A 57,671-nucleotide genomic window follows, 5' to 3' on the forward strand; every position below is an offset into this window, starting at 1 on the left:
TGGTGCATTACCAGCTGATCCCGGTCAACCTGAAGAAGAAGGTGACCTACGATAACGGCCAGAGCGAGCGTGTTCTCTATACGCCGGAAATTGCGGAAAACCCGCAAATGCTCTCCCTGCTGTCGCCGTTCCAGAATAAAGGCAAGGCCCAGCTGGATGTGAAGATCGGCACGCTCTCCGGCAGGCTGGAAGGCGATCGCAGCAAGGTGCGCTTCGTGCAGACCAACATGGGCCATCTGGTGCTGGCGGCGCAGATGGCACGTACCAATGCCGATTTTGCGGTGATGAGCGGCGGCGGGATCCGCGATTCCATCGAAGGCGGTGATATCACCTATAAAGATGTGCTGAAGGTACAGCCGTTCGGCAACGTGCTGGTGTATGTCGATATGAGCGGCAAAGAGGTGACGGACTATTTGACCGCGGTAGCGCAGATGAAGCCTGACTCTGGCGCCTATCCACAGTTCGCCAATGTGAGTTTCGTGGCGAAGGGTGGGGCGCTCAACGACCTGAAGATCAAAGGTGAACCTGTTGATCCGGCTAAAACCTACCGGATGGCGACGTTAAGCTTTAACGCTACCGGTGGCGATGGCTATCCGCATATCGATGATAAACCGGGCTACGTGAATACTGGCTTTATCGACGCCGAGGTGCTGAAGCAGTACATCCAGCAGAACTCTCCGCTGGATGTGAACGCGTATGAACCGAAAGGTGAGGTGAGCTGGGAGTAACCACCATTAATGCCGGGTAGCGGCTACGCCTTACCCGGCTTTTTATACAACACGTACGCCCGCCGCCATCGCCCGCTCCGGCGTTAATAACACGCTTTCGCTGGCATCATCGGTTTCCGCGCAGAGCAACATGCATTCAGAGGTTTCGCCGCGCATCTTCGCTTTCGCCAGATTACACAGCACCACCACCGTTTTCCCCATCAACGCCTCTTCCCGGTAATACGGCACCAGGCTGGTGACGGTTTGCAGCGTCCTGCCGCCCACATCAATCTGCGCAATATAGAGTTTGTCTGCGTTAGCGTGGCGCTTAACGTCCACGATCGTTCCCACGCGGATCTCCAGCTTTGCAAAGTCATCGTAAGCTACCGTATCCATTCTCTCTCCTTGGTAAAATTTTACTAAATACTAGCACGGTATTTGCCGGAAGCAATGGGCAGTATATTTAGTAAAAACTGATGCATGTCCCGACTCATCCTTTACAATGGGTTATTACGTGGGGAATAAGGATAAACATGGCAACGCTCAAAGACATCGCGACGGAGGCTGGCGTCTCGCTGGCGACGGTATCCCGGGTTTTAAACGATGACCCAACGTTGAACGTAAAAGAAGAGACCAAACACCGCATTCTGGAGATTGCTGAAAAGCTGGAATATAAGAGCACAACGTCCCGCAAAATGCAGTCTGCCACTATGGGTCAGCAACACATCCTGGCACTCTATAGCTATCAGCAAGAGCTGGAGATTAACGATCCCTACTACCTTGCCATCCGCCACGGCATTGAGACGCAGTGTGAAAAGCTGGGCGTCGACCTGAGCAACTGTTACGCCAATGCCACCCTGCCTGAGATTAAAAAACTCACCGGCGTACTGATCGTTGGCAAGCCCTCCTCAGCGATTCGCCGTACCGCGATGGCCTTAACGGACAACGTCTGCTTTATCGATTTTCACGAGCCCGGCAGCCAGTACGATTCCGTCGATATTGACCTCTCGCGCATCAGCAAGCAGATCATTGATTTCTTTATTGATCAGGATGTTAAGCGCATTGGTTTTATCGGCGGAGAAGATGAGCCCGGCAAAGCCGATATCCGCGAAGCCGCTTTCGTGGAGTATGGCCGTTTGAAAGGGGTAGTGTCAGAGCAGGATATCTGGCGCGGCGGTTTTTCCAGCTCATCCGGATATGAACTGGCAAAAACCATGCTGACACAGGCAAGCTGGCCCGGCGCGCTGTTTGTCGCCTCTGATTCGATAGCCATCGGCGTATTGCGCGCTATTCATGAAAAAGGGCTGTCGATCCCCGAGGATATTTCACTCATCAGCGTGAACGATATCCCGACCGCCCGCTTCACCTTCCCGCCGCTCTCTACCGTGCGTATCCACTCGGAAATGATGGGCAGCCAAGGGGTTAACCTGCTGCTGGAAAAATCCCGCGATGGCCGGGCACTGCCGCTTCAGGTCTTCGTGCCGAGCGTGCTCAAACTGCGCGGTACTACCCGCTAATCCCCACGTTCAACACGCTGCCGGGCATGCCCGGCATTTTTTTTATTTGTGATCGAGTTAAAGCAAATCACCTTTACTGATTTTATTTAGTAAAATTTTTACTAAAATCCTCGGCAATGATGTTTACCCCTACAGGGAGATCGCATGAATCGCTGGGAAAATATTCAACTCACGCATGAGAACCGGCTCCCGCCGCGTGCGTATTTCTTCTCATATGACACCGTCGCGCAGGCTCGGACCTTTGCCCGCGAAGCCAGTAGCCACTTTTTATCACTCAGCGGCCAGTGGAATTTTCGTTTCTTCACGCATCCGCTGTATGTACCGGAAAGCTTCACTTCTGAGTATATGGCCGGCTGGGACGATATTACCGTGCCGGCCATGTGGCAGATGGAAGGCCACGGCCAGCTGCAGTACACCGACGAAGGCTTCCCCTTCCCGGTAGACGTTCCCCGGGTGCCTGCGGACAACCCCACCGGGGCGTATCAGCGCTACTTCACCCTGTCCGACACCTGGCAAAATAAGCAGACCCTCATCAAGTTTGACGGCGTCGAAACCTATTTCGAAGTTTATGTGAATGGTCAGTACATTGGCTTTAGCAAGGGCAGCAGGCTGACCGCCGAGTTTGATATCAGCCATGCGGTGCACAGCGGACAAAACCTGCTGTGCGTGCGGGTGATGCAGTGGGCGGATTCCACCTACATTGAAGATCAGGACATGTGGTGGACGGCCGGCATTTTCCGCGATGTTTATCTGGTCGGAAAAAATCCCGCTCACGTGCGCGATTTCACCCTCAAAACCACCTTCGACGAGGCGTATCAGGACGCCACCCTCTTCTGTCAGCTGGAGCTGGAAAACCTGGCCCCGCACGCATCAGCCGTGTCGCTGGAGTATGCCCTGTACGATGGCGAGGCGGTGCTCCACCAGGGCACGACCGACAGCCTGACCGTGACCCGCAGCGCGGAAACCGCCTTCAGCATTGAGGTCAAACGGCCTCAGCAGTGGTCTGCCGAATCGCCCTATCTCTACCATCTGGTGATGACGTTAAAAGACGCGGATGGGCAGACGCTGGAAGTTATCCCGCAGCGCATCGGTTTCCGGGACATCAAGGTGCGCGACGGTCTGTTCTACGTCAACAACCGCTACCTGAAGCTGCACGGAGTAAACCGTCACGATAACGATCATCAGAAGGGCCGCGCTGTGGGGATGGATCGCGTCGAGCGCGATCTGATCCTGATGAAGCAGCACAACATCAACTCGGTACGCACCGCCCACTACCCCAACGATCCGCGCTTCTATGAACTGTGCGACCTCTACGGCCTGTTCGTGATGGCGGAAACGGATGTGGAATCTCACGGCTTTGCCAACGTCGGCGATCTGAGCCGCATCACGGACGATCCGGTGTGGGAGCCGGTATATGTTGAGCGCATCGAGCGACATATCCACGCCCAGAAAAACCATCCTTCAATCATCATCTGGTCGCTTGGCAACGAGTCCGGCTACGGCTGTAATATCCGCGCCATGGCCCGGGCGGCAAAGGCGCTGGATGACACGCGCCTGCTGCACTACGAAGAAGATCGCGACGCCGAGGTGGTGGATATCATCTCTACCATGTACACCCGCGTGCCGCTGATGAATCTGTTCGGTGAGTATCCCCACGCTAAGCCACGCATCATCTGCGAATACGCCCATGCGATGGGCAACGGCCCTGGCGGCCTGACCGAGTATCAGAACGTCTTCGATCGCCACGACTGTATTCAGGGTCACTACGTCTGGGAGTGGTGCGACCACGGTATTCAGGCCACGGACGCCAGCGGCAATACGTATTACGCCTACGGCGGCGACTTTGGTGATTACCCGAATAACTATAACTTCTGCCTCGACGGGCTGATCTACTCGGATCAAACCCCGGGACCCGGGCTGCGCGAGTACAAACAGGTGATTGCCCCGGTCAAACTGCGCTGGCAGGGGGGCGAGCTGCACGTTGAAAACCGCCTCTGGTTTACCAGCCTGGATGATTACACCCTTCTCGTCGAGGTGCGTGCGGAAGGTGAAACGCGCTACAGCCAGCCGCTTCATATCACTGGTCTCGCACCCAACAGTGCGCGCAGCATGCCTCTGGACCTGCCCGAACCCGATGAACGCGAAACGTTCCTGACCGTGCGCATCAGCAAAAACAGCCGCACGCGCTACAGCGAAGCCGGGCACGAGATCGCGGTGTATCAGTTCCCGTTAAACGCGCGTACGGCTCACGCCACGCCGTTTATTAACGCCAACGCGACGCCGCTGTTGCTGGAAGAGGATCGCCTGAGCTGCAGCGTGGCCGGGCATAACTTCCGCGCCAGCTTCTCAAAAGTGACGGGAAAACTCTGCTCCTGGCAGGTTAACGGTGAGGAAAACATCACCCGCGAACCGAAGATTAACTTTTTCAAACCGATGATTGATAACCACAAGCAGGAGTATGAGGGACTGTGGCAACCCAACCACCTGCAGATCATGCAGGAGCATCTGCGCGGTTTCGAGGTTGAGCATCAGGACGATGCGGTCATCATCACGACCCGCAGCCTGATTGCCCCGCCGGTGTTTGATTTTGGTATGCGCTGCACCTATCGCTGGCGCATTGCCGCCGACGGGCAAATCAACGTGGAGCTGAGCGGTGAACGCTACGGCGATTACCCGCACATTATTCCGTGCATCGGCTTTACCCTCGGCATCAACGGCGAATTTGACCAGGTGAGCTATTACGGACGCGGGCCAGGAGAGAACTACCCGGACAGCCAGCAGGCCAGCACCATAGACCTGTGGCATACCACGGTGGATGAGATGTTTGAAAACTACCCGTTCCCGCAGAACAACGGTAACCGCCAGCAGGTGCGCTGGGCAACGCTTGCCAACCGCCACGGCAGCGGCCTGCTGGTGGTGCCTCAGCAACCCATTCACTTCAGCGCCTGGCACTACACGGCTGAGAACCTTCACGCCGCACAGCACTGCAACGAACTGCGGCGGTGCGAGGACATCACCCTCAATCTCGACCATCAGGTCCTGGGCTTAGGCTCCAATTCCTGGGGAAGCGAAGTGCTGGACAGCTGGCGCGTCTGGTTCAGACCGTTCCGCTACGGTTTCACCCTGCTCCCGCTGGAAGGCGGACAAACCGCCGCGCAGACGCTGGCGCGCCATCGGTTCGGCACCGGTTTCTTCTCCATGAATTCACACAGCGAGGCAGAAAAATGATCGTTCTGGATAGCCTGGAACAGTTCCAGCAGCTTTACCGTGCGGGCCGTAAATGGCAGCGCTGCGTAGAGGCCATCAACAATATCGACCACATCCAGCCCGGTGTTGCCCACTCGATTGGCGATTCGCTGGCCTACCGCGTGACCCGTGATGCCAGCACCGACGCGCTGTTCGTCGGTCACCGCCGCTATTTCGAGGTGCATTACTACCTGCAGGGGGGGCAAAAAATTGAGTATGCCGCAAAAGAAGCCCTTCAGCTTGTGGAGTGCTACCGCGATGAAACCGACCGCGAATACCTGAAAGGTGTGGGTCATACCGAACAGGTGCGCGAGGGGCATGTCGTGATTTGTGAGAATCATGAGGCGTATCGCTTTATCAGTGATACGCCGGCAAAAAAAGTCGTCCTCTATGTGACCGTCGAAGACGGTTATTTCCATAACAAATAATAATCCAGCGGTGCCAGTGAAGCACCGCTCTCCTCCTCGTACCCGGAGAAATATTATGTCTGGAACCACTAAGCGTAATACCATCGGCAAATTCGGCCTGCTGTCGCTGACCTTTGCCGCCGTATTCAGTTTTAACAACGTGATTAATAACAATATCGAGCTGGGGCTTGCCTCCGCGCCGATGTTCTTTTTAGCCACCTTGTTCTACTTCATTCCTTTCTGCTTAATTATCGCGGAGTTTGTCTCCCTGAATAAAAACTCCGAAGCAGGCGTGTACGCCTGGGTGAAAAGTTCGCTGGGTGGGCGCTGGGCGTTTATTACTGCCTACACCTACTGGTTCGTGAACCTGTTCTTCTTCACCTCGTTATTACCGCGCGTCATTGCGTACGCCTCTTACGCCTTTTTGGGATATGAGTACATTCTTACGCCGTTTGCCACTACGGTACTGAGCATGGTGCTGTTTGCCTTCTCGACCTGGGTGTCTACCAACGGGGCGAAGATGCTGGGGCCGATCACGTCTGTGACCTCTACGCTCATGCTGTTGTTGACCCTCTCCTATATTTTGCTGGCAGGTGCCGCGCTCATGGGCGGCGTACAGCCAGCCGACCCGATTACCGTTGACGCGATGATCCCTGACTTCAACTGGGCCTTCCTCGGTATTACCACCTGGATATTCATGGCTGCGGGGGGCGCAGAGTCCGTTGCGGTATACGTTAACGACGTTAAGGGCGGCTCAAAATCCTTCGTTAAGGTGATCATTCTGGCGGGGATTTTCATCGGCGTGCTTTACTCCATCTCCTCGGTGCTGATTAACGTCTTTATCAGCAGTAAGGAGCTGAAGTTTACCGGCGGCTCGGTGCAGGTGTTCCACGGTCTGGCGGTATGGTTTGGCCTGCCGGAAGTGCTGATGAACCGCTTTGTCGGCCTGGTCTCCTTTACCGCGATGTTCGGCTCCCTGCTGATGTGGACGGCCACCCCGGTCAAAATCTTCTTCTCTGAAATCCCGAGCGGCATTTTTGGGCCAAAAACCGTGGCGCTGAACGAGAACGGCGTCCCGGCGCGGGCGGCGTGGATCCAGTATTTGATCGTCATTCCGTTAATGATTATCCCAACCATGGGATCGAATACCGCGCAGGACCTGATGAACACCGTCATCAACATGACCGCCGCTGCCTCAATGCTGCCGCCGCTGTTCATCATGCTGGCTTACCTGAATCTGCGCCGCAAGCTCGATCATCTTCCGCGCGATTTCAAAATGGGCTCACGCACCACGGGTATTGTGGTGGTGTCGATGCTGATTGTGATTTTTGCCATCGGCTTTGTGGCTTCAACTTTCCCTACCGGTGCCAATATTATGACGATTATTTTCTATAACGTCGGTGGCATTGTTTTATTCCTCGGCTTTGCCTGGTGGAAATACAGCAAATACGTCAGGGGATTATCAAAAGAACAACAACAAATAGAAGCGTCACCTGCCTCAAATATTCATTAACACTGAAAATGTGAATATTTTCTCATTGGGATGAGTGCATGAAAATTAAAAAGAAAACAATTGGGACACTGGCTGCCCTCTCTTTCTGCTGCCCTGTATTTGCCGCAGAAGACGCCCGACCCGCTGAACATGATGATACCCGAACCCCGGAAATCACCTCTCCGTCATTTCGTTTTTATGGCGAACTGGGGGTTGGCGGATATATGGATTTAGAAGGTCAGGATAAACATAAATACAGTGACGGGACCTATATTGAGAGCGGTCTGGAAATGAAGCACGGGCACTGGTTCGGCCTGATTTATGGTGAAGGCTGGACCGTACAGGCTGACCATCAGGGAAACGCCTGGGTGCCCGACCACAGCTGGGGCGGATTCGAAGGCGGGCTTAACCGCTTTTACGGCGGCTACAAAACCGATAACAGCACTGAGATCATGCTCAGCCTGCGTCAGGACTCCTCCCTCGATGACCTGCAGTGGTGGGGGGATTTCACGCCCGATCTGGGCTATGTGATCCCCAACACTCGCGACATTATGTATGCGCTGAAAGTACAGAACCTCTCCGGGAACCTGCGCTATAGCGTCACCGCCACGCCTGCGGGGCACCATGACGAGAGCAAAGCCTGGCTGCACTTTGGCAAATACGATCGCTATGACGATAAGTATACCTATCCGGCGATGGCCAACGGCTATATCCAGTATGACATCGTCAAAGACGTCACCTGGATGAACGGCCTTGAAGTCACGGATGGCACCGGTCAGCTCTTTTTAACCGGCATTCTGTCGCCCAATCTGGCGGCGCGCGCCTGGCATCACACCGGGCGCGCCAGCGGCAAGGACGTCTCCGGCACAGAGACCGGGTATATGGTCAGCGCCATGGTTGAAGCGTTAAAAGGCGTCTATCTCTCCACCGCTTACAGCTATGCAAAGCACCGCCCGGACCACGCCGCCGATGAAACGACCTCGTTTATGCAGTTCGGTATCTGGTACGAGTACGGCGATGGGCGTTTTGCTACCGCTGCCGACAGCCGCTTCTATATGAAAAATGCCTCCGGCGACCCGAGCGATCGGATCTTCCTGATGCAATACGTCTACTGGTAAAAGGATCTTCCACCATGAAACTCAGCCTTACACCACTGGCCTGCGCGCTGGCGCTCAGTTTTTCGGCTCACGCCGCCAGCACAGCTGATTTTAAAAACGTCATCAACCGTACCGGTGCCCCGGCGTACATGCACGATTTCGACTATGACGACCACCAGCGTTTTAATCCCTTTCTCGATTTGGGCGCCTGGCATGGGCACTTACTGCCGAACGGGCCGCAGACCCAGGGAGGATTTCCCGGCGTAGCGCTGCTCACCGAAGAGTACATCAACTTTATGGCGACCAATTTCGATCGCCTGAGTGTGTATCAGAACGGCAAAAAAGTGGATTTTACCCTTGAGGCCTACAGTATTCCCGGCGCGCTGGTGCAGACGCTAAATGCCAAAGATGTACGGATCGCGATGACGCTGCGCTTTGCCACCGCGCGCACCTCGCTGCTGGAAACCCGTATCACCAGCAAGACACCGCTCGACCTGGTGTGGGATGGCGAACTGCTGGAAAAGCTGGAGGCGAAAGAGGGCAAACCGCTGTCGGATAAAACTATCGACGGCGCGTATCCGGATTACCAGCGCAGGCTGGTCCCCACCCGTGACGGCCTGAAAGTGACCTTTGGCAAAGTGCGTTCCACCTGGGATCTGCTGACCTCCGGCAGTTCAGAATATCAGGTGCATAAATCCATCCCCGTCGACACCACCGTCGACGGGCATCGCTTTACCAGCCGGGCGCACATTACCGGCAGCACCACGCTGTATACCACCTATTCCCATCTGCTCAACGCGGATGAGGTGAAGCGGGAGCAGATGCCGATCCGCGATATTCTGACGCGTCCGGCCGCCTATATGACGGCCTCGCAGCAGCGTTGGGAAGGCTATTTGCAGAAAGGGTTAACCAACCCAAACGCGACGCCAGAACAAACCCGCGTGGCGGTGAAAGCCATCGAAACGCTGAACGGCAACTGGCGCTCACCGGGCGGCGCGGTGCGTTATAACACGGTGACGCCATCCGTCACCGGACGTTGGTTCTCCGGCAACCAAACCTGGCCGTGGGATACCTGGAAACAGGCCTTTGCCATGTCGCATTTCAACCCGGAGATCGCCAAAGAGAACATTCGCGCGGTATTCTCCTGGCAAATCAAACCCGACGATCCGGTCCGCCCGCAGGATGCCGGCTTTGTGCCGGATCTTATCGCCTGGAACCTGAGCCCGGAACGCGGCGGGGACGGCGGCAACTGGAACGAGCGCAATACCAAACCGAGCCTTGCCGCGTGGTCAGTGATGGAGGTGTACAACACCACTCAGGACAAGGCCTGGCTGGCAGAGATGTACCCTAAACTGGTGGCCTACCACGACTGGTGGCTACGCAACCGCGACCATAACGGCAACGGCGTGCCCGAGTACGGCGCGACGCGTGATAAAGCCCATAATACCGCCAGCGGTGAGATGCTTTTCACGGTGAAAAAAGGCGATAAAGAGGAATCGCTTTCCGGTCTGAACAACTATGCCCGTGTGGTCGACAAGGGCCATTACGACAGTCTGGAGATCCCGGCGCAGGTTGCAGCCTCGTGGGAATCGGGACGCGATGACGCCGCCGTCTTCGGTTTTATCGATCAATCCCAGCTGGATAAATACGTCGAAAACGGCGGCAAACGCAGCGACTGGACGGTGAATTTTGCCGAAAACCGCGACAAAGAGGGCAGGCTATTGGGCTATTCGCTGCTGCAGGAGTCCGTCGACCAGGCGAGCTATATGTACAGCGACAATCACTATCTGGCACAGATGGCGAGCCTGCTGGGGAAAGAGCAGGAGGCCAGCCACTACCGCCAGCTGGCGGATAAGCTCGCGACCTACATCAATACCTGCATGTTCGACGCGAAAAGCGGTTTTTACTATGATATTCGCATCGAGGATAAACCGCTTCAGAATGGCTGTGCGGGTAAACCGATCGTCGAGCGCGGCAAAGGCCCGGAAGGCTGGTCGCCGCTGTTTAACGGTGCGGCAACGCAGGAGCATGCGGATGCCGTGGTGAAGGTGATGCTGGATCCGAAAGAATTCAACACTTATGTGCCGCTCGGGACGGCCGCGCTTACCAACCCGGCATTTGGCCCGGATATCTACTGGCGCGGCCGGGTCTGGGTCGACCAGTTCTGGTTTGGCCTGAAAGGGATGCAACGCTATGGCTACCGGGAACAGGCACAAACGCTGGCTGAAAACTTCTTTAAGCACGCAAAGGGGTTAACCTCTGACGGCCCGATCCAGGAAAACTACAATCCGCTGACCGGCGCGCAGCAAGGCGCCCCCAACTTCTCCTGGAGCGCAGCGCATCTGTACATGTTGTATAACGACTTTTTCCGTAAACATTAACGGAGGAGCGGTATGCTGTGCCGGGTAAGGCGTAGCCGCCACCCGGCATTTTTTACTCCCGGCGCGCAATATCCGCAAACTGCGCATCCAGCATTTTTGCCAGATCGCTGGCCGCCAGCTCAATATCCAGCCCGCGCTTGCCACCCGAAATATAGATCGTTTCAAAGGCCTGAGAAGGTGCATCAATCAGCGTCGGCAGGCGCTTTTTCTGCCCCAGCGGGCTGATGCCACCCACCAGATACCCCGTCGTGCGTTGCGCCACCATCGGGTCGGCCATATCCACTTTTTTAGCGCCCAGCGCCTTCGCCACCTTCTTGAGATCCAGCTGCCCGGCAACCGGCGTCACCGCCACGGCGAGATGCTTCATATCGCCGTTGACCGCGACCAGCAACGTTTTATAAACCTGATCGGCATTCAGCCCCAGCTTACGCACCACTTCATCGCCAAAATTGGTTTCACTCGGATCGTGGTCGTAGGTATGGATCCGGAACGTAATCTTGTTTTTTTCGAGTAATTTAACGGCGGGAGTCATAGCAATCCTTCTTAGCCCGGACAATAAACGCCCTAAGCATACGCCTCAGAAGAGGCTAAAAAATAGCACCATCTTGCGCATATAGTGTTGGCAGTGATGGTCACTTTGAGCGACAATCGGCTCAACCGGGGGTCTCCTCCGGCATAATAACAACGATGAAATTCCTCTTTGACGGGCCAATAGAAATATTGGCCACTTTTTTATTTCAGCAACGACGGCAAATTTCCCTCGCCGTACAAATGTAATGCTCCCACCGCCACCACATACCGTCCCGCAGGCAGCGCGTGCAGCTTCTCGCACCACGCCTGATTACGCTCGTGCATCAGCACGTCATACAGCGATTCGCTGAAGGTCGCCGGCAGCGCCAGCCTGTCGACGACAGGAGGCGAATCCAGCCACCAGCTCACCATGGTCTGTAACAAACGGGCGTTGGTATGCCAGTGGGTCAGAGTATCTTCCAGCAGCAGCTGCCCGTCGTTCGGCATCTGGCGCAGCAGGGCAATCTGGCTGGCAGCGCCTTCCAGCTCGATAATAGGCAGTTGCCGCGCGCGCGCGGCATTCAACAGCTGGTAATCGATGCCGTAATCGCCCCGCAGACCCAGACGCTGTGCCTGGGTGGCCTGCAACACCATCGCGATCTGCCATAGCGGCTGGCTCTCAAGCATGGAGAGCGATAACCCGAGCTCGTCGGCAAGCCGCTCCAGCTCGGCCAGCTGTGTGGCGCTAAGACGCTCATTCAGCGGAGGCGGTATCGCCAGGCCTGAGAAGGGCGACTCATCCCCGGAGATATCTGCTTCCACGACCAGCGCATCGGCGCTGTGCAGCCTGGCGATCAGCCCCTCGGGCAGGGGAGACATATCCCGGGTGCCCATATGGATGCTGCCAACCAGATGCAGATGCTGTCCGCCGGGCAGGGAGATATCGAGGCCGGGCCAGCGATAGCGGCGAGGGAACAGGGCGCGAAAAGATGCTTTTATACGTTGAAACAGACTCATACGCGCTCCAGGAAAGTAAAAATTCATGCTAGCGCGTGGGGAGGGGCGGTGCAAGACGTCCTTGTCTTATGCACGTCGTTACTCTTTAGGTTTAAAGCGCAGCAGGCGGTTGGCATTGCTCACCACGGTAATCGAGGAGAGGGCCATGGCGGCACCCGCGACCACCGGGTTGAGCAGCGTACCGGTCAGCGGCCAGAGGATCCCGGCGGCGATGGGAATACCGAAGGCGTTATAGACAAAGGCTCCCAGCAGGTTCTGCTTCATGTTGCGCAGGGTGGCTTTCGAGATAGCGAGCGCGTCGGCCACGCCCATCAGGCTGTGGCGCATCAGGGTGATGGCCGCCGTTTCGATGGCGACATCGCTGCCGCCGCCCATGGCGATCCCAACGTCCGCCTGGGCCAGCGCCGGAGCGTCGTTAATGCCGTCGCCAACCATCGCCACCCGGCGACCCTGGCCCTGCAGTTTGATAATCGCGTCCGCTTTGCCATCCGGCAGCACCCCGGCGATCACCTCATCTATACCGGCCTCGCGGGCGATAGCCTGGGCGGTGACGGCGTTATCCCCGGTAAGCATCACCAGACGATAGCCCGCGCGGTGCAGGCGTTGCAGCGCGCTCACGCTGTCAGCGCGCAGCGGATCGCGAACGGCAAGCAGCGCCACGGCCTGGCCATCCACCGCCAGCAACACCGGGGTCGCACCCTGCGCGGCATGCGCCTGCAGCTGCGCATCCAGCGCCCCGGTATCAATGCCGTTTTCTGCCAGCAGGGCCTGGTTGCCCAACAGCAGCGTATGGCCATCGACCTCCCCGCTGACCCCCAGCCCGCGCAGGGTGCGGAAGTTATTCACCTGAGGCAGGACAGAATCTGCTTTCTCCAGAATCGCCCGCGCCAGCGGATGACTGGAACCCTGTTCGAGCGCGGCGGCCAGGCGCAGGGCCTCGGCTTCACCGATCCCGCCCGTGGTCCCGACGGCAACGACCTGCGGCTTGCCCTCGGTGAGGGTCCCGGTTTTATCAAACACCAGCGTGTCCAGCGTGCTGGCGCGCTGCAGGGCATCGGCGTCGCGCACCAGCACGCCGGATTCTGCGGCACGGCCAACCCCGGAGATAATCGACATCGGCGTCGCCAGCCCCAGGGCGCACGGACAGGCGATGATCAGCACCGTGGTGGCGATCACCAGGGTGTAGACAATCTGCGGTGCGGGACCAAAGAAGTACCAGATGGCGGCGCTGAACAGAGCGATCCCGACCACGACCGGCACGAAGATGGCGGAAATTTTATCCGCCAGCTTGCCGATCTCCGGCTTGCTGCTCTGGGCCTGGCGCACCATACGGATGATGCGCGACAGGGTAGTGTGGCTGCCCGTGCGGCTTGCGCGGAACAGCACGCTGCCGTCCTGCACCACCGTACCGGCGTGGACGCTCTCCCCGTCGCTTTTCTGCTGCGGCACCGGCTCACCGGTCAGCATCGCTTCGTCAAACCAGGCTTCGCCCTGAGTGATTTCGCCGTCCACCGGGACGCGATCCCCGGTGGTCAGACGCAGGATCATCCCCGCCTGAACTTCCGCCAGCGGCACGTTTTGTTCGCCATTTTCCGTCACTACCCGGGCGGTCGGCGGGGTTAAATCGAGCAATCTTTCCAGCGCTTTCGAGGAGCGCTGACGGGCCCGCGCCTCCAGCATATGGCCGAGGTTAATCAGGCCGATGATCATCGCGCTGGCTTCGTAATAGAGGTGGCGTGCTTCCATCGGGAACCACTGCGGCCAGACGTTAACGCTCATCGAGTAGAGCCACGCCGCGCCGGTGCCCAGCGCCACCAGCGTGTCCATGGTGGCGGTGCGGTTTTTCAGGCTTTTCCATGCGCTGGTATAAAAATGGCCGCCGGCGAAGATCATCACCCCGAGGGTGAGAACGCCAATCGCCAGCCACAGCGTGCGGTTATCGTCGGTGACCATCATATTGTCACCGAGCATCCCCCAGCCCATCACCGGGATCCCCACCAGCAGGGCGACAATCGCCTGCCAGCGAAAACGTTTCATGGTGGCAATGGCCGTTTCCTGCTGGCGTTCACGGCGTTTGAGGTCATCTTCAATTGCCTCTGCACCGTAGCCCGCTTTTTCAACGGCCTGCACTAAATCAGCGGCGGAGGCACTGCCCATGATCAGCGCAGTGCGTTCCGCCAGGTTGACCCGTGCCTGTGCCACACCCGGAACGGCCTGCAAAGCGTTCTGCACCCGGGTGACGCAACTGGCGCAGCTCATGCCGTTGATCAACAGCTGCTGGCTGTCATCACCGTCGTGAGCTGCCGGAAGCTCAGAGGGGGCCGCTGTCAGTGCTTCCGACGGAGTTGTTGACGCTGTCAGCGGATCAGCCTTTGGGTGGCTTAACGCCGCACCGTAACCGGCCTGTTTGATGGTGTCGATCAGGGCATCGGCGCTGGCGCTGCCGGTAACGGCGGCGTGGTCGATGGTGACCTCTGCGGTGTCAACGTCAGGGCGTTGCTCCAGACTCTCTTTGACGCGTTTGACACAGTGGCCGCAGGAGAGGCCGTCCAGTGTCAGATCGATGGTGTGAGACATACGAATACTCCTTATAAATCTCCAGCCAGATATTGACCGGAGGGACACTTTCATCTAACTGTTATGAAGGTTAAACCTTCCATCAAGGGGAAGGTCAAGGGGGAAACGTGAATATCAGTGATGTTGCCAAAAAAACCGGGTTAACCAGCAAAGCGATCCGCTTTTACGAAGAGAAGGGGCTGGTGACGCCGCCGCTGCGCAGCGAGAACGGCTACCGGAGCTACACGCAAAAGCACCTCGATGAACTCACGCTGCTGCGCCAGGCGCGTCAGGTGGGGTTCAATCTGGATGAGTGCGGCGACCTGGTGAACCTGTTTAACGATCCCGCCCGACACAGCGCCGATGTTAAAAGCCGGACGCTGGAGAAGGTGGCCGAAATTGAACGCCATATCCTGGAGTTGCAGGCGATGCGCGACCAGCTGCTGGCGCTGGCCGAAAGCTGCCCGGGGGATGAGAGCGCCGACTGCCCGATCATCGATAACCTCTCCGGCTGCTGCCATCGCAAGGCGAAGGCCTAGCCGCGAGCCGGGTTGAGCATAAACACTACCGTACCGCGATACCAGGGGGAGCGCTGGAGCTGCGCTTCGGCCAGAACATCCCGTTTGCCGCCCTGGACCAGCCCGAGCTTGAACGGAATGCGCAGCCGGGTAAGGGCGGGCAGATAGGCCTGATAGTTGTCTACCGTATGGCGACCCTGATAGCTCTGGATCACCAGCTCATCCACCGCCAGCGCGTTCAGCGTGGCGACATCCCCGGTTTTTGCCCAGTCCAGCAGCCCGGTCACCCCCAGCGAAAATTCGGGGGGCAGCTGCTGGCGCAATTGCTGTAAAAAGCGTGCGTAGTCCGCCAGCTGGTGGGTGGCGGCATCAAAATCGACCTGCAAACCCACCACCTGATTTCCGGCGGCCTGCCAGCGCTGCATCAGGCGGACAATTCTCGGCACAATGGCCGGCGGCACGTCGAGAGTGGTGAAGCGCACGGTCAGCCAGAGGGAGGGAAACGTCAGGCGGCTGACCGGCAGACCGAGGCGTTGAAACACCACCTCATTCGGCCGGGCCAGCACTTCACCCTGATGCAGATAGACCGTTTGCGCCTCTTTCAGCGCCTCGCTGGCCTTCACGCCCGACCAGAGCCAGAAGGCCGGGTGCTCGCGGGCGGTGACGGTATCCGCCTGCGCCTGTCCGGCCAGCAGCGCGGCTACCAGTAGTATTTGAGTTTTTGCGCCCACGGGCTGCCCGGATACTGCGTTTTTAACTGCGAGAACCAGCCTTTGCGCTGGGATTTTTCCACGTCTGCTCCGCCACATTCGTTATAGCCTGACGGGGCGTAACACATGATGGCCCGATAGAGTGCGTAGCTTTTATCTTCATGCTCCGCCTTCGGCGACGCGATGACCTGCTGGTAGTAAGCCTGTCTGTTGAACTGCCCGTATGGTTCTTTGCGGTGAATAGCCGTCTCCAGCACGTCGTTGCCCGCGCTGTCTTTCCAGATATCAACATGGGTATTCGAGGTGCGGAAGAACTCGCCCAGACAGTTCAGAGCATGAGCATCTTTAGCGTTCTGGCTGAGCACCTGCACGGTGTCATCCAGGCTACGGCAGACGTAACCGGCTTCGGCGGCATCACCGTTCCAGTCGAAGGTGGTGAGATTCACATCGTCAAACGCCTTGCCCACAACGGGTGGCGTAATGGCGCTGATGAGTTTTCTGTCGCTTAACCAGTCGCTAAAGCGGTTTTCCGTTAAGTCGCGTACCAGCAAGGTATGCAGCGCAATGGTGCGCTCTTCGTTGTTGGGCCCCTGGCTGGCCTGCTGGCGTAACCGCTCAGGCGAAGCCACCGCTTTCAACACCCGGGAGCGAAAACGCAGGTTGGTGACGGCGCTATCCGCAGCAAAAATCGCCTCTGTGTTGCCACCAAAGACCAGGGTCGCCGCCAGTTTAGCCTGCACGTACTGCTGCTGTTCAGGATCCTGGCTGAGTTTCAGCAGCTTCAGCCAGAAATCGCGTGCCGCGGGCCACTGCTTTTGCGCCATCAGCGCGTCGCCGTACAGGACCTGCTCGCTGAAGGCGAGAATATCGTGCGCCGGGAGTTTCTCAGCCGGTTTAACGGCCTGAAGAATGGCGGCGTGGTTATCCGTCGCCTGCCACAGGTTCAGCTGTAAATTGCGCCACAGCGCCAGCTTGCCGCTCTGTTCAAACGCCGGTTTGCTGCCGTTGAGATCCTCCTGGGTCAGGGTCGGTTTCTCGTCGCTGTTCAGGCGAAGGGCGCGCAGCAGTTCGATATAGCTGACCCGCGGCGCATCGGGGAAGGCCTCCCGTACGGCGCGACCGTAGAACTGCATGCCGTAGACATTATCGTATTCTGTCACCAGCCCGCGCAGCGCCTCAGCATTCTCAGCCTGCTGGAAGCGCTGCTCGTACAGCCCCGCCAGCTGCGGCCACGCCTGCAGATACCAGTTGATGCGACGCAGCATGCCGCGCGCCGAATCAGCATAATGGCCCTCTGGCCAGCGCTGGAGATAGGCCTGGGCGGCTTTCTGCGCCTGTTCAGCGGCCGGGCGGTCGATGCGATCGATATCAAAATCGCCGTATTCTCCCGTGCTGTTCTGGCTGCTTTTGTTCAGCGCCGTGCGCATCAGCATATAGTTAGCGGTCTCTGCCAGCCACGGACGATCGCTGTCGACAAGCAGGGTAAACGCCCGATCCGCGCCGTCGTAATCCCCGGCATAAAAACGGGCTGCTCCCGTCAGATAGGTTTTATAGGGCAGGGCAGGAGACTCCGCCGGGAGGGCCGCCAGGGAAGACGAGATCTGCTCATCGGTTGCGCCGGCGTATAACCCCAGACGCGCCTGACCCAGAGCATGGCGCTGTTCCGCCGTCAGCGAGTCGTCCGCCAGCAGCGCGGCAAAAAACTGGCTGAGGCTGTCGGCACTGTTTGAGACGAAGCGGTTTTCCTGCTCGCCGTCCTGATGGGTTTCGACGGGCTCAAGCTGCAACGCGGCCAGCTGCTGGTTGAGCAGGCTCTCTTCAGCCGGTTTATCCGCCGCTGCGGTGGGCGGCGTCTCCATGTCGTCCCACTCCGGGTGGTAAGCAAAGTAGAAGTCGCGAGAGCGGGTGATATCCGCAGGCATCGACTGGACCGGCAGGGCGAAGGATTTGGCTTCGCTCAGCAGACGCAGCAGGTTGTCGCGGGAGTCGTTGCCGGGCGTCAGCACCGGGTCCCCTTTCAGCAGACAGTGCTCATCGCTCCAGTTGCAGTCTTCCATATCAAAGGAGGCGAATGCCGGTGCGGCGCTCGCCAGTAGTGCGCTAACGCTGATTGCCAGCGTTGTCTTCCTGACCATCATGCTCATCCTGTTGTTATCGGGAAAGGGCCCGGACGCGAAGGGTGATCCCTTCGACGGCCACCACTTCAACTTTGGTGCCGGCGCTTAAATCGTCGTCGGCAATGACCGGCCACGAGCTGTCGCCGACGCGCATATGACCGCGCCCGTTCAGCAGGGCGGTATCAAGGGTAAACTGCATCCCCACCAGCTGCTGTCCGCGCTGGTTGAGCCGGGCATCGGCGGGCTTTTGCCTGCGCACCTGCCTTGAGAGCCAGCGCCACCACAGCCATGCGGCCGTCAGGGTCAGCACCGCAAACAGCGCCCCCTGCCAGGCCCAGTCGAAGGGCAACAGCCAGACCAGTAGCCCGGTGATAACCGCCGCCACGCCGCTCCACAGCAGATAGCCGTTGCCGCCGAGCATTTCGGCCGCCAGCAGCAGGCCGCCAAGGCTCAGCCAGAAGACATGCGGATGTGCCGCGATCGTCTCGATCATAATTTGCGCTCGTTGCCGCTGTTTTTGATCAGTTCCGCGATGCCGCCGATCGCGCCCATCAGGCTGCTGGCATCCAACGGCATCATCACCACCTTGCTGTTGTCCGCCGAGCCGATCTGTTGCAGCGCTTCGGTGTATTTCTGCGCCACGAAATAGTTAATCGCCTGGATATCTCCGGCAGCGATCGCTTCCGAGACCATCTGGGTGGCGCGGGCTTCCGCTTCCGCCGAACGCTCCCGGGCTTCAGCCTGTAAAAATGCGGACTGGCGTTCGCCCTCGGCTTTGAGGATCTGCGACTGTTTTTCCCCTTCGGCCTTCAGGATCTCGGCCTGGCGTACCCCTTCGGCCTCCAGAATGTAGGCGCGCTTGGTTCGTTCGGCCTTCATCTGGGCGTTCATGGAGGTGATCAATTCTGCGGGCGGACGCACGTCGCGAATTTCAATACGGGTGACTTTGATGCCCCACGGGTTAGTGGCTTCATCAACGATGTGCAGCAGGCGGGTGTTGATGCTGTCGCGCTGGGAGAGCATCTCGTCCAGCTCCATGGAACCCAGAACGGTACGGATGTTGGTCATCGTCAGATTAATGATCGCCAGCTCAAGGTTACTCACCTCGTAGGCCGCTTTCGGCGCGTCGATCACCTGAATAAAGCATACCGCGTCGATGGTGACGTTGGCGTTATCCCTGGAGATGACCTCCTGAGAGGGGATATCGAGCACCTGCTCCATCATATTGATCTTGCGGCCAATGCGGTCCATGAACGGCACCACCAGGCTTAAGCCCGGCTGCAGCGTGTTGGTATAACGGCCAAAACGCTCAACCGTCCACTGATAGCCCTGCGGTACGATTTTCACTCCGGCGGCAACAATGACCAGCGCGACGAAGATCAGAATAGGGATGACGATGAACATATAAAACCTCCTGTTTTGTATTCCATATTGCGATAACAACTGTTCGTTTGTTGCCCATAAGTATACCGATAAACAGGCCCAAATTCGCGCCGAATCAGTGGTGCGGGCTGGATCCAGACATAAAAAAGCCCCGCTAAAAATAGCGGGGCGGGACAAAAAAACATCAGAATGCAGGTGGTCAGGCGTCGGGCCCGGTCCAGGAGAAGTCGGAGATATACTGCTCGCCGGCTTCATTGATCGCGCGTGACAGCGCGGCATAATATTTTTCCAGACCGATAGCTTCAATCTGCTGCAGCTGCTCGCGTACCGGGGCACAGAACAACCCGGCATTCCCGGCTTCGACGCGCTTATTATTAGGCGGCAGGTCGCCGGTGATGGCCTTAAACCAGGTGCGGATCCCCTGCTTAAGGTTGTTTGGCGCCTTCGCCAGATTGTCGATACCGGTCAGCACCTGCAGGGTGGGGAACCGATCCTCCGCAACGGCGCTTTTCAGACGCGCAAAGAACTGGCTGAACAGCTCGAACGAGCCCAGCTCGATGATTTTGGGTTTGGTGGTTTTGCCATTTTTATTGCCGATCTTGCTTGCGGCAGGCGTGCTGGACGGCACGATCCCTGTCTTATGCAAGTCTAATCCGAACAGCAAATTGCAGTGGGCGCGACGCTCTTTCAGCGGGTAAGACATCAGCACGTCGATAAAAGTCGTCGCCATCACATCCGACAGCTTATGGTTAATGAGCCACTGGGTGCGGGAAAAGTCAGCAGGGGAGACAAACCACTCCGGAACCTCATCGTAACGCTTCGATTTCCCTTTCCCATCGAATTCAATGAAGTGCGTACCGTTATCGAAGGCAAATTTGCAGTTTTTAAAGCTGACAATAGTGGTATTAACGATCAACGCTTTTTTTACAAAATCAACCACTTCAGGGCCAATAACAAAGCTGGTGATTGCCGAGGAATTGATGACTTGCATTAATGTTTCTACATCAGGAACGCCGGGCTTCAGGGAGGTGAACTCATAAAAGATGTGTGTCATGCCGCATACTTCCTATAGTTATTAGCCTGCCATTTCAAACGCGAAAAAGTTTATCATCTCTTGCAGGATGAGGCCATTAGCTACAGATGCGGGATGTTTGTGTCGATCACAAATGGAAGATAAAGGTTACTCCTGATGGGGGTAGTGTAAAAAAATGAGGACATTTTAAAGACTGCGATGCGCAGAGATAAGTCTCGTTATCTGTTTGCCAGAATTAAACATTAATAAGACTTAAGTGAAGCCGTTTTTGAAATGAAAAAGGCCGCCATAACGGCGGCCAGAAGTGGATTTTAGAACGGAGCGAGGGGATTAAAAATCGCCTGAGATGCCCGCTCCGGCCATCCAGCCGTTATCGAAGGAGCTGGATGCCTGCATGTTGACGGCAACATGCGGGGTCACGCTTTTCTGCAGACCGGCAGCCAGGGCTGCACCATCGCCATTCGCCGTACCCGTCGACAGTGCCCATGAATTATCGGAGTGATAATGCAGGCTGGACATCGCCGCGGCGTTATTCAGACCCCGTTTAAGATCTTCACGGGTGTCATCAATCTCTTTCGCGTTACGCTCAATCGACTGGCTGTTGCGGGAGATGCGTTGACTGTTGCTGTCGATACGCTGGCTGTTACCTGAGATACGCTGGCTGTTGTTATCGATACGCAGGCTGTTGCCCGAGATGCGCTGGCTGTTGTTGTCGATATTTTGGACGTTGGTCTCGATACGCTGGCTATTGCTCGCGATGCGTTGACCGTTAGTCTCTATCTGGCTGCGGTTAGTTTGATCGACATAGTAGCTGTTCACCTCGCTAACGATCCTGACGGTGTAGCTGTTGTCCGCAGTTTGACTGGTGCTGGGGGTCTTCTTTGCAGGTGCTGACGGCTGGGCATCGGCACCTGCGCTGGTCACGGTCAGTGGAGTTGTCTGACTATCCACCAGGGTCACACTTCCGGTATCTGCTTTTTGCGCGTTGATGACGGTATTGTCCGGCATCCCCTTAACCAGCGTGGTTGGCATAGTTTGCTGGTTAACGACCTGCACCGTTGTGGTCGGCAGCGGTTGAGGTGAAGGAATATCGCCAGCCGCTGGCTGCAGGCTCAGGATAGGCTGGATGGTTTTGATTTCATATGCCGGGGCTAGTGGCGTAGTTGGCGTAGGCGGCGCGACGATCGGCTGCGGAGTGTTGTTGGCCAGCGTTTGCGGTTTAACCGGCACGTTGTAGGTCGGCGTCAGCGGCGCAATGATTGGCTGCGGAGTGTTGTTGGCCAGCGTTTGCGGTTTAAGTGGCACATTATAGGTTGGCGTCGGCGGGGCCACGATTGGCTGTGTAGTGCTGGTGGTCGTCAGCGTCTGCGGTTTCACCGGCACGTTATAGATCGGCGTCGGCGGGGCCACGATTGGCTGCGGAGTGTTGTTGGTCGTCAGCGTCTGCGGTTTTGGCGGCACATTATAGGTTGGCGTCGGCGGGGCCACGATCGGCTGCGGAGTGTTGTTGGCCAGCGTTTGCGGTTTAACCGGCACGTTGTAGGTCGGCGTTGGCGGCGCAACGATTGGCTGCGAGGCGTTGGTGGTCAACAGCGTCTGCGGTTTAACCGGCACATTATAGGTTGGTGTCGGCGGAGCCACAATTGGCTGTTGGGTGTTGTTTGTCGTCAGCGTCTGCGGTTTTGGCGGCACGTTATAGGTTGGCGTCGGCGGGGCCACGATTGGCTGCGCGGTGCTGGTGGTCAGCGTCTGCGGTTTTGGCGGCACGTTGTAGGTTGGCGTCGGCGGGGCCACGATTGGCTGCGAGGCGTTGGTTGTCAACAGCGTCTGCGGTTTAACCGGTACGTTGTAGGTCGGCGTCGGCGGCGCAATGATTGGCTGCGGAGTGTTGTTGGCCAGCGTCTGCGGTTTAACCGGCACATTATAGGTCGGCGTCGGCGGCGCAACGATCGGCTGCGAGGCGTTGTTGGCCAGAGTTTGCGGTTTAACCGGCACGTTATAGGTTGGCGTCGGCGGGGCCACGATCGGCTGCGTAGTGCTGTTGGTTGTCAGCGTCTGCGGTTTAACCGGCACGTTATAGGTTGGCGTCGGCGGGGCCACGATTGGCTGCGGAGTGTTGTTGGTCGTCAGCGTCTGCGGTTTAACCGGCACATTATAGGTCGGCGTCGGCGGCGCAACGATTGGCTGCGTAGTGCTGATGGTCGTCAGCGTTTGTGGTTTAACCTGCACATTATAGGTCGGCGCCGGCGGGGCCACGATCGGCTGCGTAGTGCTGATGGTCGTCAGCGTCTGCGGTTTAACCGGCACATTATAGGTTGGCGTCGGCGGGGCCACGATTGGCTGCGGAGTGTTGTTGGTCGTCAGCGTCTGCGGTTTAACCGGCACGTTGTAGGTCGACGCCGGCGGGGCCACGATCGGCTGCGGAGTGCTGGTGGTCGTCAGCGTTTGTGGTTTAACCGGCACGTTATAGGTCGGTGTCGGCGTGGCCACGATCGGCTGCGGAGTGTTGGTGGTCGTCAGCGTCTGCGGTTTTGGCGGCACGTTGTAGGTTGGCGTCGGCGGCGCAACGCTTGGCTGCGGAGTGCTGGTGGTCGTCAGCGTCTGCGGTTTAACCGGCACGTTATAGGCCAGCTTCGGTGGCGCAACGATCGGCTGTGGAACGTTATATATCACTGGCTTTGGTGGGACGGCCTGCACCGGCAGCGGTGGGGCTTTGAGGGGTTGTGGCATTGGCGCGACAGGAATGGCTGTCGGCGCAATCGAACCATCTTTGAATGCGTTGCGTGCGGCCTGCAGCTGCGTCTGAGCAAATTTAACCTCATTGCGGCGTTGGCTGATTAAATTTAAAGCATCAAGATGCGTCCGGGCGGCAGCTGCGGCTTCAGGCGATCCCGCCTGGTACTGATGGATCACATTCATCATATCGACATTGGTCACGCGTTCGGCCCTGAGCGCGGCGGCGTAATTTTTTTGTGCAAAGTGGTCAAATTCCAGCGCGCCTTTCAGGTTCGCTGCTGCTTGATCCGAACTTATCGCATACGCAGCCGGGGCAGTAACGCACAGCGACACTGCCGATGCGATCAGTTTCAACGTGGTTTTCATCTCTACATATCCTGAGGTCAATCGTTTGATCAAAATGTAAATTGCAGAGTGGCAGAGAGTATGAGGGCTCTGGCTCTGAAGTATTTGCAGATGTCTTTATTGTCTTTTTGTTGTCTTGTGTATAACTAAAGCCATTTTTAATGGTCATTTTTTTCTGGATTCTAACCATTAAATAGTTATTGGCAAGTCAATTAACGATCAATTTTTATTGTCTGCAGTTAGTCTAATTTCAAACGAAAGAAGGGTATGCTTCGCTTAGAGAAAAATGTTACCTAAAGTGTGTGATTAGTCTTTTTGGTAGAATATTGTGATCAAATTTACGTTTGGTAACGCTTTTTGGCCGTTGCCAGACGGGTTTTTTATTGATTCGTTAAGATGTTGTTATTTTCTTGCGTGCGTGTAAGTAGTCTTTATAAAGACTTATTTAAGTCTTTATTGGTTTTGAAGTGAGGGTCGACTGATAAGGTAATAAAAACAGTCAATCTGTCCATAGACTGAAAATATTTAGTCGTCAGCTATCAGGCGGAAATGATACGGAGAGGTTAAATCAGATGAGCAGGCCCGGTAAGCGAAGCATTACCGGGCACAGGCAGGGGATCAGTACAGCAGGGCGTAAAGCTTACGGCGATAGACCGAGGCCAGGGAGTCGCCTGTCCCGAGCGCGGCCAGAATTTCCTGGAACGTTTTACGCGCCTGACCATCAGCGGCAGCCAGATCGGTTTTGAGATGGCTGAACAGCAGTTCCAGCGCCTCTTCATTACGACCAACCTGATGCAGCTGCAGTGCCAGCTGGCTGGCCAGTGCGGCATCGGCAGGGTTGGCGGCGACGTGCTGCTGTAGCTGCTGAATTTCCGGAGTATCCGCGGCCTGCTTCAGCAGTTCAATCTGCGCCACCAGCCCCTGATAACGGGTATCCTGATCCTGCAGAGGGATGGTTTTCAGCACCACTTCGGCATCTTCGGAACGTTTTAAGATAATCAGCGTTTCGGCTAGCAATAAGCCAATTTCGCTGTTCTGACCGGAGAGCTGCCAGGCCTCTTTCAGCAGCGGCAGGGCTTCATCATGTTTGCCTTCGGCCATCAGGGCCGCCGCCTGCTGCGCTTTCAGCTCTTCTTCGCGCGGCAGCACTTTATCCAGCAGGGCGCGGACTGCCTCTTCCGGCTGCGGCCCCTGGAAGCCATCAACCGGCTGACCGTTCTGGAACAGATAAACCGTTGGGATGGCGCGCAGGCCAAACTGCGAGGCGATCATCTGCTCGGCGTCGCAGTCCAGTTTTGCCAGAATGAACTGACCGTTGTACTGGGCCGCAAGCTTCTCGAGCACCGGCGTCAGCTCCAGACAGTGCTGACTCCGTTCAGACCAAAAGTAGAACAGCACCGGTTTGGTCATCGACTGTTCAAGGGTCTGGTGCAGGTTTGCTTCGGTAATGTTGACAATATTCTGTACGGACATGCGGCATTCTCTGTTATGAGTTTTTATTTACATGGGGGCGTGGCGCGTGGCTTCAACTCAGCCCTGTAAAATTTTGTCCATCATCCGGCCAGGCAGCAGGCGCTTCAGCAGGCCAACGGCATGGGTCACCAGCGTGACCGGATAACGCATTTTCGGGTTTTTGCTCTCAAAAGCATGGCGCACTTTGGCGACCACCGCCTCCGGTCCCAGCGTAAAACGCGCGGCAATACCGGGATTTTCTACCGGCTTGTCGGCCTGGGTCTGGTTAACGTTGTCGGTAAAGCGGGTGCGGATGGGGCCCGGCTCAATCAGGCTCACCTTAATCCCACTGTGGCGTAACTCCATGCGCAGCGCATCCGACCAGGCTTCCAGCGCGTATTTGCTGGCGGCATAAGCCCCACGGCCCGGCGTGGAGATCAGCCCCATCACCGAGGAGGTCATCACAATCCGCCCTTCGCCGTGCGGCAGCATGGCGGGCAGCAGGCGCATGGTGAGCTGATGGACGCCAAAAAAGTTGGCGGAAAATTGCTGTTCAAGCTTTTCGCGGGTGACGGTCTGCAGCGGGCCGTAAACGCCGAAACCGGCGTTGTTAAACAGCCCGTACAGACGATTATTGGTAAGCGCGATCACCTCATCGGCGGCGCGTTCAATGCTGTCGGCACAATCCAAATCCAACTGCACACCGGTAAAACCCATCCCGTTCATCCGTTCAACGTCTTCGGGTTTGCGGCAGGCGGCCAGCACCCAGAATCCCTGGCGCTTCAGTTCAAGGGCGCTTTCAAGGCCAATTCCGCTGGAACATCCTGTTATTAAGACCGATTTTTGCATAACTTTACCTGTCAGGATCTCCGCTGAATTACGAGTCATGTTTAACTAAAGGAGCCAGCCGGGTCGCCATCCAGTCGGCAATAAACGGCTGTGCGTCCCGGTTGGGGTGAATACCGTCATCCTGCATCCACTGCGGCTTCAGGTAGACCTCTTCCATAAAAAAGGGCAGCAGCGGAACATCGAACTCTTTGGCAAGCTTCGGATATATCGCGCTGAAGGCTTCATTATACCGACGACCGTAGTTGGCGGGCAGGCGAATTTGCATCAACAGCGGCTGCGCATTGGCCGCGCGGATATCCTGCAAAATTTTGCGCAGGGTCTGCTCCGTCTGCTGGGGCTGGAAACCGCGCAAACCGTCATTGCCGCCGAGCTCCACCAGCACCCAGCGCGGCTGATGCTGCTTCAGCAGGGCCGGGAGGCGCGACAGCCCCTGCTGGGAGGTATCGCCGCTGATGCTGCCATTGATCACCGACGTTTTGGTCTGCCATTTATCGTTCAGCAGGGCAGGCCAGGCGGCACTGGCTGCCATCCGGTAGCCCGCGCTGAGGCTATCGCCCAGAATTAATAACGTGTCCGCCGCCGCGGCACGAAATGTCATCAGAATCAGAAACAGGAAGGGCAAATGCCAGCGGAAAACATTGTTGAAGTTCATCATCTTAAGAAGTCCGTGGGTCAGGGTGAGCACGAGCTTTCCATCCTTACCGGAGTTGAACTCATTGTCAAACGCGGGCAGAGCATCGCCCTGATTGGCGAGTCGGGCTCCGGAAAATCCACGTTGCTGGCGATCCTCGCCGGTCTGGATGACGGCAGCAGCGGTGAGGTCCATCTGGTCGGACAACCGCTGCACAGCCGCGATGAAGAGGCGCGCGCCGCTCTGCGGGCGAAGCACATTGGCTTTGTTTTCCAGTCGTTTATGTTGATCCCGACCCTCAATGCGCTGGAGAACGTCGAGCTGCCGGGGCTGCTGCGCGGCGAGAATACCGCCCACAGCCGCGAGAGCGCAAAAGCCCTGCTGGAGCAGCTTGGGCTGGGCAAACGCCTCGATCACCTTCCGGCGCAGCTCTCCGGCGGCGAGCAGCAGCGCGTGGCGCTGGCCCGCGCCTTCAACGGGCGCCCGGACGTGCTCTTTGCCGATGAACCTACCGGCAACCTCGATCGCCAGACCGGGGACAAAATTGCCGATCTGCTCTTTTCCCTGAACCGCGAGCACGGCACCACGTTGATCCTCGTCACCCACGACCCACAGCTGGCGGCCCGCTGCGACCGCCGCCTGCGTCTGGTGAACGGTGAACTGAGGGAGGAAGCATGATTGCCCGCTGGTTCTGGCGCGAATGGCGTTCCCCCTCACTGCTCATCGTCTGGCTGGCGTTAAGCCTGGCGGTGGCCTGTGTGCTGGCGCTTGGCAGCGTCAGCGATCGGATGGAAAAGGGGCTCAGCCAGCAAAGCCGTGAGTTTATGGCCGGCGACCGGACGCTGCGCAGCTCCCGCGAGGTGCCGCAGGCGTGGCTTGAGGAGGCGAGAAAAGAGGGGCTGAAGGTTAGCGAGCAGCTGAGCTTCCAGACCATGACCTTTGCCGCCGATACGCCGCAGTTGGCGAGCGTAAAGGCTGTCGATGATATTTATCCGATGTACGGCGAACTGCAAACCAACCCGCCGGGCCTGAAACCGGCCCCGGGCACGGTGCTGCTGGCGTCGCGTCTGATGGCGCTCCTGAATTTAAAAACCGGCGACAGCATCGACGTTGGCGATGCCCGGCTTAAAATTGCCGGGGAAGTGATTCAGGAGCCCGACTCCGGGTTTAACCCGTTCCAGATGGCGCCGCGTCTGCTGATGAATACCGCGGATGTGGCCAACACCGGGGCGGTACAGCCCGGGAGCCGCGTCACCTGGCGCATTAAGTTTGGCGGTACACCCGCACAATTAGCGAGTTACGAGAAGTGGCTCCTGCCGCAGCTGAAACCGGAGCACCGCTGGTCCGGGATGGAGCAGGAAGACGGGGCGCTCGGCAAGTCGCTGGAGCGTTCCCAGCAGTTCCTGCTGCTCTCGGCGCTGCTGACGCTGTTGCTGGCGGTGGCGGCAGTGGCGGTGGCAATGGGTCACTACTGCCGAAGCCGCTACGACCTGGTGGCGATCCTCAAAACCCTGGGAGCGGGCAGAGCGCAGCTGCGTAAGCTGATTGTCGGCCAGTGGCTGATGGTGCTTGCGCTCTCCGCGATGACCGGCGGGGCGATGGGGCTGCTGTTTGAAAAAGTGCTGATGGTGCTGCTCAAGCCGGTGCTGCCTGCCGCCCTGCCGCCAGCCAGCCTCTGGCCGTGGCTGTGGGCGATTGGCGCGATGATCGTCATCTCGCTGCTGGTGGGGCTGCGTCCGTACCGCCTGCTGCTGGCGACCCAGCCGCTGCGCGTCCTGCGCAGGGACGTGGTGGCCAGCGTCTGGCCGCTGAAATTTTACCTGCCGGTTATCGTGGCGGTGGTGGTGGTACTGCTCGCCTGGCTGATGGGCGGCAGCATGCTGCTGTGGGCGGTCCTGGCCGGGGCGGTGGTGCTGGCGCTGCTCTGCGGCGTGCTGGGCTGGATGCTGCTCAGCGTGCTGCGCGGGCTGACGGTGAAATCGCTGCCGGTGCGTCTGGCGGTGAATCGCCTGCTGCGCCAGCCGTGGTCGACCCTCAGCCAGCTGTCGGCGTTTTCGCTGTCGTTTATGCTGCTGGCATTGCTGCTGGTGCTGCGCGGCGACCTGCTGGACCGCTGGCAACAGCAGCTCCCGCCGGAGAGCCCGAACTATTTCCTGATCAATATCGCCCCGGAGCAGGTCACGCCGCTGAAGGCGTTCCTGGCTGAGCATCAGATTATCCCCGAGTCGTACTACCCCATCGTGCGGGCGCGCCTGACCCAGATTAACGGCCAGTCCACCGAGGGCCATAAGGATGAATCCCTCAACCGCGAGCTGAACCTGACCTGGCAGGATAAGCGCCCGGATCATAACCCGATCGTCGCCGGTAGCTGGCCGCCAAAAGCGGGGGAAGTGTCGATGGAGGAGGGGCTGGCAAAACGCCTCAACGTCGGGCTGGGCGATACGGTGACCTTTACCGGCGATACCCAGGACTTTAGCGCTAAAGTCACCAGCTTGCGCAAGGTTGACTGGGAGAGTCTGCGGCCGAACTTCTTCTTTATCTTCCCTTCCGGGGCGCTGGACGGACAGCCCCAGAGCTGGCTGACCAGCTTCCGCTGGGAGAACGGCAACGGCATGCTCACCCAACTTAACCGCGAGTTTCCGACCATCAGCCTGCTGGATATTGGGGCGATCCTCAGACAGGTCGGGCAGGTGCTGGAGCAGGTAAGCCGGGCGCTGGAGGTGATGGTGGTGCTGGTAACGATTTGCGGCATCCTGCTGCTGCTGGCCCAGGTGCAGGTCGGAATGCGTCAGCGCCATCAGGAGCTGGTGGTCTACCGCACCCTGGGGGCGGGTAAAAAGCTGCTGCGTACTACGCTGTGGAGCGAATTTGCCCTGCTGGGGCTGGTGGCAGGCCTGGTGGCGGCCATTGGCGCTGAAACCGCGCTGGCGGTACTACAAACCCGCGTGTTTGACTTCCCGTGGGAGCCGGACTGGCGGCTGTGGGCGATCCTGCCGCTCTGCGGGGCGGTGATGCTCTCTCTGTGCGGCGGCTGGCTGGGGGCCCGTTTATTGAAAGGCAAAGCCCTGTTCCGGCAGTTCTCCGGCTAATTCCCCTCCGTAATCGTCACGCACCGGTTTTTATACCGGTGCGTGACGCCTAAGTAGCATAAAAAGATAACTCTTTGAATTTTAGTGGCACAAATCATTAAAAACCGGACAACACAGCCGGATAAATCCTGGTTAATATTCACCTGCTAAATAAATGGTAGTGTGTCTATTAAGGAAAAATAATGACCATAACTAAAAAAGCGCTGGCGGTAGCGATCGGCGCAGCAGTGGCATTGGCATCTTTTGCATCCCAGGCTGAAATCACCGTACTGAAGCAGGATCCGCAGGCGGGTGACCCGCTGAGCCGCCTGAATTTCACCGTTGGCGGCAGTATTCGTCCTCAGTTCCAGAACATGACCGGTGATGACGGCAAGAACAGCTACAAGCGTAACGGCTTTGACGGCGGCACCCGCTTCCGTTTCGCAGCAGATTACTACCTGTTTGATGACATCAGCTGGATCAGCTACTACGAGCTGGGCGTTAACATTCCGGCCCAGTTCGACTGGGACAATCACCATGCCGACGGCGCGCATGACACCTCCCGCCGTATGCTCTACACCGGCCTGAAGAGCGACACCTGGGGCACCCTGACCTTCGGTCAGCAGAACAGCGTTTATTACGATGTGGTTGGCGCGAAAACCGATATCTGGGACTACGATATGATCGGTCAGGCACCGGGTAACGGCATCAACGGCGACTACGACGGTTCTTATCGTTCACGCCAGATGCTGAAGTACAAGAAAACCCTCGGCGATGCTGACATCTATGCCTCTTACCTGTTCGAAGATAGCGAATATCTGCCGGGCAACGGCCTGCGTTACAAGCGTAAAGGCGGCGGTTCACTGGGTCTGGATTATCGTCTGACCACCGATCTGACCTGGGGCGCAGCCTGGAACTACACCCGCGCCGACATGCGTAACCCGGATAACGGCGACAACAAGTCCTGGGATCAGAACATCCTCGGTACCGCGCTGAGCTGGACCCCGGATAACTGGACCTTCTCCGCAGGCGGCGGCTGGTATCAGAACTTTATGACCAGCAAAAAAGTGTCGGTAAACGACTACTTCGCGGGCGACGCGTGGGGTATTGAGTACTTCGCGGGCTATAAATTCCCGATTGGTCAGTATGCGGTGAAATCCATCCAGCCTTACTTCATGGGTGACCGTATTGAAACCATGAATGGCCGTAACTACCAGCGTATCGATAACGGCGTGGGTATCAGCTTCCAGCTGGATTACGGTTTCCGTGTTGACTACGAGCACGTGTTCACTTCAAGCACCGACGATCTGGGCGATATGAACCTGGTGCGTCTGCGCTACGACTTCTAAATTCTTTGTTCCCCCGGTGGCGCTACGCTTACCGGGGCTACAAAATCGCGCGAAACATGTAGGCCGGATAAGCGTTAGCGCATCCGGCTTTTTTCAGCGATTCAGCCACCCGGCAACGTCTTCAAACGTTCCGCGATAAACAATCTTCTCCGCTTTCTTTTCAAGCTGATAGCGATACATTGGGTCGTAATAGTCATTCAGAAGCGGCACAAGCCAGGCGAAATGCGCCTCGGTGCTGCCGGTGCGCTGTTGTTCATCCAGGGCACTATCCAGCAGGGCGGTAAATTCGGCAAAACGCTGTAACCCCAGCCGACGCCGGATGGCAAACAGGCCGTGGTGCAGGTACTCGCCATACTCAATCCAGCCAGCCTCTTCACCCCGCGCGGTGCGAAAGGCCTGCCACATCTGCTCGAAATACTCCTCCCGCAGACGCTCCAGGCGCACCTCGAACGGATCCTCGACTACGGCAATTGGTGACTGCACCATGCGATCGCGCAGACACTCCGGCAGGTGGTTAGAGCCAATCATCCGGCCTTCGTCTTCCAGCACCCAGCGCGCGGCGTCTTTTTTCAGCAGCTCTACCGCGAGATAGTTTTCAAAGCTGGCCTGCGAAAGCTGCGGCGTTAGCGTGCGGCCAAACGACGAACCGCGATGGTGCGCCAGCCCTTCAAGATCGATCCCGTCCGGACGGGCCTTCACCAGCAGGGTCTTGCCGCTGCCGGTACAGCCGCCAATCAGCACGGTCGGTTTTTGCACCTGCTCAACGGTGACCTGTATCGCCGCCTGACGCAGCGCCTTATAACCGCTGCGGATCAGCGGATAATCAACGCCTGCCGCTTTCAGCCATGCCTGCACGATATGCGAGCGCTGCCCGCCCCGGGCGCAGCAGAGATAACCCTGGGGTTGCGCAAGGCAGGCGGTGCGCCAGGCCTCAAGGCGCTGGTCGCGCGTCTCCCCGCTCACCAGTCGATGGCCGAGCGCAAGCGCGGCCTCCGGCCCCTGGCGTTTATAACAGGTGCCCACGGCGGCGCGTTCGTCGTCGTTCATTAACGGCAGATTGATCGCCGCAGGCATAGCGCCCTGGGCAAATTCCACGGGCGCGCGCACGTCGATTATCGGCGTGTCGGCGGCAAGTATGGCGCGGTAGTCCGTCCCATCGTTCATAAGGATCCCTCAAAACAGCGATGGGCAGGATTTTACGCCGGGGAAGGGGAAGGTCAACTCCCCGGCGGTAGGACTTAACTCAGCGTTGCCTGCGCCCAGGCTATGCCGCTGGCGTACTCCGGCGGTAACAGGGGCACAATGGCTTCGAGCGTGGCGCTCAGGCGGGGGATATCGCTGTCATTCAGGTTCAGGTGGCCGACCTTGCGCCCCGGACGAACCTCTTTGTCATACCAGTGCAGATGCACCAGCGGCAGTTTCAGCCAGTCGTAGTTCAGATCGGTGCCGATCAGGTTGATCATCACCGACGGGCTGTTGACTACCGGCTGCGGCAGCGGCAACCCGGTAATGGCGCGCAGGTGCAGCTCAAACTGGCTGATGGAGGCGCCGTTCTGCGTCCAGTGGCCGCTGTTGTGCACGCGCGGTGCCAGCTCGTTGATCAGCAGGCCGTCCGGCGTGACAAAGCACTCCATCGCCATCACGCCGACGTAGCCCAGCTCCTGCATGATGGCAGAGAGCATGCTTTCGGCCTGCGCCTGCTGGGCCGCATTGGCCTGCGGGAAGACCACGCTGGTGCGCAGAATGCCGTCCTGATGCAGGTTGTGGGTCAGGGGATAAAAGACGGTACTGCCGTCGTGGGCGCGGGCACCCACCAGCGACACTTCGCCGCTGAAGTTAATGCCCTGCTCAACGATGCATTCGCCGTAGCACTCGTCCGGCAGCTGGTCGGTTTCACCGGCGCGCAGACGCCACTGGCCGCGTCCGTCATAGCCGCCAACGCGACGCTTGACGATCGCCAGCTCGCCCAGGGTGGCAAATACGCCTGGCCACTGGCCTTTTTCCGTCAGCAGCTGCCACGGCGCGGTGGCGAGGTGCAGATCGTCGAACAGCTGCTTTTGCGTCAGACGGTCGGCAATAATGGGGAACACATCGCGGTTTACAAACGCATTGTGGCGAGCCAGCTCCCGGGTCAGGGCAGTTTCCGGCCAGCGCTCAATCTCTGCGGTGATCACGCTCTGCTGAAAGGGCACGGCTTCGGGTTCATCATCCAGCCCGACCGGCCAGACGCTGATCCCGAGCGGTTCACCGGCCTGACGCAGCATGCGGCCTAACTGACCGTTACCGAGGACGCAAACCTGCTTCATGCCGCACCTCGCGGGTCCGGGTTCTCCAGCACCTCGTCGGTCTGGGCGGTACGCCACGCGACCAGGCGCTGATGCAGTGCTTTATCGTGAGTTGAGAGGATCTGTGCGGCCAGCAGGGCGGCATTAGCGGCACCCGCTTTCCCAATCGCCAGCGTTCCCACCGGAATGCCGCGCGGCATTTGCACGATGGAGTAGAGGCTGTCGACGCCGCTCAGGGCAGCGCTTTGTACCGGGACGCCGAGCACCGGCACCAGAGTTTTGGCGGCAATCATGCCGGGCAGATGCGCGGCCCCGCCGGCACCGGCAATAATCACCTGATAGCCGTTCTCTTCCGCGCCTTCGGCGAAGCTGAACAGTTTATCGGGGGTGCGGTGTGCGGAGACCACTTCAACGTGGTGAGGAACATTCAGGATGTCAAAGATTTCGGCGGCGAACTGCATGGTAGCCCAGTCGCTTTTGGACCCCATCACGATGGCGACACGCGCCGGATTATTGCTGGAAGACATGCGGCTAAAAACTCCTGTGAGGCGCTATTCTCGGCTTTTGAGGTGACAAAGAATAGCACGATATACAGGCAAGGAAAACGGTTGCGTGCGCGTAGTTAGCGCTCTTTTGGCTCGTTGCTATCTGATGAAATACGTTGGCTATGAGCTTTGGTCGCGCTGGCGAAAAAGGTAAAAGCGAGCACCAGGCCCCAGGGCAGCATGAAAATACTTATGATCAACATATAGGTTTGCACGAAGCGGTCATCATGTGGCCGCGTACACAAAAGGTATATCGCATAAAAATAGAGTAGCCATAATAAAACCGCGAACCACAACACAGTGGGCGAGCCGAAGGAGATAAACGCCACACCGAAAAAGCTGACCACAATCGGGGCGATTACCGCGATAACCATTCCCCAGATAAGAGGCTGATCCCATTTTTGCATGTTCGTTCCCTGAGGTTAATTTTGCTGAAAATTAACCTGGCGGCTAAAGGGAAAGACAGAATTTCTGACGCTGAAAGGGTACTTTCGGAATAGTGCGTGCAGAGGGACTAAAAAGGGAAATGAAGCAGCTCAACGTCTTCTGGCGTGACCTTCACCATCGAACCTTCCCTGTGCCATGCGCCGAGAACCACGCGATAAGCGGCCTTGCCGTTGACGTCTGAGTGATGGACGGCAGGGCGATGGGTATGGCCGTGGATGAGCCACTGTACCTGGTGTTTTTCCATTACATTGACGACGGCCTGCGGATTCACATCCATGATGGTCAGGGATTTACTGCTGTTGGCAGCTTTGCTGCCGGCGCGCATCTTCGCCGCAATGCGGCTGCGGATAAACAGCGGCAGGGCGAGAAACAGGGTCTGGATCCAGGGGGTGTGCACTTTGGCGCGAAATGCCAGATAACCGGTATCGTCGGTGCAGAGCGTATCGCCATGCATGATCAGAATTTTACGGCCATACAGGTCAAGGACGGTCTCTTCCGCCAGCAGGGTCATGCCGCATTCGCGGGCGTAGCGCTTGCCGAGCAGAAAGTCGCGGTTACCGTGAATAAAGAAGCAGGGGACGCCGGAATCCACCAGGGTTTTGATGGCGGCTGCTATCTCGCGGTGAAGCGGGTTGGGGTCGTCGTCGCCAATCCAGGCTTCGAACAGATCCCCCAGGATGTAAAGCGCATCGGCGTGCCGGGCTTCACCCTGTAAAAAACGCAGAAAACCGGCGGTGATCGCCGGTTCTTCTGTTTGCAGATGCAGATCTGCAATAAAGAGTGTCGCCACGAATTATTCGCTGACGGTCACGCTTGTGATCACGACGTCTTCTTTTGGAACGTCCTGGTGCATACCGCTGCGGCCGGTAGAAACGCCTTTGATCTTCTCAACCACGTCCATGCCTTCAACCACTTCTGCGAACACGCAGTAGCCCCAACCCTGCAGGCTTTCGCCGGAGAAGTTCAGGAAGTCGTTGTCAGCCACGTTGATGAAGAACTGCGCGGTGGCGGAGTGTGGCGCCTGAGTACGGGCCATTGCCAGCGTACCGCGGGTGTTTTTCAGACCGTTGTTGGCTTCGTTTTTGATCGCCGCTTTGGTCTCTTTCTGGTTCATACCAGGTTCAAAACCGCCGCCCTGGATCATAAAGCCGTTAATTACACGGTGGAAAATGGTGTTGTTGTAGAAACCTTCGCGGCAGTAGTCCAGGAAGTTTTTAACTGTTTCAGGCGCTTTGTCATCAAAGGTCTTGATTACGATATCGCCATGATTAGTGTGGAAAGTAACCATTTTTGCATCCTGTTCCGTTATAGTGGTGCTTCGACCCCTCGGGGGGCCACAATAAGCGCTTGTTATAGCATAACCTCACGGCGCGATCACCTTGCATTGTGTGCTGCTTCAGGTTTGAATTACAGGTACACGCCTCATCCATTTAAATGATTTTGCGTGTAGAATACGCCGTTTTCACCCACACACGTCTCACATGGAATCTTCGATGTTAAAAATCTTCAACACACTGACGCGCCAAAAAGAGGAATTCAAACCTATTCATGCCGGGGAAGTCGGCATGTACGTGTGTGGTATTACCGTTTACGATCTCTGTCATATCGGCCATGGCCGTACCTTTGTCGCTTTTGACGTGGTGTCACGCTATTTGCGTTTCCTCGGGTACAACCTTAAGTATGTACGCAATATCACCGATATCGACGACAAAATTATCAAGCGTGCTAACGAGAACGGCGAAAACTTCGTCGCCTTAGTCGATCGCATGATCGCCGAAATGCACAAGGATTTTGATGCGCTGAATATCCTGCGCCCGGATCTGGAGCCGCGCGCGACGCACCATATCCCGGAGATCATTGAGATCACCGAACAGCTGATCGCCAAAGGTCACGCCTACGTGGCGGACAACGGTGACGTGATGTTCGACGTGCCGACCGATCCGCATTACGGTCAGCTCTCCCGTCAGGATCTGGATCAGCTCCAGGCCGGTGCCCGCGTTGACGTGGTTGACGTGAAGCGCAACCCGATGGACTTCGTGCTGTGGAAAATGTCCAAAGAGGGTGAGCCGAGCTGGCCATCGCCGTGGGGCGCAGGCCGTCCGGGCTGGCACATCGAATGTTCAGCCATGAACTGCAAACAGCTGGGTAACCATTTCGATATTCACGGCGGCGGTTCAGACCTGATGTTCCCGCACCATGAAAACGAAATTGCCCAGTCCACCTGCGCTCATGATGGCGAGTACGTGAACTACTGGATGCACTCCGGGATGGTGATGATTGACCGCGAGAAGATGTCCAAATCGCTGGGCAACTTCTTCACCGTGCGCGACGTGCTGAAGTACTACGATGCTGAAACCATCCGCTACTTCCTGATGTCCGGCCACTATCGCAGCCAGCTGAACTACAGCGAAGAGAACCTCAAGCAGGCGCGTTCTGCACTGGAGCGTCTGTACACCGCGCTGCGCGGAACCGACACCTCAGTCGCAGCAGCCGGTGGCGAGGCGTTCGAAGCCCGTTTTGTCGAAGCAATGAACGACGACTTCAACACCCCGGAAGCCTACTCGGCGCTGTTTGATATGGCTCGTGAAGTGAACCGCCTGAAAGGTGAAGATGCGCATGCCGCTAACGCGCTGGCCTCCCATATGCGCAAGCTGGCGGGCGTGCTGGGTCTGCTGGAGCAGGAGCCGGAAGTCTTCCTGCAGAGCGGTGCGCAGGCGGATGACGGTGAAGTAGCGGAGATTGAAGCGCTGATTAAAGCCCGTCTGGAAGCCCGTCAGGCGAAAGACTGGGCCGCAGCCGATGCCGCGCGTAACCGTCTCACCGAGATGGGGATCATTCTGGAAGATGGTCCGCAGGGCACCACCTGGCGCCGTAAGTAAGTTGGTAACGCCCGGCGGCGCGATGCTTGCCGGGCCTACAAAGCACGAACGTAGGCCGGGTAAGCGCAGCGCCACCCGGCTTTACTTTTACCGCCGTTTCCACCACACCAATCCCATCAGCACCATCCCCGGCAGCCACACCCACAGCAGTTCCGAAAGAATCACCTGATGCCCGTAGGGCGTCATGTAGCGCGACAGCGCAAAGGGCGCGACCTTGATCACCTGCCAGGGCGCAAAGAAGCGTTCATCCGACCACGGCCACAGCCAGCCGACCCCTTTCCCGCCCGTCGTCACCGAATCCAGCAGGCTGTGCGACAGCAGCGACACCGTTAAAAACAGCCAGCAGCGCACCAGCCCGGCCCTGAACCATCGTCGTCCAATCAACACACAAAGTAACGGCACCACAAAGGCGAACAGCAGGGAGTGGGTAAAGCCGCGGTGACCAAAAATATTGCCGTAGGCGACGCCGAACTTAAACGACAGCACGTCGGCATCCGGCAACATGGCGAGGACAACCCCGGCGAACAGCAGGCGAGGGGGAATAACCCGGGTGCCCAGCCCTAAGCCGAGGCAAATCGGCACAGCGGCATGGGTAATGATGGTTGGCATAACGATTATCCATGGCAAATCATGGAAATATAGCAGAGCACGGCGGAACTCCGTGCCGGGCGTAAATCTGAATTACGCCGATTCCCGGGCGATCAGTTGCCCCGACAGGGTAATGCGCTGGGTTTGCAGCTCAGGCTCTTTCAGCTTGCGGATCATCAGCCCCGCCGCCTGACGGCCCGTCTCTTCACTGGCGGAAGAGACATAGGTAAAGGACGGGGAGGTGAGATTAACGTGCAGCATATCCTCAAACCCCACCAGCGCCACCTGCTGGGTCAGAAATACATCTTTCCCCACCGTGCGCCCGACGTGATGAATGCCGGAGATGGAGCCGAGCATCGCATCCGGGGAGTGGCAGAGCAGGGCGGTGATGGTGTTATTTTTCTCCAGCAGCTGGCGGGTGGCGAAACTTACCGCCTGGGTATCGTCGCTGCAGGCGGGCGCGGATTCGTCGCGGAATACCAGCCCGTTTTGCGTCATCGCGCTGCGAAAACCGAGCAGGCGCTGCTCGCGGATCCGATCCCCTTCCGTGCCGCCGATATAGGCGATATTGCGGTGTCCGCGCTCAATCAGATAGCGGGTCGCCAGATGCGCCGCCTGGCGGTTATCGCGCATCACCAGATTGCAGGTCTCATCCAGCAGCGACTGCGACACCGCCACCAGCGGCAGCGGGCACTGGCGGATCAACGCCGGAAGAGTGGCATGGCGGGTATTGGAGGCCAGATAGATCACCCCGGCGACGCCCTGCTGCTTAAAGGAGAGCAGGCAGCGCTCCAGGTGCTCGCCGTCGTTCAGCGGCTGGCCGAGAAAAACCATAAATCCCTGTTTCTCCAGCTCCTGAACAATGCTCGCCATCACCTTGATGGAAAAGCTGTCGCTGAAATCACGCAGGATCAGACCGATCAAATTGGAGGTGTTGGCACGAAGATTGGCAGCGGCCACGTTATGCACGTAGCCCAGGGCGGTAATGGCGGCGTGGACTTTTTCGATTGTCGCCTCAGAGATCTTTCCTTTCTGACGCAGGACCAGCGAGACGGTGGAGACGGAAACCCCTGCCTCGCGGGCGACATCAATGATGCTGACCTTCTTCACATCTTCTCCCTGAAATGCCTGATAAGACAACGTCTCCCGTAAGAGTACAGGAGACGTGTCGGACAGGCAGCTTATTATTTACCGATCATGGTGGACATCGTCTGGGCGATAAACTGTGCCCGGGCGCCAAAGATAACCTGAATGCCGGAGTCACCGACGAAGACCACGCCGCGTGCGCCGAGGCCGTTCAGACCGTCTTTATCCACCTTATCGCTCTGAGCGACTTCCAGACGCAGACGGGTGATGCAGGAGCCGACGGAGTCGATGTTCTGCGCACCGCCCAGCAGGCCGATGATTTCGGTGGCGATTTCGGTGTCGGTTTTATCATCCGCATTGGCCGTCACTTCGGTGCGGCCCGGCGTTTTCACGTCGAAACGACGGATCACGAAGCGGAAGGTGAAGTAGTAAATCAGTGCCATCGGAATACCGATGATAATGGCGTTGAGGAAGTTGGTCTGGTAGCCGTTGAACGACGGCAAAATCCCGAACGACAGGTAGTCGATAAAGCCCGCAGAGAAGGACTTGGCGATGTGCGCATGCATCAGGTACATGGTCATGTACGCCAGGCCCGCCATGATGGCGTTAAAGACGTAGAGGATCGGTGCCACAAAGATAAAGGTGAACTCTACCGGCTCGGTGATCCCGGTCAGGAAGCAGGTCAGAGCCGCAGAGAACAGAATACCGGCGGCAATTTTTTTGTTTTTGGTGTGCGCTTCGTGGTACATCGCCAGACAGGCCGCAGGCAGCGCGAACAGCATCAGTGGGAACTCGCCCTGCATGAACTTACCGGCATTCTGGTAGGTGTCGCTGCTGAAGGATTTGGTGCCTTCTTCCAGCATCTTGAACCAGATAGTCTGGTCGCCGTGGATCACCTGGCCCGCCTGGGTGGTGTAATCCCCGAAGGAGTACCAGAACGATGGATACCAGATGTGGTGCAGACCCAGCGGGATCAGCGCGCGTTCCACCAGACCAAAGATAAAGGTCGATGCCGCCTGGTTATCACCGTTGACCACTACCGACAGCGCGTCGATCCCGGCCTGGATATGTTGCCAGATATAGGGCAGCAGCAGGCCCATCACGAACGACAGGAACGCCGTGGCAATGGCGACAAAACGCTTCCCGGAGAAGAAGCCAAGGAATTCCGGCAGCTGCATGGTGTGGAAGCGGTTATAACACCAGGCGGCGAGAATACCGCACAGCAGGCCGCCAAAGACGCCCATCTGCAGCGTCGGGATGCCCACCACCATGGCGTATTTCCCGCCCTGGGAGGCCATCTCCGGCGTAATGCCGAGCACGGTACCGATGGTGATATTGGTGACAAAGACCGCCACCGCCGCCGACAGCGCGGCGATCCCGGATTCGGATGCCAGCCCGACGGCCGAGCCGATAGCAAACAGCATCGGCAGGTTATCAAAAATGACGCCGCCCGCGTTCATCATCAGCGGCAGGTGGAACTTATCCCCGAAGGCCAACAGCAGGCCCGCAGCAGGAAGCAGTGAGATCGGCAGCATTAAGGCGCGACCAATCATCGATAATTTCGACAGCGATTTAACAAACCCTGATATCAGACTCATGCTGATTTCCCCCGAGTGCGCTCTGTGAGCGCTGTTATAGTGAGTAGAACGTTTTAGTAGAACGTTCTACTTATCGTGATGAAAGCCTGAATTTCGCGCAACTTAATTTTCACATTCCAACAGATGAAATAGTGATTATTTGAAGTTGATCGATAATTAACCGTGATGGGTGTGGGGGATTGGACAGGAGGGGGATTGTGGGCCCGGCAAGCGAAGCGCCGCCGGGCATCAGAAGACTCAGGCCGTGACGGTCACGCTCTGGCCTTCAAAACTCACGGTCTGACCGGCCACAATCTTGCAGCGCTTGCGGGTCTCTACCACGCCGTCGACCTTCACCAGACCGTCGGCAATGACGATCTTGGCCTGAGCGCCGCTTTCGCTCCAGCCTTCGAGCTTCAGCAGATCGCACAGCTCAACGTGCGGGTGTTTACCTAATGAAAAAGTGGCCATCTTATGCTTCCTCTACGTCGTGATACTCTTCGCATGCTTGCAAAGTATTCTGAATCAATGTGGCGACGGTCATCGGACCCACCCCGCCAGGAACCGGTGTGATATAAGAGGCACGGGCTGCGGCATCTTCGTACACCACATCGCCGACCACTTTGCCGCTCTCAAGACGGTTAATGCCCACGTCCACGACAATCGCGCCTTCCTTGATCCACTCCCCCGGAATAAAGCCCGGCTTGCCCACGGCCACGATCAGCAGGTCGGCGTTTTCGACGTGCTGGCGCAGGTTTTTGGTAAAGCGGTGGGTCACAGTGGTGGTGCAGCCAGCCAGCAGCAGCTCCATGCTCATCGGACGGCCAACGATATTGGACGCGCCAATCACCACGGCGTTCAGGCCGTAGGTGTCGATGTTATAACGCTCCAGCAGCGTGACGATGCCGCGCGGCGTGCACGGACGCAGGCGCGGCGCACGCTGGCACAGACGGCCAACGTTGTACGGGTGGAAGCCGTCCACGTCTTTGTCTGGCGCGATACGTTCCAGCACTTTCACGTTGTCGATGCCCGCAGGCAGCGGCAGCTGGACCAGAATGCCGTCGATCTCTTTATCGGCGTTCAGGGTATCAATCAGCTCAAGCAGCTCTGCTTCGGAGGTGGTTTCCGGTAGATCGTAAGAGCGAGAGAGAAAACCCACCTCTTCGCACGCTTTGCGTTTGCTGCCGACATAAATTTGTGAAGCCGGGTTACTGCCGACCAGCACAACAGCCAGCCCGGGAGCGCGTTTTCCTGCGGCCCGACGTGCTGCCACTTTTTCCGCAACCTCAGAGCGCACCTGCTGCGCAATCGTTTTACCGTCAATAATCTTTGCTGCCATCAGAGAGAAGATTCCATCTGTAAGGAGTGAAAGGGGGGATGAGCATATTTTGTCAGAAGCGCGCGCTGCTGTCAGTCACACTTTGCGGATTTTCCTGTTAAGCGGGCCTGTTGCCAGCCATCGATATGAACTACAAGAGGATTGTACTAAAATGCATTGACTCAACGGTCATTGACCGTATAATTCCACGCGCTTCACCACTGCGAAGACATTCTTCTCCGTGCGCCCTTAGCTCAGTTGGATAGAGCAACGGCCTTCTAAGCCGTAGGTCAAAGGTTCGAATCCTTTAGGGCGTACCATTTCAAATCAAGCGCTTACTTAACCCCTCCCGCTTCGACTTTTTCCTTATGGGACATATTTGGGACATCAATCCCGAAAATCGAGTCAATTTGAATACACGCTTAACTTGTTCATGCGGTCTGGCGATCGGCATATATCGGGAATACACACCATAGCGCTGTTTATTTGTTCCGCCGATAACGTGGATTTCGTTTGTAACGTGGTCAGGTAAACAAAAGCCCCGAAATAGCGGGGGAAGGATATTCATGAAAACAAAGCAATTACTGCTGTTTGTGCTCTTTATTTTTGCGCAATGTACTCATGCTCAGGAACACTACAATTTTGAAGATGTAAAACCTGCAGTTGTTGAATTCTTTAAGCACGGGGCAGGGAATCCTGATGGTTGCGATATGCTCCAGGAGCAGCTCGCAAAAAATCCAAAGGATGAGCAAACAAGAAAAATGATGACTGGTTTCTGTGATAGCGACTTAGATACAACCAGGCCAGTCACTTTCACAGAAATGTTTGTGCATGATTCTGAAGGGCATCCATTTGTTTGCGGCATCATTTCTGGTGAGACTCAACTGGGCCGAAAAATAGGCGCGCGTTTTATTGCTGCCGAACCATATCATTTGGTTCTGGGCTTCAAGTATTCACGACGACCGATAGCGTACGCGACGGGTGATGGTTTTTTGGTCGATGAATATCGTTCTCAGGTGAAAGCCTTCAATGAACTTTATGCAAAAGTATGCAGCTGAATTAAATACCCCTTTGTTTATCCTTCAGTTCGATAACGCCCTGACACTCAGCGCACGTCTGGCAGCCGGGAACGGCAGCGCGCCGTGCCCCGGACAGCCTGCTTAGGCATGTTGACGATCTGGTCGTCAGGGCGGCAAACATCGACAGGATCTTATTTGAATCCCGTGTCTTATCGCGACTGACCTCCCGCCAGGTGACGCTGTTTAATATTATGCTGGCAACCTGACCCGCATCTGTATAATACCGGCGAACGCGTGCTTTCAGCCTCGCGCTGAGGTCGGGTAAGTATTAAGAGGGAATGATGTCCGGTATTGCGCATTATTATGAACACCAGCAGATAAGCAGCCCGCAACAAGTGGCCACGCTATCGGCACAGTCGCCCTCTGCCGGGATGACGCAGACCAGCGTCCCCGCCTCCTTTTCGCAGTTAACGCATTCTTCGCAGCCGATCATCGCTCAGCCTGCGACACGTCCAGCGCAACCCGCCGATCGCCGCCAGGCATCGATTGCCGCCACGCCCGCCTCTTTTGAGCAGCTGGGGCAATACGCCAGCCTGCAGGGGTGGAGTGAAAATCAGCTTGCGCTGATGAAACGCTTACCTCAGTACCGGAACAGCCGCACCGGGCCCGCGTGGTCGCCGGTCGGAGGCATCCGTGGGATCCGTAATAACAACCCCGGCAATCTGGAAGCCAGCTGGGCCTTTACCTGGCAGGGACAGAATGGCACCGACGGGCGTTTTGCCACCTTTGCCTCCCCGGAACACGGCATCCGCGCGCTGGGCGTAAACCTGCTCGCCTACCAGCGGCGCGGGCTGGATACCATCAGTAAAATTATCTCCCGCTGGGCACCGCCGCAGGACAATAACAATACCAACGCATATATCCAGAACGTCAGCCAGGCGCTTGGCGTCTCACCGACTACCCGGCTGGATGTGGCCTCGCCCGCGGTCTTAACCGCGTTGAGTAAGGCCATTATTCATCAGGAGAATGGGGACGTGCCCTTTTCCGATGAGACGATTGCGAGCGGGATATCATCGGCGCTGGGAATGGCGGCGCTGTCGGACAGCCCAACGCCGGTATTGAAAGTGTCAGCTGGCGAGCACGCGATCGCGGGCAATGATCTGATGGATAAGCTCACTGGCCGGTAGCGGCTTGAAGAAATAGTATCCCTGTAAAAAATCGATCTGTTTTCGGCGTAAATAGTCGGCCTGCGCTTTGGTCTCCACCCCTTCGGCAATGATCTTCAGGCGCATGTTTTTCGCCAGGTCGATCACGCTGTCTACCAGCCGCGTATCGCCATTCCCACCAATCTGGCTGACAAACAGCTTATCAATCTTAATAAATTCAGGATTGAGGGCTGAGATATAGGACAGATTTGAATAGCCGGTGCCAAAGTCATCCAGCGCCAGCGAAATATTGGCCTGGCGCAATGCGGCAAACCAGTTACTCAGCTGCGGCGTGAAATGCAGCGGATGCCGCTCGGTGATCTCCACCACCACGTGGCTCTGATTGGCATTGAATTTACTCAGCATGTCGCGGGTATCATATTCAAAACCAGGATCGAGACAGTTTTGCGCGCTGATGTTAATACAGATATAGGTCCCGACCGGGAAGCGGTGGATCTGATCCTGCAGATCGGCAACCACCTGCTGCATCAGCTGGTGGGTCAGGGGAACGATCAGATCGTGCTTTTCCGCCAGCGGAATAAACGCATCGGGCGCCACAGCCCCGTACAGCGGATGGCGCCAGCGGGCCAGCACTTCGATCCCGGCAATTTGACCGGTGCTGGCGTTCATAAAGGGCTGGTAAAAGGGCACAATCTGCCGGTGTGCAATCGCCGTGCGTAGCGCGCTGGCTGAGGCGCTAAACTGCCCCGAAAAATAGCGGGCTAACCTGGCATTCAGGCTGGCCCACAGTTTGTGAATGTTAATCATGGTCAGTTTCACCGCGGCCTGGGTCAGGCAACCGGAAAACCGGTGGCCTGACAGGGGCTATATCATCTGGCTGGCGTCAGAACTGCACCCAGTCGCCCGAGGGTTGCGCCGGGGCTTTTTTGCCCGAGGCTGGCGTGACGGCCCGCGCGGCGACGCCACTCTGTGACTGCGACACTTTGAATATCGCCACTACTTTCTCCAGCTGGACGGCCTGATCCTCCAGCGAACTGGCAGCGGCAGAGGACTCTTCCACCAGGGCGGCGTTCTGCTGGGTGGTGGTGTCCATCTCGGCCATCGCCTGCGCGATTTGCGCAATGCCGCGGCTTTGCTCATCGGTCGCAGCGGCGATCTCGCTCATGATGTCGCGAACCTGGGCGACAGAGCTTTCGATGCGGGACATCGCTTCCCCGGCCCCCTCCACCAGGTTAAAGCCGTTATCGACATACACCACCGATTCCCCGATCAGGTTTTCAATCTCCTTCGCTGACTGGGCGCTGCGCTGGGCCAGGGTGCGTACCTCGGCGGCGACGACCGCAAAGCCTTTGCCCTGGTCCCCTGCACGGGCGGCTTCCACCGCGGCGTTCAGCGCCAGAATGTTGGTCTGGAAGGCGATGCTGTTGATGACGGTGGTGATCTCCGAAATACGGTGCGAGCTTTGACGCACGTTCTTCATGGTGTCGATCACTTTCTGCGAAATCTGGCTGCCTTCGGTGGCATTCACCGAGGCTTCCTGAGCGAGGGCGCGGGCATGGTTGGCATTCTCAGCGTTCAGCGCCACGGTGGAGGTGAGCTGTTCCATACTGGCCGCCGTTTCGACCACCGCGGCAGACTGCTGCTCGGTACGCGACGACAGATCCATATTGCCGGCGGCAATTTCGGAGGCCGATCGCGCCACGCTATCCACACCGTTACGCACGTCATGAATGATGTTTTTCAGGTTCTCATTCATGGTAGCCACGGCGTTCATCAACATACCCGGCTCGTCGCGGCGATTGCTGCTGAGGGTCGCGGTGAGATCGCCTTTGGCAATCTGTTCGGCCACGCGCAGGGTCTCGCTGAGAGGACGTGTAATGGAGCGGGTGATCGCCATTGCCAGCAGCACGGCCAGCACGATACCGATCGCAGCGACGATCGCCATCTGGTACTCAACGCCGTCGACGGTATTCGCGACTTTTTTCTGCTGTATGTCAAACAGCGTCTGGATGGCCTTCGTCAGGACCTCCGCTTTGTCGGTTAAGGTATCGGACAGGGTAGCCTGCTCATTCCAGACGGCTCGGTAATGTTCCAGCTCAGGGCCGATGTTCTGAATGTTCTCAAGGCTTGCCTGTAACAGCGATTTTTGAGCCTCAGGCATTAACTGAAGTAGCTGGCCGACATCGGTTTTGCCGACCTCCAGCCGGGACTGGATCTGTTTCTCCATGTCTGAGGTCGGGTGCTGTTTATACAGCGTCATCTGCGAGTCGATATCGCTCATCGCAAAGGCCACCTGCCCGGCCAGGAGCGCAGTTTCAGGCGACATAGACGGCTCCCGGCTCAATCTGGACACGATTTCGGCGTTGTCGCACAGCACCTGCGAAGAGACCTTTTGTTCACTCTGTTTCTTTTCAGACAGGGCTTTGGTAAAGGAGACCAGGGTAATGATGTAGCTGTTCACGGCTGCGGTAGTATTGTCCAGAACCGTTTTGCCTTCCGGCGACCAACTATAGGTCTCCAGCTGGGCAATAGTGTCCTGCATCTGCGTGGTGGCGGCATTTACCTGATCCAGATACGTTTGATCGAGCGTGTACTGGAAATTGGTTCGACCCAGACGCACGGCAGACAGGGTATTGAACAGGTTCGTGGTTAAGCCGTTTTTATCCACTTTATCCTTGATATTGTTGAGCCCCAGCAAGCCCGATGACAGGATCGCCAGCGTCACCAGCAGGACGACTGCAAAGCCGAAAAATAATTTTCGGCTGACTTTTAAATTTAGAAAGCGATTAACTATGCTCATATATCTTCCACTATCGGTGCATGCCGATAAAAAGTGTTTTTATGCTATTTTTGCCATCATTAACGGGAGGTGAATTCCCTGGCGTTGGTCATCAAAACGTAAAAAAAAGCCCCTCGCATTAATGCTCAGGGCGAATGCCTGGGTTGACATCACTCACTCAGACTATCTGGTTTCTCCCTTTTATTATCAGGCTGAGGCGGGAGTTCACTCATCCTGTAATATACCGGTATCACATCCTGATAATTAATCATGTAGCCACGCCCCTTAATGTTGCGGATAAAATCTGCGGGCAGTCCCAGCAGACCCAGCTTTTTATTCAGGTTGTTCAGAACTTGCCACAGTCGCTGCGTGGAAGGACACAGGTTATTCTCCTCCCAAATTTTGTCGAACAGCTCTTCTTTACTGATCGCGGTGCGCCGTCCATGCTCCAGCAGATAGAGAAAAAGCCTGAGCATAGTTTCATTAAAATAGATTGATGCAAATACTATACTTTTATCGGTGTGGCTACCGGTAAGCCGATACAGCCTGCGATTTGAAATATCGAAGTGAATCTCATCACCGATCATAAATCCATAGAGTCGATAGCCCATTTATTTCATACCTGGATAATTAAATAAAATACCGATCCCGACCTGCACGCCGAACATAAATCCACACCGTTTATGTGGGGGATTATATGGCTGCTATGAATGCTTTCCAATACACACCCCGGTGCGCTACAGCAAAGCGGTTGAGAAACCCTCGTGTGTAGTCCTTTTGTTGCTGTAAACCAGATTTTCGGTATTAAACGCTGCCTGATTTTCTGTTACTACGCTTTTATCCTGATTTTGCATAATGAGGCGACGCATCAAGATGAAATGGTGTATTTAGGCATCACGTTAGCATTTTTCACTGATAGTTGAAGGGCGATCCGCATACCGTTTTTCTGTGTTCTCAGAATGCGGCGAACAACGAAAAAAGAGGAGTGAAGTTATATGATTTATACTGAATCAGAAGTGCGCTATCGCCTCGCTTAACGTGGCCGTCCGGCGGTTTTTTGACAACCAGGTGATTGATAAATATTTTAAAAAATCTGAATCAGAAATTTGATGAACGCCATCCTTTGCCAATGAGCCTGTGGTCATGAAATGAAACCTGTTTTTCTGATTAACGAAACCGTCCTGTTTGAGCCGGAAGCCCGCCGCCTGTGCTCGCTTACTGACTACCCGGCGCGGGCAGTCATTCTGCATGGGCCGGTGAGTGAGTGCCTGCTTCAGCTCCTCGAGCAGAATGAGCAGGTGCTGACGCAGCGCTATTTATTTGCCGCCGTGTGGGAGAAACAGGGCACCGTCGTGACCACCAACGCCCTTTACCAGACCATCGCCTCAATCAGAAAAGCGCTGAAATCGGCCGGGCTGGAAGAGAACGTCATTATCACTGTTCCGAAAGCCGGGTTTAAATCCGTCGCTCGGCTGCGGGTCGGTACCCAGGCGGAGTTTATCGAACGGAATAAAACCATAACTAACCCCGATTTAGCCGAGGTATCCTCCGAAGTCGTCAAACCCGACATTCTGCCCCCTGCAACGCAACGCTCCCGCCATTTCTGGCGACCGGCTATGGGTTACTGGCTGGCAGGCGCGCTTTTTTTACTCTCCTGCGGTGTACTGTATCCGGAACTCAAACCCGCTGAACCGGTATTTGTCGGCTATCACCCCATAGGCACCATTGATGGCTGTGAGGCCTACTCCTCGTGGAATGAGACAGAGAAAAGCCAGATGATGTGGGCCTCGCTGTCTCAGCGTTTTCCGCTGACCTGTAAAAAGGGCGAGGTGGCCTATATGACGCTGAACCGCGCGCAGTTGGGAATATCGGTGATTATTTGCGACCGTGCGCCGGAAAATCGCGAGGCGCGCTGTAAATCTATTTTTTACAGGCAACCCTACTATGACAATGAATAAGCAGCTGTTGCGCTGGTGTGTTATTTTTCTGGCGGCTATCTCCCCGCTGCTTGTTGCCGGTTATTTGCATTATCAGCGTAATAATTTTAGCTGTGAGACCCATGCGACTATTGTCGAACAGCGGGCGGTTATCGATATGGTAATGAATTTTTCGTTTAATGACGGTGTCGGGAGTTACGACGCCACCGGGGAGTATATTGAAGAGAATAAACCGCCAGTAGCGATCAGTAATAAGGTGGGATTCACCTACTGGCGTGAAGAGGGAGAGGTGATTCTGGTCTCTAACGAAACCAATGTCCTGCCGAAGAAACATTTAAACTATCTCGCCTATGTCCCGGACTTCTTTCAGCACCGGGAGCGGGGAATTAGATTGAATATTCTTCCCGCCAATGCTGACAGCTATTTTTTTACCTACAGTAATTCGCCAGTGATGTATTGTACGAAAGGATAACCCCGCACCATCAGAGGTTTTTAGACTTCCTTTTTTACTTTGTTGCCCCTGTTTACACTTGATCATATAAAGATAATGAGTATAGTTCTCATTCTCTTTAGTGTTTGCGGGCGCGTAGGGACTTTCCCGCATCAACAGTGAGTGCAGATCTCACACGGAACACTGAGTGTTATCGGGGGACGCTGCACTGGCCTGACGGCCTGAAACCATAATCCTAATCGCAAACACCAGGCGACGCAGACGTCCTCCTCAAATTTGATTTGCACGGTAAAGGATGTTCCTGATGACCAAAAAATTGCCCGCCCTGGCGCTGCTGGTGGCTGTCTCACTCAGCGGCTGCGCTACTCAGCACACTGCGACAACCGCGCCTGCTGCTGATGCCCCGAAACCTGCCGCCCCCGCGCAAACCAACGTCGTAAAACGCGATCTGGCTGACGGCCTGTACGAAATGGTTCTCAACCCGAAAGGCGATGCGCTGTACGTTGCCAGCTCCGAAGGCTTTAAGGATGTGCAGGGCGGAGTGGTGTATAAGCTCGATCCCACTACCCTGAAAACCCTCGGCCGCAGCCATACCGATCTGAAAAACTTCGCTCTGGCCATCTCCCCGGATGGTAAAACCCTCTATGCCACGAACTCGCTGGACGGCGGGATCAGCGCCATCGACACCGCTGACGGCAAGGTGAAAAAACGCCTGCTGTTTACCGAGCGCAACAAAGAGGGCTACCCGTACGGCGCGCGTCAGGTGTTACTGCATAACGACGTGCTGTACATCGGCGGCGTGGCCGATCCGGCGGTGATCTGGGTGGTGGATGCAAAAACGCTGAAGCTGAAAAAAACCATCAAAAACGCAGGGCAGTGGGTCACCGGCCTGATGTGGTCTGAACAGACCCAGCGCATTTACGTGGCAAACGGCGGCGGTGAGATCCTGGTGCTGGATCCTAAGAACAACCGTATCGAAAAACGCTGGAAGCCGCTCGGCGACAAACCGGCGCTGCTGCTTAATCTGGCGGAAGACAAAGCGACGGGCCGCCTGTTCGTCACCGACAACTCGAAAGCCAAAACCACCCTGGTGCTGGATATCCATACCGGTGAAGTCATTAAGCAGCTCGACGTGGGCGACTCGCTGGCGGTGAAATTTAACCCGGCGCGCAACGAGCTGTACATCACCCAGCGCGAAAGCGGCAAGCTGCTGAGCCTGGATGCCACCACTTATGCCGTGAAGCAGAGCTGGGATCTGCCGCCGAACCCGAACAGCCTGCTGCTGTCGGCGGACGGCCAGACGCTGTACGTCACCGTGAAGCAGGCCTTTAACAAAGACCACTCCACCAACGGGCCGGACAGCGTTGTGCGTATCGCCCTGAAATAATCTTTCTCATAACAATTAAGGCCCGGCAACGGGCCATTTTGCGCGTATTTTGAACGGGTTAATCATGAATAACACCAGAAGAATGAACAAGACGCTGCTGGCCCTCGCCATTGGCGCGATCGCCCATTCCGCCGTGGCGGCGGAGAGCAAAAAAGAAGAGACCATCGTGGTGCAGTCTGCTGCCAGCGACTTTAAACCCGGCGGCGACCAGCTGGTGCCGGCCTTCCTCGACGGGCAGGTGGCGAACGGCGGACGCATGGGGATGCTCGGTCAGCAAAATGCGATGGACGTGCCCTTTAACATCATCAGCTACACCTCCAAACTGGTGGAAGATCAGCAGGCGCGGACCATTGGCGACGTGGTGGCGAACGATGCGGGCGTCCAGTCCGTGCAGGGCTACGGCAACAGCGCGGAGAGCTACCGCATCCGCGGCCTGAAGTTCGACGGGGATGACATGACCTTTGGCGGTCTCTCCGGCGTGCTGCCGCGTCAGGTGGTGGACGCGCAGATGGTGGATCGCATTGAGATCTTCAAAGGGGCCAACTCCCTGATGAACGGCGCGGCCAGCTCCGGCGTCGGCGGGATGATCAACCTTGAGCCGAAACATGCGGGGGCCACGCCGCAGGCGAAAGTGGGCGTCGATTACACCTCAGATTCGCAAATTGGCACCACCCTGGATGCCGGGCGTCGTTTTGGCGACAGCGACCAGTTTGGCGCCCGGGTTAACGTAGTGCACCGTGAAGGCGAAGCGCCGGTCGCCAACGACCGCCGTCGCACCACGCTGCTCTCCACCGGCCTGGACTATGCGGGGGATAAGTTCCGCAGCTCCGTAGACATGGGCTATCAGAAGAAAACCTTCCACGGCTCGGAAACCGGGGTCAACGTGGCTGGCGTGAACTTCGTACCCGAGCCACCGAAGAACGATCGCAACTACTCGCAGAAATGGGCCTACAGCAATATCGAGAACGAATTCGGTATGTGGCGCAGCGAATACGACATCACCGACAGCTGGACCGCGTATACCGGTCTGGGGGCCCAGCACGCCCATGAAGAGGGGCTCTACAGCGGCGCGAAGCTGGTGGACAAGAGCGGCAAAGCCACCGCGTCCCGCCTGGATACTAACCGCATCAGCGACAGCGTGAGCGGCATGGCGGGCATCCGCGGTAACTTCGCCACCGGCTTTGTGACCCACAAGGTCAACGTCGGTTACTCGGCGATGACCAAAAACGAGAAGATTGCGTGGAAGATGTCGGCGGCGAAGGATAACCCGGTCACCAATATCTACCACAACACCGGCGTGGATGCGCCGCCGAGCACCAACTCCAACGGGGCGGGCGGGAACTACAGCGATCCGCTGACCAGCGGCCGCACCCGCACTCAGGGCTGGCTGCTGAGCGACACCCTTGGCGTGCTGGATGACAAACTGCTGTTCACTGTGGGTGCCCGTCATCAGAAAGTGGTGATCCGCGGCTATAACAAAGTGACCGGGATCGAAAACGCGGGTGACAGCTTCGACGGCGACCGCTGGATGCCGACCTACGGCGTAGTCTACAAGCCGTGGAACGAGATCTCGCTGTATGCCAACCACACCGAGGCGCTCCAGCCGGGTAAAACCGCGCCCAACACCGCCTCCAACTACGGCCAGAGCACCGGTATCGTCCACTCTAAGCAGAACGAAGTGGGCGTGAAGGCCGATTTCGGGCGCGTTGGCGGCTCGCTGGCGCTGTTTGAGATCAAAATGCCGTCCGCCATTCTCGACAGCCAGACCAAATACTACGGCCTGGATGCCGAGCAGCGTAACCGCGGCGTTGAGCTGAACGTCTTTGGCGAGCCGGTGCTGGGCCTGCGCCTGAACGCCAGCGCCACCTGGCTACAGGCGGAGCTGACCAAAACCAACAACGGTGTTAACCAGGGCAACGACGCCATTGGCGTTCCGTCATTCTACGGCGTGCTGGGCGCAGAGTATGACATCAAGCCCATCGACGGCCTGACCGCCACCGCTCGCGTGAACCACTCCGGTTCGCAGTATGCGGATCTGGCCAACAGCAAAAAGCTGGACAGCTACACCACCCTGGATCTGGGCATGCGTTACCGCTTCGCGGTCAACAACGACCAGAACCAGATGACCGTTCGCGCCGGGATTGAAAACATCACCGACGAGAACTACTGGTCAAGCGTGGACGACGGTGGCACCTACCTGTTCCAGGGTGAGCCGCGCACCTTCAAGGTCTCCGTCGGCTACGAGTTCTGAGTTCGACCCTCGTTATCAGGGCAAGGATGCCCTACCTTTCTACTGTTATAAAAATGTAATCAATTGTTCTTATAGTGTTCCCACTTTGTCATTTCTTAGCCTAAAGACAGGAAGCCATCGTGGGTAAACCTCTTAAGTCCGTATTCAAAAAAGAACATCGTGACGATGTCAGCAATCCCAGCGCTAACCCGGTATTTTCCAGCGTGGCGGAGATATTCCTCTCCCGCCGCCGCTTTTTGCAGATGGGCGCCGTTGCCGGTGCCGCCGCCTCTTTCCCTTTTTTACTCAAGCCTGAAAACGCCCTGGCTGCGGTTTCACAGCCTTCAGCCCTGAGCAAAGCGGTCTCGCTCGGCTTTACCAGCATTCCGGTCTCGACCGAGGATACGGTCAGGGTGCCCGAGGGCTACATCGCGCGTCCTTTCTACCGCTGGGGCGATGCCACCGGGATCAAGGGCGCTATGCCAGAGTTCAAATTTGACGCCAGCAACACGACAGACGAGCAGGCGGCGCAGGCGGGCATGCACCATGACGGCATGGCGTGGTTTAGCCTGCCGCAGGGGGAAGAGAACCCCAGTCATGGCCTGCTGGCGATGAACCACGAATATATCGATAACGGCATGCTCTTTACCGACGGCACCGCCAGCTGGAGCCTGGATAAGGCGCGGAAAGGCCAGAACGCCATGGGCGTATCGGTTATCGAAGTGAAAAAGAGTGGCAGCGACTGGGAAGTGGTGCGCCCCTCCGGTTTTGCCCGCCGCATCACGGTGAACACCCCGATGCAGCTCACCGGCCCGGCGCGCCAGCAGACGTTAATGAAAACTGCCGCCGATCCTCTGGGCGAGCAGGTGCTCGGCACCATGCAAAACTGCGCCGACGGTTATACCCCCTGGGGAACCTACCTCACCTGCGAAGAGAACTGGTCGGATATTTTCGTCAAGAAAGGCGAGCGTAACGCGCTGGAGAAGCGCTACGGCATCAGCGACAGCGATGAGTCCTATCGCTGGAGCGAGGTGGATGACAGGTTCAACGTGGATAAAACGCCTAACGAGCCGAATCGCTTTGGCTGGGTGGTCGAGATCGACCCGTACAACCCGAACTCCACGCCGCGCAAGCACACCGCGCTGGGACGCTTCAAGCATGAAGGCGCCGCCGTCACCCTGGCCGCTGATAAGCGAGTGGTCACGTATATGGGCGACGACCAGAAGTTTGAGTACATCTACAAATTTGTTTCCGACAACCAATACAATCCGGCGGATCGCGAAGCCAGTATGCAGCTGCTGACCACCGGCACGCTCTACGTCGCCAGATTCAACGACGACGGCTCCGGTGAGTGGCTGCCGCTGGTCTTCGGCCAGAACGGCCTGGATAAGAGTAAAGGGTTCGAAAGCCAGGGCGATCTGCTGATTAAAACCCGTCTGGCGGCCGACGCCGTGGGGGCGACTAAAATGGATCGTCCGGAGTGGATTGCGGTCGATCCGCACAGCAGCGGCAGCGTTTACTGCACGCTGACCAATAACAGCGATCGCGGCAAAGAGGGCAAAGCGCCGGTGGATGCGGCCAACCCGCGAGCCAATAACGCTTTCGGCCACATTATGCACTGGCACGAAGAGGGCGGGGACCCTGCAGCATTACGCTTCAAATGGGACATCCTGGTGCTGGCCGGGCGAACGGACACTACGGATGAAAAGGCGAAGGGCAGCATGAAGGGCGCCGAATTTGGCAGCCCGGACGGCCTGTCGTTTGACCATCAGGGCGTGCTCTGGATCCAGACCGACGTCTCCTCCAGCACCATTAACAAGAAAGCCTATGAGGGGATGGGCAATAACCAGATGGTGGCGACCATTCCGGGCACCAACGAGTATCGCCGTTTCCTGACGGGCCCGCGCGGCTGCGAAATCACCGGCATTGCGTTCACTCCCGACAACCGCACGCTGTTTATTAATATTCAGCATCCGGGCGAGGGCGGGGATGACATTACCGACCCGGCAAACCCGCGCGCCGTTTCTAACTGGCCGGACAACAATCCGCAAGGGCGTCCCCGCGCCTCGACGGTGGTCATCACCAAAGCGGACGGCGGTATTATCGGCTCGTGATCGGCTCCCGCCGGGCAGCAACCGTTGCCCGGCGTTTAACTTGCTCCCGTCTGCCTGAAGTGTTAAAAGGTGCCCCTTCCATAAAAAGAGACAGGGGTAAGACGTGAAAAACGCGTCATCCGCTTCAGGCAAGGGTCTTGCTGAAGCCTCGTCGGAACAGACACCGACGCTGCATCGTGGTTTACAGAACCGACATATTCAACTTATCGCCCTCGGTGGCGCTATCGGCACCGGGCTGTTCCTCGGCATCGGTCCCGCGATTCAGATGGCCGGTCCCGCCGTGCTGCTGGGGTATGCCATCGCGGGTATTATCGCTTTTCTGATCATGCGCCAGCTTGGCGAGATGGTGGTGGAAGAGCCGGTATCAGGCTCCTTCGCGCATTTTGCCTATAAATACTGGGGCCCGTTTGCCGGCTTCCTCTCCGGCTGGAACTACTGGGTAATGTTCGTGCTGGTGGGCATGGCGGAGCTGACCGCCGCGGGCATCTACATGCAGTACTGGCTGCCGGACGTGCCAACCTGGATCTGGGCAGCGGTGTTCTTCATCATCATTAACGCCGTGAACCTGGTGAACGTGCGCCTGTACGGTGAAACCGAGTTCTGGTTCGCCTTAATCAAGGTGCTGGCGATCATCGGCATGATCGGCTTTGGCCTGTGGCTGCTGTTCTCCGGACACGGCGGCGAGCGGGCAACCATCGACAACCTCTGGCAGCACGGCGGTTTCCTCGCCACCGGCTGGAAAGGGCTGGTGCTGTCGCTGGCGGTGATCATGTTCTCCTTTGGCGGGCTGGAGCTGATCGGCATTACCGCCGCCGAAGCGCAGGATCCGCATAAAAGCATTCCGAAAGCGGTCAACCAGGTGGTGTACCGTATTCTGCTGTTCTATATCGGTTCGCTGGTGGTGTTGCTGGCCCTCTATCCGTGGGTGGAAGTGAAATCCGACAGCAGCCCGTTTGTGATGATTTTCCACGATCTGAACAGCAACGTGGTGGCTTCGGCGCTGAACTTTGTGATTCTGGTGGCCTCGCTGTCGGTTTATAACAGCGGCGTCTACTCCAACAGCCGGATGCTGTTTGGCCTCTCGGTGCAGGGAAACGCGCCGAAATTTTTAACCCGCGTCAGCCGTCGCGGCGTGCCGGTCAATTCGCTGCTGCTCTCCGGGGCCATCACCTCGCTGGTGGTGCTGGTTAACTACCTGCTGCCGCACGAAGCCTTTGGCCTGCTGATGGCGCTGGTGGTCGCGACCCTGCTGCTGAACTGGATCATGATCTGCCTGGCGCACCTGCGGTTCCGCGCGGCGATGCGTCGCAAGGGGCGCGAGACGCAGTTCAAGGCGCTGCTTTATCCGGCGGGTAACTACATCTGTATCGCCTTCCTGGCGATGATCCTGGTGCTGATGTGCACCATGGACGGCATGCGCACCTCGGCCATCCTGCTCCCGGTGTGGGTTGTGTTCCTGTTTGTGGCGTTTAAACTCTCCCGCAAGAAGTAGTGCGGCTTTCGCCCGGTAAGCGCAACGCCACCGGGCCTGGAAAACTGCAATGCCCGGCGGCGCTTCGCTTGCACGGGCCTACAAAACCCGTCGGCCGGGTAAGCGCAGCGCCACCCGGCGCCTCTCCGAACCCATCTTCATCTTTATCGTGACCCCCCTCCCACTTCTTAGTCGATCCACGGGATCTTTATTTTGTAATCGATTACTTTTCATTTGATACGATTTGTAATCGATTACTTTTTAAGGGTGGGGCTGATCATGGTGTCAACAACTGAAAGTAGTGGAAAGGTGATAGGGCAGCACCGAATGCTGGTGCCGCGCCTGTCGCTGATGATGTTCCTGCAATTCTTTATCTGGGGTAGCTGGTCGGTGACTCTCGGTCTGGTGATGACTCAGCACAACATGTCATTGCTGATCGGGGATGCCTTCTCCGCCGGGCCGATTGCCTCCATTTTGTCGCCGTTCGTCCTCGGCATGCTGGTGGACCGCTTCTTCGCCTCGCAAAAGGTGATGGCGGTGATGCACCTGGCCGGGGCGGCGATCCTGTGGTTCGTCCCTGGCGCGTTAATTGCGGAAAACGGTGCGCTGCTGATCGGCCTGCTGTTTGGCTACACGCTCTGCTACATGCCGACCCTGGCGCTGACCAACAACATCGCCTTCCACAGCCTGGCGAACGTCGATAAAACCTTCCCGGTGGTGCGCGTGTTCGGCACTATCGGCTGGATTGTGGCCGGGATCTTTATCGGCGTCACCGGCGTGGCCTCCAGCGTCACCATCTTCCAGGTGGCGGCGGCCAGCTCCGTCCTGCTGGCGCTCTATAGCCTGACCCTGCCGCACACGCCGGCTCCGGCAAAAGGGATGCCGGTGAAGATGCGCGATCTCTTCTGCGCCGACGCCTTTGCGCTGCTGAAAACCCGTCACTTCTTTATCTTCTGCCTGTGCGCGATGCTGATCTCCGTCCCGCTGGGCACCTATTACGCCTACACCGCCTCCTATCTGGCGGATGCCGGGATCGCGGATGTCAGCACCGCCATGTCCTTCGGCCAGATGTCCGAAATCTTCTTTATGCTGGTGATCCCGCTGCTGTTCCGCCGTCTGGGCGTGAAGTACATGCTGCTGATCGGCATGCTGGCGTGGTTCGTCCGTTACGCGATGTTTGCCCTGGGCGTGAGCGAGGAGGGGCGCTTCCTGCTGTACCTCGGCATCCTGCTGCACGGCGTCTGCTATGACTTCTTCTTCGTGGTGGGCTT

The 57,671-nt window shown here is 57.3% G+C and carries 48 protein-coding genes, 1 tRNA gene and 1 pseudogene (2 of these 50 only partly in view); 22 read left to right on the top strand and 28 right to left on the bottom strand.

All coding sequences use genetic code 11. The annotated features are described in order from the left end of the window. Nucleotides 1-728 carry the 3' portion of a bifunctional UDP-sugar hydrolase/5'-nucleotidase UshA gene (gene ushA / locus ACP4QI_RS05000; protein WP_426495130.1) on the top strand. It extends 925 nt beyond the left edge of the window, so 728 of the gene's 1,653 nt are visible here — the last part of the coding sequence; its start codon lies beyond the left edge, outside the window; its stop codon occupies nt 726-728. A gap of 42 nt (nt 729-770) precedes the next feature. On the opposite strand, the gene ACP4QI_RS05005 is transcribed toward ushA, so the two are convergent. Further along, nucleotides 771-1,103, bottom strand: a complete 333-nt coding sequence (locus tag ACP4QI_RS05005) for a tRNA-binding protein (RefSeq protein ID WP_142488480.1) — start codon at nt 1,101-1,103, stop codon at nt 771-773. 137 nt (nt 1,104-1,240) lie between these two features. Between ACP4QI_RS05005 and ebgR the strand changes: the two genes are divergently transcribed. The 6 genes from ebgR (at nt 1,241) to ygjK (ending at nt 10,847) form a co-directional block, all read left to right on the top strand. Continuing rightward, entirely contained in the window at nt 1,241-2,224 is a 984-nt protein-coding gene (gene ebgR / locus ACP4QI_RS05010; protein WP_285128623.1) for a transcriptional regulator EbgR, read from the top strand. Between the two features lie 144 nt (nt 2,225-2,368). Then, nucleotides 2,369-5,452, top strand: a complete 3,084-nt coding sequence (gene ebgA, locus ACP4QI_RS05015; RefSeq protein ID WP_426495129.1) for a beta-galactosidase subunit alpha — start codon at nt 2,369-2,371, stop codon at nt 5,450-5,452. Beyond that, nucleotides 5,449-5,898 (top strand): beta-galactosidase subunit beta, encoded by a 450-nt coding sequence (locus ACP4QI_RS05020; protein WP_285128625.1) that lies wholly within the window; start codon nt 5,449-5,451, stop codon nt 5,896-5,898. Before ebgA ends, ACP4QI_RS05020 begins: the two co-directional genes overlap by 4 nt. A 55-nt stretch (nt 5,899-5,953) precedes the next feature. Continuing rightward, entirely contained in the window at nt 5,954-7,390 is a 1,437-nt protein-coding gene (locus tag ACP4QI_RS05025) for an amino acid permease (protein WP_142488484.1), read from the top strand. 38 nt (nt 7,391-7,428) lie between these two features. Further along, nucleotides 7,429-8,487 (top strand): protein YgjJ, encoded by a 1,059-nt coding sequence (ygjJ, locus tag ACP4QI_RS05030; RefSeq protein ID WP_426495128.1) that lies wholly within the window; start codon nt 7,429-7,431, stop codon nt 8,485-8,487. Between the two features lie 14 nt (nt 8,488-8,501). Next, entirely contained in the window at nt 8,502-10,847 is a 2,346-nt protein-coding gene (ygjK, locus tag ACP4QI_RS05035) for an alpha-glucosidase (protein WP_426495127.1), read from the top strand. Nucleotides 10,848-10,899: 52 nt separating this feature from the next. Here ygjK and ybaK read toward each other — a convergent pair whose 3' ends face one another. The 3 genes from ybaK to copA all read right to left on the bottom strand — a co-directional run bounded on the left by ybaK (nt 10,900) and on the right by copA (nt 14,951). Next, nucleotides 10,900-11,379, bottom strand: coding sequence for a Cys-tRNA(Pro)/Cys-tRNA(Cys) deacylase YbaK (gene ybaK, locus ACP4QI_RS05040; protein WP_032616885.1), 480 nt, complete (start codon nt 11,377-11,379; stop codon nt 10,900-10,902). A gap of 200 nt (nt 11,380-11,579) precedes the next feature. Beyond that, entirely contained in the window at nt 11,580-12,374 is a 795-nt protein-coding gene (locus tag ACP4QI_RS05045) for a TraB/GumN family protein (RefSeq protein ID WP_142488487.1), read from the bottom strand. Between the two features lie 78 nt (nt 12,375-12,452). Continuing rightward, entirely contained in the window at nt 12,453-14,951 is a 2,499-nt protein-coding gene (gene copA, locus ACP4QI_RS05050; protein WP_142488488.1) for a copper-exporting P-type ATPase CopA, read from the bottom strand. Nucleotides 14,952-15,058: 107 nt separating this feature from the next. On the opposite strand from copA, the gene cueR reads away from it, so the two are divergent. Beyond that, complete coding sequence (gene cueR, locus ACP4QI_RS05055; RefSeq protein WP_106992209.1) at nt 15,059-15,469, top strand: Cu(I)-responsive transcriptional regulator; 411 nt, start codon at nt 15,059-15,061, stop codon at nt 15,467-15,469. On the opposite strand, the gene ACP4QI_RS05060 is transcribed toward cueR, so the two are convergent. The 9 genes from ACP4QI_RS05060 to tesA form a co-directional block, all read right to left on the bottom strand. Continuing rightward, a complete protein-coding gene (locus ACP4QI_RS05060; protein ID WP_231312949.1) occupies nt 15,466-16,179 on the bottom strand; it encodes a DUF3142 domain-containing protein in 714 nt (237 codons plus the stop codon). The genes cueR and ACP4QI_RS05060 overlap by 4 nt on opposite strands. After that, on the bottom strand, nt 16,149-18,293 hold the full coding sequence (locus tag ACP4QI_RS05065) for a hypothetical protein (RefSeq protein ID WP_426495199.1): 2,145 nt from the start codon (nt 18,291-18,293) through the stop codon (nt 16,149-16,151). Before ACP4QI_RS05065 ends, ACP4QI_RS05060 begins: the two co-directional genes overlap by 31 nt. Before the next feature lie 16 nt (nt 18,294-18,309). Next, a complete protein-coding gene (locus tag ACP4QI_RS05070; protein ID WP_142488491.1) occupies nt 18,310-18,768 on the bottom strand; it encodes an NfeD family protein in 459 nt (152 codons plus the stop codon). Next, nucleotides 18,765-19,679 carry an SPFH domain-containing protein gene (locus ACP4QI_RS05075; protein ID WP_142488492.1) on the bottom strand — a complete coding sequence of 305 codons (915 nt, stop codon included), beginning with the start codon at nt 19,677-19,679 and terminating at the stop codon, nt 18,765-18,767. The genes ACP4QI_RS05070 and ACP4QI_RS05075 overlap by 4 nt, the downstream gene beginning before the upstream one ends. 178 nt (nt 19,680-19,857) lie before the next feature. Continuing rightward, the gene (locus ACP4QI_RS05080) at nt 19,858-20,712 is read right to left on the bottom strand and encodes a hypothetical protein (protein WP_426495126.1); all 855 of its coding nucleotides are present in this window, start codon (nt 20,710-20,712) and stop codon (nt 19,858-19,860) included. Between the two features lie 309 nt (nt 20,713-21,021). After that, nucleotides 21,022-23,793 carry a hypothetical protein gene (locus ACP4QI_RS05085; RefSeq protein WP_445730305.1) on the bottom strand — a complete coding sequence of 924 codons (2,772 nt, stop codon included), beginning with the start codon at nt 23,791-23,793 and terminating at the stop codon, nt 21,022-21,024. Nucleotides 23,794-24,390: 597 nt separating this feature from the next. Then, on the bottom strand, nt 24,391-25,245 hold the full coding sequence (locus tag ACP4QI_RS05090) for a co-chaperone YbbN (protein ID WP_285128632.1): 855 nt from the start codon (nt 25,243-25,245) through the stop codon (nt 24,391-24,393). Between the two features lie 57 nt (nt 25,246-25,302). After that, on the bottom strand, nt 25,303-26,112 hold the full coding sequence (locus tag ACP4QI_RS05095) for an SDR family oxidoreductase (protein ID WP_142488496.1): 810 nt from the start codon (nt 26,110-26,112) through the stop codon (nt 25,303-25,305). Beyond that, nucleotides 26,102-26,728 (bottom strand): multifunctional acyl-CoA thioesterase I/protease I/lysophospholipase L1, encoded by a 627-nt coding sequence (tesA, locus tag ACP4QI_RS05100; protein ID WP_185902338.1) that lies wholly within the window; start codon nt 26,726-26,728, stop codon nt 26,102-26,104. The genes ACP4QI_RS05095 and tesA overlap by 11 nt, the downstream gene beginning before the upstream one ends. Here tesA and ybbA point away from each other — a divergent pair. From ybbA to ACP4QI_RS05115, 3 genes are all read left to right on the top strand, one after another. After that, nucleotides 26,696-27,382 carry a putative ABC transporter ATP-binding protein YbbA gene (gene ybbA, locus ACP4QI_RS05105; RefSeq protein ID WP_142488497.1) on the top strand — a complete coding sequence of 229 codons (687 nt, stop codon included), beginning with the start codon at nt 26,696-26,698 and terminating at the stop codon, nt 27,380-27,382. The two genes, tesA and ybbA, sit on opposite strands and share 33 nt — an antisense overlap. Continuing rightward, entirely contained in the window at nt 27,379-29,793 is a 2,415-nt protein-coding gene (ybbP, locus tag ACP4QI_RS05110; RefSeq protein ID WP_285111512.1) for a putative ABC transporter permease subunit YbbP, read from the top strand. The genes ybbA and ybbP overlap by 4 nt, the downstream gene beginning before the upstream one ends. Nucleotides 29,794-29,975: 182 nt before the next feature. Further along, nucleotides 29,976-31,121: a porin gene (locus ACP4QI_RS05115; RefSeq protein ID WP_426495124.1), complete on the top strand. Its 1,146-nt coding sequence runs from the start codon at nt 29,976-29,978 to the stop codon at nt 31,119-31,121. Between the two features lie 93 nt (nt 31,122-31,214). Here the strand turns inward: ACP4QI_RS05115 and mnmH are convergent, their stop codons facing one another. The 6 genes from mnmH to ppiB form a co-directional block, all read right to left on the bottom strand. Further along, nucleotides 31,215-32,285, bottom strand: a complete 1,071-nt coding sequence (gene mnmH, locus ACP4QI_RS05120) for a tRNA 2-selenouridine(34) synthase MnmH (RefSeq protein ID WP_426495123.1) — start codon at nt 32,283-32,285, stop codon at nt 31,215-31,217. Nucleotides 32,286-32,359: 74 nt separating this feature from the next. Beyond that, a complete protein-coding gene (gene purK, locus ACP4QI_RS05125) occupies nt 32,360-33,427 on the bottom strand; it encodes a 5-(carboxyamino)imidazole ribonucleotide synthase (protein ID WP_231312944.1) in 1,068 nt (355 codons plus the stop codon). Continuing rightward, nucleotides 33,424-33,933 carry a 5-(carboxyamino)imidazole ribonucleotide mutase gene (gene purE, locus ACP4QI_RS05130; protein WP_426495122.1) on the bottom strand — a complete coding sequence of 170 codons (510 nt, stop codon included), beginning with the start codon at nt 33,931-33,933 and terminating at the stop codon, nt 33,424-33,426. The genes purK and purE overlap by 4 nt, the downstream gene beginning before the upstream one ends. A gap of 95 nt (nt 33,934-34,028) precedes the next feature. Then, entirely contained in the window at nt 34,029-34,358 is a 330-nt protein-coding gene (locus ACP4QI_RS05135) for a hypothetical protein (protein ID WP_285125251.1), read from the bottom strand. 107 nt (nt 34,359-34,465) lie between these two features. Further along, the gene (lpxH, locus tag ACP4QI_RS05140; protein ID WP_285128637.1) at nt 34,466-35,188 is read right to left on the bottom strand and encodes a UDP-2,3-diacylglucosamine diphosphatase; all 723 of its coding nucleotides are present in this window, start codon (nt 35,186-35,188) and stop codon (nt 34,466-34,468) included. Between the two features lie 3 nt (nt 35,189-35,191). After that, the gene (ppiB, locus tag ACP4QI_RS05145; protein WP_106992224.1) at nt 35,192-35,686 is read right to left on the bottom strand and encodes a peptidylprolyl isomerase B; all 495 of its coding nucleotides are present in this window, start codon (nt 35,684-35,686) and stop codon (nt 35,192-35,194) included. A 205-nt stretch (nt 35,687-35,891) separates the two neighbouring features. On the opposite strand from ppiB, the gene cysS reads away from it, so the two are divergent. Continuing rightward, nucleotides 35,892-37,277, top strand: coding sequence for a cysteine--tRNA ligase (cysS, locus tag ACP4QI_RS05150; RefSeq protein ID WP_106992225.1), 1,386 nt, complete (start codon nt 35,892-35,894; stop codon nt 37,275-37,277). A gap of 87 nt (nt 37,278-37,364) precedes the next feature. Here cysS and ACP4QI_RS05155 read toward each other — a convergent pair whose 3' ends face one another. The 5 genes from ACP4QI_RS05155 to folD all read right to left on the bottom strand — a co-directional run bounded on the left by ACP4QI_RS05155 (nt 37,365) and on the right by folD (nt 41,867). Next, complete coding sequence (locus ACP4QI_RS05155; RefSeq protein ID WP_426495121.1) at nt 37,365-37,886, bottom strand: metal-dependent hydrolase; 522 nt, start codon at nt 37,884-37,886, stop codon at nt 37,365-37,367. Between the two features lie 72 nt (nt 37,887-37,958). Further along, nucleotides 37,959-38,975 (bottom strand): Mal regulon transcriptional regulator MalI, encoded by a 1,017-nt coding sequence (gene malI, locus ACP4QI_RS05160; protein WP_426495120.1) that lies wholly within the window; start codon nt 38,973-38,975, stop codon nt 37,959-37,961. 74 nt (nt 38,976-39,049) lie between these two features. Then, on the bottom strand, nt 39,050-40,549 hold the full coding sequence (locus tag ACP4QI_RS05165; protein ID WP_426495119.1) for a PTS transporter subunit EIIC: 1,500 nt from the start codon (nt 40,547-40,549) through the stop codon (nt 39,050-39,052). 237 nt (nt 40,550-40,786) lie between these two features. Next, nucleotides 40,787-40,999 (bottom strand): ribosome-associated protein YbcJ, encoded by a 213-nt coding sequence (gene ybcJ / locus ACP4QI_RS05170; RefSeq protein WP_023334767.1) that lies wholly within the window; start codon nt 40,997-40,999, stop codon nt 40,787-40,789. A 1-nt stretch (nt 41,000) separates the two neighbouring features. Continuing rightward, nucleotides 41,001-41,867 (bottom strand): bifunctional methylenetetrahydrofolate dehydrogenase/methenyltetrahydrofolate cyclohydrolase FolD, encoded by an 867-nt coding sequence (gene folD / locus ACP4QI_RS05175; RefSeq protein WP_285128639.1) that lies wholly within the window; start codon nt 41,865-41,867, stop codon nt 41,001-41,003. 222 nt (nt 41,868-42,089) lie between these two features. Between folD and ACP4QI_RS05180 the strand changes: the two genes are divergently transcribed. Both ACP4QI_RS05180 and ACP4QI_RS05185 read left to right on the top strand, forming a co-directional pair. Beyond that, nucleotides 42,090-42,166: transfer RNA gene (locus tag ACP4QI_RS05180), tRNA-Arg, on the top strand. A 246-nt stretch (nt 42,167-42,412) separates the two neighbouring features. Next, nucleotides 42,413-42,904, top strand: coding sequence for a hypothetical protein (locus tag ACP4QI_RS05185; protein ID WP_142488510.1), 492 nt, complete (start codon nt 42,413-42,415; stop codon nt 42,902-42,904). 1 nt (nt 42,905) lies between these two features. Here the strand turns inward: ACP4QI_RS05185 and ACP4QI_RS05190 are convergent. Beyond that, nucleotides 42,906-42,992 (bottom strand): annotated as a pseudogene (locus tag ACP4QI_RS05190) (TraR/DksA family transcriptional regulator); the annotation flags it as partial. Nucleotides 42,993-43,203: 211 nt separating this feature from the next. On the opposite strand from ACP4QI_RS05190, the gene ACP4QI_RS05195 reads away from it, so the two are divergent. Next, nucleotides 43,204-44,052 carry a hypothetical protein gene (locus ACP4QI_RS05195; protein WP_285128640.1) on the top strand — a complete coding sequence of 283 codons (849 nt, stop codon included), beginning with the start codon at nt 43,204-43,206 and terminating at the stop codon, nt 44,050-44,052. Here ACP4QI_RS05195 and ACP4QI_RS05200 read toward each other — a convergent pair. The 3 genes from ACP4QI_RS05200 to ACP4QI_RS05210 form a co-directional block, all read right to left on the bottom strand. After that, nucleotides 43,993-44,838, bottom strand: a complete 846-nt coding sequence (locus ACP4QI_RS05200) for an EAL domain-containing protein (protein ID WP_426495118.1) — start codon at nt 44,836-44,838, stop codon at nt 43,993-43,995. The two genes, ACP4QI_RS05195 and ACP4QI_RS05200, sit on opposite strands and share 60 nt — an antisense overlap. A 76-nt stretch (nt 44,839-44,914) precedes the next feature. Beyond that, complete coding sequence (locus ACP4QI_RS05205; RefSeq protein ID WP_426495117.1) at nt 44,915-46,831, bottom strand: methyl-accepting chemotaxis protein; 1,917 nt, start codon at nt 46,829-46,831, stop codon at nt 44,915-44,917. Between the two features lie 149 nt (nt 46,832-46,980). Next, on the bottom strand, nt 46,981-47,421 hold the full coding sequence (locus ACP4QI_RS05210; RefSeq protein WP_142488514.1) for a winged helix-turn-helix domain-containing protein: 441 nt from the start codon (nt 47,419-47,421) through the stop codon (nt 46,981-46,983). A gap of 537 nt (nt 47,422-47,958) precedes the next feature. Here ACP4QI_RS05210 and ACP4QI_RS05215 point away from each other — a divergent pair. The 7 genes from ACP4QI_RS05215 to ACP4QI_RS05245 all read left to right on the top strand — a co-directional run. Further along, nucleotides 47,959-48,768 carry a winged helix-turn-helix domain-containing protein gene (locus ACP4QI_RS05215; protein WP_426495116.1) on the top strand — a complete coding sequence of 270 codons (810 nt, stop codon included), beginning with the start codon at nt 47,959-47,961 and terminating at the stop codon, nt 48,766-48,768. Beyond that, the gene (locus ACP4QI_RS05220; RefSeq protein ID WP_142488516.1) at nt 48,755-49,219 is read left to right on the top strand and encodes a hypothetical protein; all 465 of its coding nucleotides are present in this window, start codon (nt 48,755-48,757) and stop codon (nt 49,217-49,219) included. Before ACP4QI_RS05215 ends, ACP4QI_RS05220 begins: the two co-directional genes overlap by 14 nt. A gap of 283 nt (nt 49,220-49,502) precedes the next feature. Next, nucleotides 49,503-50,585, top strand: coding sequence for a YncE family protein (locus ACP4QI_RS05225; protein WP_426495115.1), 1,083 nt, complete (start codon nt 49,503-49,505; stop codon nt 50,583-50,585). A gap of 64 nt (nt 50,586-50,649) precedes the next feature. Next, nucleotides 50,650-52,836, top strand: coding sequence for a TonB-dependent receptor (locus tag ACP4QI_RS05230; protein WP_285128645.1), 2,187 nt, complete (start codon nt 50,650-50,652; stop codon nt 52,834-52,836). Between the two features lie 119 nt (nt 52,837-52,955). After that, complete coding sequence (locus ACP4QI_RS05235) at nt 52,956-54,929, top strand: PhoX family protein (protein ID WP_426495114.1); 1,974 nt, start codon at nt 52,956-52,958, stop codon at nt 54,927-54,929. A gap of 103 nt (nt 54,930-55,032) precedes the next feature. Beyond that, nucleotides 55,033-56,421: a phenylalanine transporter gene (pheP, locus tag ACP4QI_RS05240; RefSeq protein ID WP_142488520.1), complete on the top strand. Its 1,389-nt coding sequence runs from the start codon at nt 55,033-55,035 to the stop codon at nt 56,419-56,421. Nucleotides 56,422-56,679: 258 nt separating this feature from the next. Beyond that, on the top strand, nt 56,680-57,671 hold the 5' portion of the coding sequence (locus ACP4QI_RS05245; protein ID WP_142488521.1) for an MFS transporter. The gene runs 247 nt beyond the window's last position; only the first 992 of its 1,239 coding nucleotides appear in the window; it begins with the start codon at nt 56,680-56,682; its stop codon lies beyond the right edge, outside the window.

It is taken from the genome of Leclercia sp. TB492 (assembly GCF_049974505.2).
GTDB lineage: Bacteria > Pseudomonadota > Gammaproteobacteria > Enterobacterales > Enterobacteriaceae > Enterobacter > Enterobacter adecarboxylatus_C.

Excerpts from the sequence above, each read along its gene's own strand:
- ybbA (WP_142488497.1), top strand. The coding sequence starts at position 26,696 with ATGCCAGCGGAAAACATTGTTGAAGTTCATCATCTTAAGAAGTCCGTG.
- ebgA (WP_426495129.1), top strand. The coding sequence starts at position 2,369 with ATGAATCGCTGGGAAAATATTCAACTCACGCATGAGAACCGGCTCCCG.
- ACP4QI_RS05165 (WP_426495119.1), bottom strand. The coding sequence starts at position 40,549 with ATGAGTCTGATATCAGGGTTTGTTAAATCGCTGTCGAAATTATCGATG.
- ACP4QI_RS05200 (WP_426495118.1), bottom strand. The coding sequence starts at position 44,838 with ATGATTAACATTCACAAACTGTGGGCCAGCCTGAATGCCAGGTTAGCC.
- ACP4QI_RS05195 (WP_285128640.1), top strand. The coding sequence starts at position 43,204 with ATGATGTCCGGTATTGCGCATTATTATGAACACCAGCAGATAAGCAGC.
- folD (WP_285128639.1), bottom strand. The coding sequence starts at position 41,867 with ATGGCAGCAAAGATTATTGACGGTAAAACGATTGCGCAGCAGGTGCGC.
- ACP4QI_RS05095 (WP_142488496.1), bottom strand. The coding sequence starts at position 26,112 with ATGACTCGTAATTCAGCGGAGATCCTGACAGGTAAAGTTATGCAAAAA.
- ygjJ (WP_426495128.1), top strand. The coding sequence starts at position 7,429 with ATGAAAATTAAAAAGAAAACAATTGGGACACTGGCTGCCCTCTCTTTC.
- ACP4QI_RS05025 (WP_142488484.1), top strand. The coding sequence starts at position 5,954 with ATGTCTGGAACCACTAAGCGTAATACCATCGGCAAATTCGGCCTGCTG.
- ACP4QI_RS05065 (WP_426495199.1), bottom strand. The coding sequence starts at position 18,293 with ATGGTCAGGAAGACAACGCTGGCAATCAGCGTTAGCGCACTACTGGCG.
- ACP4QI_RS05220 (WP_142488516.1), top strand. The coding sequence starts at position 48,755 with ATGACAATGAATAAGCAGCTGTTGCGCTGGTGTGTTATTTTTCTGGCG.
- ACP4QI_RS05155 (WP_426495121.1), bottom strand. The coding sequence starts at position 37,886 with ATGCCAACCATCATTACCCATGCCGCTGTGCCGATTTGCCTCGGCTTA.
- ACP4QI_RS05020 (WP_285128625.1), top strand. The coding sequence starts at position 5,449 with ATGATCGTTCTGGATAGCCTGGAACAGTTCCAGCAGCTTTACCGTGCG.
- cysS (WP_106992225.1), top strand. The coding sequence starts at position 35,892 with ATGTTAAAAATCTTCAACACACTGACGCGCCAAAAAGAGGAATTCAAA.
- copA (WP_142488488.1), bottom strand. The coding sequence starts at position 14,951 with ATGTCTCACACCATCGATCTGACACTGGACGGCCTCTCCTGCGGCCAC.
- ACP4QI_RS05115 (WP_426495124.1), top strand. The coding sequence starts at position 29,976 with ATGACCATAACTAAAAAAGCGCTGGCGGTAGCGATCGGCGCAGCAGTG.
- purE (WP_426495122.1), bottom strand. The coding sequence starts at position 33,933 with ATGTCTTCCAGCAATAATCCGGCGCGTGTCGCCATCGTGATGGGGTCC.
- ybcJ (WP_023334767.1), bottom strand. The coding sequence starts at position 40,999 with ATGGCCACTTTTTCATTAGGTAAACACCCGCACGTTGAGCTGTGCGAT.
- ybbP (WP_285111512.1), top strand. The coding sequence starts at position 27,379 with ATGATTGCCCGCTGGTTCTGGCGCGAATGGCGTTCCCCCTCACTGCTC.
- ACP4QI_RS05075 (WP_142488492.1), bottom strand. The coding sequence starts at position 19,679 with ATGTTCATCGTCATCCCTATTCTGATCTTCGTCGCGCTGGTCATTGTT.
- ACP4QI_RS05215 (WP_426495116.1), top strand. The coding sequence starts at position 47,959 with ATGAAACCTGTTTTTCTGATTAACGAAACCGTCCTGTTTGAGCCGGAA.
- ACP4QI_RS05185 (WP_142488510.1), top strand. The coding sequence starts at position 42,413 with ATGAAAACAAAGCAATTACTGCTGTTTGTGCTCTTTATTTTTGCGCAA.
- ACP4QI_RS05225 (WP_426495115.1), top strand. The coding sequence starts at position 49,503 with ATGACCAAAAAATTGCCCGCCCTGGCGCTGCTGGTGGCTGTCTCACTC.
- ACP4QI_RS05080 (WP_426495126.1), bottom strand. The coding sequence starts at position 20,712 with ATGACACACATCTTTTATGAGTTCACCTCCCTGAAGCCCGGCGTTCCT.
- tesA (WP_185902338.1), bottom strand. The coding sequence starts at position 26,728 with ATGATGAACTTCAACAATGTTTTCCGCTGGCATTTGCCCTTCCTGTTT.
- ACP4QI_RS05005 (WP_142488480.1), bottom strand. The coding sequence starts at position 1,103 with ATGGATACGGTAGCTTACGATGACTTTGCAAAGCTGGAGATCCGCGTG.
- ACP4QI_RS05090 (WP_285128632.1), bottom strand. The coding sequence starts at position 25,245 with ATGTCCGTACAGAATATTGTCAACATTACCGAAGCAAACCTGCACCAG.
- ACP4QI_RS05205 (WP_426495117.1), bottom strand. The coding sequence starts at position 46,831 with ATGAGCATAGTTAATCGCTTTCTAAATTTAAAAGTCAGCCGAAAATTA.
- ybaK (WP_032616885.1), bottom strand. The coding sequence starts at position 11,379 with ATGACTCCCGCCGTTAAATTACTCGAAAAAAACAAGATTACGTTCCGG.
- ACP4QI_RS05135 (WP_285125251.1), bottom strand. The coding sequence starts at position 34,358 with ATGCAAAAATGGGATCAGCCTCTTATCTGGGGAATGGTTATCGCGGTA.
- ACP4QI_RS05210 (WP_142488514.1), bottom strand. The coding sequence starts at position 47,421 with ATGGGCTATCGACTCTATGGATTTATGATCGGTGATGAGATTCACTTC.
- ACP4QI_RS05045 (WP_142488487.1), bottom strand. The coding sequence starts at position 12,374 with ATGAGTCTGTTTCAACGTATAAAAGCATCTTTTCGCGCCCTGTTCCCT.
- ppiB (WP_106992224.1), bottom strand. The coding sequence starts at position 35,686 with ATGGTTACTTTCCACACTAATCATGGCGATATCGTAATCAAGACCTTT.
- ygjK (WP_426495127.1), top strand. The coding sequence starts at position 8,502 with ATGAAACTCAGCCTTACACCACTGGCCTGCGCGCTGGCGCTCAGTTTT.
- ACP4QI_RS05070 (WP_142488491.1), bottom strand. The coding sequence starts at position 18,768 with ATGATCGAGACGATCGCGGCACATCCGCATGTCTTCTGGCTGAGCCTT.
- purK (WP_231312944.1), bottom strand. The coding sequence starts at position 33,427 with ATGAAGCAGGTTTGCGTCCTCGGTAACGGTCAGTTAGGCCGCATGCTG.
- ACP4QI_RS05085 (WP_445730305.1), bottom strand. The coding sequence starts at position 23,793 with ATGAAAACCACGTTGAAACTGATCGCATCGGCAGTGTCGCTGTGCGTT.
- ebgR (WP_285128623.1), top strand. The coding sequence starts at position 1,241 with ATGGCAACGCTCAAAGACATCGCGACGGAGGCTGGCGTCTCGCTGGCG.
- ACP4QI_RS05230 (WP_285128645.1), top strand. The coding sequence starts at position 50,650 with ATGAATAACACCAGAAGAATGAACAAGACGCTGCTGGCCCTCGCCATT.
- mnmH (WP_426495123.1), bottom strand. The coding sequence starts at position 32,285 with ATGAACGATGGGACGGACTACCGCGCCATACTTGCCGCCGACACGCCG.